The sequence below is a fragment of the Comamonas guangdongensis genome, from assembly GCF_041079535.1.
In the GTDB taxonomy this organism is placed as follows: domain Bacteria; phylum Pseudomonadota; class Gammaproteobacteria; order Burkholderiales; family Burkholderiaceae_C; genus Comamonas; species Comamonas guangdongensis.
On sequence record NZ_JBFYGN010000004.1, the window covers coordinates 1 to 55,890 of the forward strand.

Here is a 55,890-nt window from a genome sequence, read left to right on the forward strand (position 1 = left end):
GACGGAATCAAGAAGAAATCAATTCTTCCTCATTACTGTTTTTGTGAGCGTTTAGTAACTCCGAAGAGTTTTGTTCCAAAGAACTGGCTGCTCGCCACCAAACGCCCACGCTTATCGGCTGTATTTTTTAAGGATCCTGATTCAAAACCGGTCAACACCAGTCTTGAATTTCGTTGCCTGCTGCGATCAGCGAAGCCTTGTAGTGTATCACAGTTTTTTGAGCATCTCGCAAGAATTTTTCGATTTTTGCGAGGCAGTCGTTTGCTGCGATGGATCGAACTATAGCATAGGTTAAACCCTAGATCGGCAAGTTCTGACACAAAAGCTTCATGCTCCAGCGTGGTCTTTGAAGACCGGGAGATAGAGATAGCAGCCTGAACGGCCGCTATCTCTATCCAGGACATCCGGCCGCATCTGCCGCGTTCCGGAGCGGGCAACGATAATGCGCGCACGATGGCACTGATTACTTTGTTGAACGCCCAGCTGGCGTTCGGGCATGTGGCACTTCTGGACCACGCCGACTTCTCTCTGGAAACCAATGAGCGTGTAGGCCTGATCGGCCGCAATGGCGCCGGCAAGTCGTCGCTGCTCAAGATTCTGGGCGGACTGGCCAAGGCCGATGACGGACAGCTTCAGGTTCAGGGGAATATCCGCATCACCTATGTGGCGCAGGAGCCGGACCTGGACCTGGAGCACACCATTTTCCAGGCCGCGTCTGCGGGCATCACACAGGTGATCGCATTGCGCGACCGCTATCTGGCGGCCGCCGAAGGCGAGGATCTGGATGCACTGCAATCCCAGATCGAGGCTTATGACGCCTGGAACTGGGAACAACGCGTGCAAGAGACTCTGCAGCGCCTGCACCTGGACCCGGAGGCCGTAGTCGGCGCCCTGTCCGGCGGCACCCGCAAGCGCGTGGCGCTGGCCCAGGCCTTGGTGGCACGCCCCGATGTCCTGCTGCTGGACGAACCCACCAACCATCTGGATCTGGATTCCATCGAATGGCTGGAAGAGCTGCTGCTGACCTTCAAGGGCAGCGTGGTGACGATTACCCACGACCGGGCCTTTCTGGACCGCATCGCCACACGCATTGTCGAACTGGATCGCGGCGTGCTGCGCTCCTATCCTGGCAATTTCGCCCAGTACCAATTACAGAAGGAAGAGCAGCTCGCCCAGGAAGCCGTCATCAACGCCAAGGCCGACAAGCTGCTGGCCCAGGAGGAGATCTGGGTCCGCAAGGGTGTGGAAGCCCGCCGCACCCGCAGCCAGAGCCGCATCGGCCGCCTCGAACAGCTGCGCGCCAACCGCGAGGCCCGCCGCGATGCGCTGGGCGGCGTGAAGATGGATATCGCCTCCGGCAAGGGCGAAAGCTATCAGGGCAAGATCGTGGCCGAGCTCACGGAGGTCAGCAAAACCTTTGGCAGCAAGCAAATTGCGGACAGGTTCAGCGCCACCATTCTGCGCGGGGACAAGGTGGGCCTGATAGGCCCCAATGGCGCCGGCAAGACCACCTTGCTGAAAATGATTCTGGGCGAGCTGGAACCCGACACCGGCACGGTGCGCAGAGGCCTGAATCTGCAGGTCGCGTATTTCGACCAGATGCGCGACCAGGTGGACATGGATGCCACGCTGGAAGACTTCATCAGCCCGGGCAGCGAGTGGATAGAGATCGGCAACCAAAAAAAGCATGTGAAGAGCTATCTGGCGGACTTTCTGTTCTCGCCGGCGCGTGCGCATTCACCGGTGCGCTCCCTGTCGGGCGGCGAACGCAACCGCCTGCTGCTGGCCCGCTTGTTTGCACGCCCGGCCAATGTGCTGGTGCTGGACGAGCCGACCAACGACCTGGACATCGAAACCCTGGACATGCTGGAAGAGCTGCTGCAGCAATATGACGGCACGGTGTTCCTGGTCAGCCACGACCGGACCTTTCTCGACAATGTGGTGACCAGCACCATCGCCTGGGAAGGCCCGGGCCTGTGGCGCGAGTACGAAGGCGGGGTCACGGACTGGCTGACCCAGTCCCGCCGCAGCAAGGCCCTGGCCGAAGCCGCCCAGCCCAAGGCCGCCAAGGAGGAGTCCAAGCCGGCCGCCACCCGCAATGACGGCAAGCCCAAGCGCAAGCTCAGCTACAAGGAGCAGCGCGAGCTGGAAACGCTGCCCGAGCGCATTGCCGCGCTGGAGGCCGAGCAAAAGCAGATCCAGCAGGAGCTGGCCGACGGCAGCCTGTTTGCCTCCGACAACGCCAAGGCCGTGGCCATGCACCAGCGCGACGCGCAGATCGACGAGGAGTTGATGGAGGCGCTGGAGCGCTGGACCCAGCTGTCCGAATAGACGGTGCTACAAAAACAATGAGCGCCATGCGCTTGCCTTCATTAGATTTCAGACTGAAAATCCTCTGAAATCATTCAAGAGCAAGCGCAAGGCGCTCATTTTTTTGCTGCTTCAGATCCGGTGGTGAACCTGCTCCGAGCCGCCGCGCAGCTTGTTCAGCAGCACCGCCGCAATTTGCGGCAGCGGCAGGACTTCATCGGCCGCGCCATGGGCGATGGCCTCGCGCGGCATGCCAAAGACGATGCAGGTAGACTCGTCCTGCACCAGGTTGTAGCTGCCAGCATCGCGCATCTCGCGCATGGCTGCAGCGCCGTCGGCGCCCATGCCGGTGAGCATGATGCCGTAGGCATTGCGTCCGGCGCTGGCCGCCACGGACTTGAACAGCACTTCCACCGAGGGCTTGTGACGGTTTACCGGAGGCGCATCGTCAACCACGGCCACATAGTTGGCGCCGCTGCGCGTGATGGAGAAATGCTTGCCGCCGGGCGCGATATAGGCGTGACCCGGCAGTATGCGTTCGCCATGCGTGGCTTCCTTGACCGTCATCTGGCACAGGCTGTTGAGCCGCGCCGCGAAGCTGGTGGTAAAGCCCGGCGGCATATGCTGGGTGATGACGATGGCCGGGCAGTCGGCGGGCAGGTGGATGAGCACCTCGCGAATCGCCTCGGTGCCGCCCGTGGATGCGCCTATGGCGATGATTTTTTCGGTGGAGACCCGTCCCAGCAGGCTGGCCGCGGGCGCGGGGCGCGCCGCGGCTGGCTTGGCCGCGCCGCCGACCGCAACGCCGTGCGGCACCACGGGCAGGCGGTGCACCTGGGCCACGGCGGCCACGCGGATCTTTTCCACGATCTGCACCGCCAGATCCTGCAGGCCGTTGGCCACGCCGACCCGGGGCTTGGCCACGAAGTCTATGGCTCCGAGCTCCAGGGCGCGCATGGTGACCTCAGCGCCGCGCTCGGTCAGCGTGGAGATCATCAGCACCGGCATGGGGCGCAGGCGCATGAGCCGGCCCAGGAAATCGATGCCGTCCATGCGGGGCATCTCCACGTCCAGCGTGATCACGTCGGGATTGAGCTCACGGATCATCTCGCGCGCGATCAGCGGATCGTTGGCCGTGCCTATGCACTCCATATCGTGCTGGCGATTGATGATCTCGGCCAACAGGCTGCGCACCAGCGCAGAGTCGTCCACCACGATCACCCGGATTTTCTGCTTCATCAACTCTCAACCTTCCTCAAAACAGATCGACCGAGCCGCCTGCCGTATTGCGCGCCACAACGGCCGCGCTGCCACGAGCCAGCTCCTGCTGCTCCAGCGTCTCGGGATGGGCATGGGCCAGGCGCTTGACCATGGCCTTGCCCGAGGACGGAAAGAACACCACCTTGCGCGGATAGATGTCCAGCACGTCCTGCGAGACGATGGGAATGCGCTCGGTCTGCAAATAATCGGTCACAAAAGCCGTATTGCGCTCACCCACATTCATGGTGGTGAAATTGTGCATGACCTGGCCGCCGCCGAAGATCTTGGCCTGCATGGATTCGCGCCGCGCACCCTGCTTGAGCATTTCATTGATCAGCAGCTCCATGGCGTACGAACCGTAGCGCCCCGAGACATCGCTGCTGTCGCCCTCGGGCAGCATGAAGTGGTTCATGCCGCCCACCCGCATATTCCGGTCCCACAGGCAGGCCGCGATGCAGGAGCCCAGCACCGTGACGACGGCAATGTCCTCGCGCGAGACGAAATATTCGCCCGGCAGCACCTTGGCCGAGTTGAGCTGGAAATGCGGGTCGTAATAGAAGAACGAGGCCTCGCCGGCCAGGCGGGGCTGGGACTTGAGCTGCTCTAGCGACGAAGCGGGCGCAGGCGCCGACGGGTCGGGATAGTCCGCGGGCGTGAAACTGTTGATGCGCGCAGCACGCCTGCGCTCCTGTCCCGCGCCAACACCAAAAGCCGACAGATTCATGGTCTACTGCCCTGCCCTTCAAGTTCATTGGCGCTCATAGACCGTCTTGCCCTTGAGCACAAACAGGTCGCGCGAATCGCTGAAATTCTCGGCATGACCCACAAACAGCAGCCCGCCGGGCTGCATCACCCTGTGGATGCGCTCCAGCACGCGGCGCTGTGTGCCGGCGTCGAAATAAATCATCACGTTGCGGCAGAAGACCACATCAAATTGTTCGCGGAACGCATAGTCGCCCGCAATCAGGTTGACGTTGAGAAAGTCCACCATGCGCCGCAGCTCGGGCTTGATGCGCACCATGCCCGAGTTGCCGGCGCGTCCGCGCAGAAAGAAGCGGTGCAACCGCTCGGTGCTCACACCCTTGAGGTTTTCGGCCCGGTAGATGCCGCGCGAAGCCGTATCGAGCACGCGCGAATCGATGTCGCTGGCCGTGAGGTGAAAGCCGGCCGAAGCGCCCAGACTCTCCACCGCCGTCATCAGTATCGAATACGGCTCTTCACCCGTAGAGGCCGCGTTGCACCATACCTTCCAGCCATTGCCCGCGGGTTTGTGAGCCCGCAGGTGCTGGGCCAGGATCTCGAAATGGTGCTGCTCGCGGAAGAACGAGGTCAGATTGGTGGTCAGGGCGTTGACGAACTCCTGCCACTCGGGCCCATCGTTGATGGACTCCAGCCAGTCCAGATAGCTGGCAAAGCTCTCATGCCCGGTCTCGCGCAGGCGCCGGGACAGGCGGCTGTAGACCATGGCGTGCTTGCCGTCATGCAAGCTGATGCCCGCGCGCTTGTAGATCAGCGCCTGCACGCGCGCAAAGTCGCGGTTGGACCAGACAAACTCGCGCCCCTGCATCAGCGGCCCCGAGCCCAGCGGCACATCCTCCTCCAGCCCGGACTTGCCAGGAGAGGCCGCGAATGAGGTGGTACGGTCCAGATTCAGCACACCGGCCCCTGACAGCTTCAGGCCTCGGAGGCCACCAGGCCCATGTCGACATTGCCCATGAGCTTCTCAATGTCCAGCAGGATCAGCATGCGCTCGCCCACCGAGCCCAGGCCCAGGATGCAGCCGCTGTCGATGGCGCTTTCGATATCGGGAGCGGGACGCACGGCTTCGGCGGGCAGCTCCATCACATCGCTGACCGAATCCACCACGATGCCGACCACGCGGTTGCGCAGGTTCAGGATGATGACCACGGTGAAGGCGTTGTATTCCACCTCGGCGCAGTTGAAGCGCAGGCGCATGTCCACGATGGGCACGATGGTGCCGCGCAGATTGACCACGCCCTTGATGAATTCGGGTGCGTTGGCGATACGCGTGGGCTGTTCGTAGCCGCGGATTTCCTGCACCTTGAGGATGTCGATGCCATATTCCTCAGCGCCCAGGCGGAAGGTCAGATACTCGCGTGCGCCCGTGGCCACGCCCTCTGCAGTCTTGTTGGTCAGGTTCATTTCGGTTCCTTCGGCCCTGGGGCCGTACGAATGGGGTTATGGGCTTCAATCTCGGTTCAGTGGCGGGTGCGTCGCACCAGAGCGCCAGTGTCCAGAATCAGGGCCACCGAGCCGTCGCCCAGGATGGTGGCGCCCGAGACATTAGGCACCTTGCGGTAATTGCTCTCCAGGTTCTTCACCACCACCTGGTGCTGGCCCAGCAGCTCATCCACCAGCAGGGCCACCCGGCCACCTTCGGCCTCGACCACCACCATGATGTTGCTGGTCTGGCTCTCGTCGGCGCGCGGCACCTTGAAGGTGCGCTCCAGCGCGATCACCGGCATGTATTCATCGCGCACCTTGACCAGCTGCGTGCCGTTGGCCACGGTGCTCACATCGTCGGCATTGACCTGGAAGGACTCGACCACCGAGGACAGCGGCAGGATGTAGACCTCCTCGCCGACGCCGACCGACATGCCGTCCATGATGGCCAGCGTCAGCGGCAGACGCACCGCCACCTTCATGCCCTGGCCGGCGTTGGATTCGATCTCCACCGTGCCGCCCAGCGAGGTGATGTTGCGCTTGACCACATCCATGCCCACGCCGCGGCCCGAGACATCGGTCACCACGTCGGCCGTGGAGAAGCCGGGCGCAAAAATCAGCTGCCAGACCTCGCTGTCGGGCAGGGCGTCCGACACATCCATGCCGCGCTCGCGGGCCTTGCTCAGAATTTTTTCGCGGTTCATGCCGCGACCGTCGTCACGCACCTCGATGACGATGGAGCCGCCCTGGTGGGAGGCCGCCAGCGTCAGCGTGCCGTGATCGGACTTGCCCGCGGCCAGCCGGTCCTCGGGCAATTCGATGCCGTGGTCCACGCTGTTGCGTACCAGATGGGTCAGCGGGTCGGTGATCTTCTCGACCAGCCCCTTGTCGAGTTCGGTGGCCTCGCCCAGGGTGATGAGGTCGATCTTCTTGCCCAACTTGCCCGCCAGATCGCGCAGCATGCGCGGGAAGCGGCTGAACACGGTGGACATGGGAATCATGCGGATCGACATCACCGATTCCTGCAGGTCGCGCGTGTTGCGGTCCAGATCCGCAAGGCCCGCCAGCAGCTGCTGGTAGACCGCGGGGTCCAGGCCCTGGCTGTTCTGCGCCAGCATGGCCTGGGTGATGACCAGTTCGCCCACCAAATTGATGAGCTGGTCCACCTTCTTCACATCCACGCGGATGCTGGTGGACTCCATATGCGCAGCCGCGGCCTTGGGGCTGGCCTTCTGCGCCGCAGGCACGGCCGCACGCTCCGCATTCGAGAGCATGCCAGGCACACCCGGCGCACCGGGGAAAAAGCCGTATGCCTCTTCGGGCGGCAGATTGTTGGGCGGCTCCACGGCCTCGTCAGGCTCGATGGCTTCGGCGCCAGCGGAGGACTCGCTCATCGGAGCGGCCGCTGCCGCCTCGCTGATGTGCACCTGTTCCTTGGAGACATGGAACACGAACAGATCGCGCAGATCGTCGTCGGTAGACACCGTTTTGACCAGGAACAAGCGGTGATCCGCCTTGGGGCTGGGCTGATCCTGAATCGAGCCCAGGCCGGGAATATCGCGGAACAGTTCCTTGATGGAATCGCCCAGCTCCAGGCTGGCCAGCGGGCCGATCTCGATGTGCAGCACCCGCGCGCCGGCCGGTGGCTCGGTGCCGACCACGGCAGCTTCCGCGGCCGGCTCGGCCACCGAAGCCTGCTGGACCACCACCTCGACGGGGGCAAGCACGGGCGCGGCGGCGACAGCAGCGGTGGCGGTCTGCGCCGGCGCGGCGCGACCCACCTGAGGAATTTCCGTCAGGCCTCGGGCCAAGGCCTCGATGCGCACCACCAGCTCGGCCGTGGAGAGCGGCTCGCCCTCATCGCCCGACTGGTGACGTGCCAGCAGGCTGCGGCTGGCGTCCGCGGACTCCAGCAACACGTCCACCATCTCGGGGATGGGCGTGATCTCGTGACGGCGCAGCCTATCCAGCAGGGACTCCATGCGGTGCGTGAGCTCGGTCACATCCGAGAAACCAAAGGTCGCCGCCCCCCCCTTGATGGAGTGGGCGCAACGGAAGATGCCGTTGAGTTCCTCGTCATTGGCTGCGGACAGATCCAGGCTGAGCAGCATCTGCTCCATCTGGTCGAGGTTCTCGCTGGCTTCCTCGAAAAAAATTTGATAGAACTGACTGAGGTCGAAGTCTGCGCCCGCGCCTGCGCCATCCTGATGGGTATCCGCCATGGTGTTTCCTGCTGTTATTCGGTGTTATCGGCTCAACGGAGCACTTTCTGAATGACTTCGATCAGTCGATTGGGATCAAAGGGCTTGACCAGCCAGCCCGTGGCTCCCGCCGTGCGGCCCGCCTGCTTCATCTGGTCGCTGGACTCCGTGGTCAGAATGAGAATCGGTGTGCGCTGGAACTTCGGGTCTTCGCGCAGCTTGCGCGTGAGCCCTATGCCGTCGAGACGCGGCATGTTCTGGTCGGCCAGCACCAGATCTATGCTTTCCTTCTGCGCTTTTTCCAGCGCATCCACACCGTCGACGGCTTCCACCACCTTAAAGCCAGCACCGGTCAATGTGAAAGAAACCATCTTCCGCATCGAGGGGGAATCATCAACAGCCAGAATCGATTGCATTTACAGCTCCAACAGACGGGCAACGGGAAACAGGGTAGAAGGTCAAAACAGCTCCACGGAGCCCGCGTCCATTTCACTTTGAGTGACGGGATTGGGCTTGTCGGGCAGATTGGGGAGACTGGCGGCCGTGCCGTCCTCGTCCGCCCCCATGGCCGCCGCCCCCAGACGGAAGGCACAGGCATGCAAGGTATGTGCCATATGTGCGATCAGCTGGGAAGACATGTCGTGGAACTGCAGCTCGGTCACCGCCAGGCTCAAGGCCTCGCGGGCAGCAGCAAGCCCTGGAGAGTTGGGCTGACCGGAGTGCGACAATTGGACATTGGCCTCATCAAAGCGTTGCAGCAGGTTCTGCGTGGCATGGTCGAGCAGACCCTCGAGACGCTGCAAGTCACGCAGCGTGACGAGCAAGGCATCTTGCAGCTCTGCAGCCACCATGACAGGCACGGCAACCGCAGGCAAACCCGATGAGTTTTGCATTGTCTGCATTGTTACTCCAACAGCGAAAAAGCCCTCTCATGGCGGCCCGGCCGCCATGCACCACGCAATGAACCGGCCGCTGCCATCGCCACGGCTGCTACCGCAACCCGACTTGACGACCAACGCACCCAATGTTCCAAAATGTATCCAATGATAGCGTCCTTGGCTATGCGCAATCGCAGGAACAGCCCTTGAACATCCTCCATATTGAAGACTCTGCCGCAGATCAGGCCCTGGCGCGGCTGAGCCTCAAGCGCGGCGGGCTTGCATGCGAGCTCACGGCCGTGGACAGTCTGCAGGCCGTCAGCGACGCCCTGAAGACCCGGGGTTTCGACCTGATCCTGGCCGACTACCACCTGTCGGGCTTTACCGCGCTTGACGTCTGGGAACTGGTACGCGCCCGCCCCGCGCACCCGCCCTTCGTGCTGCTGTCGGGGGCGATTGGCGAGGCGGCGGCCGTGGACATCATGCGCCTGGGCATCAGCGACTATCTGCTCAAGGACCAGATCACCAGCCTGCCGCGCGTCGTCAAGCGCGCGCTCGAGGTGCATGAGGCCAGACTGGCACGCCATCGCGCCATGCAGGAGCTGGCGGCCTCCGAAAAGCGTCTGGCCGAATTGACCGAGCATCTGCACACCAGCATCGAGCAGGAACGCTCCAATATTTCACGAGAAATTCATGACGATATCGGCGGCTCGCTCACCGCCGTCAAGTTCGATCTGGCCTGGATCTCCCGCAACAGCCCCGAAGGCTCCATGCGCGAGCATGCCAGGTCCGCCCTGGAAATGCTGGAGCACGCGCTGGGCGCCAGCCAGCGCATCATGCAGAACCTGCGCCCGCCCGTGCTGGACCAGGGTCTGGTCGCCGCCGTGCAATGGCTGGCCCAGGACTTCGAGCGCCGCACCGGCATCGCCGCCAGGCTGCGGACCAGCCGCGAGCACATGGAGGTGGAGCCTGCGCTGCAGGTGGTGGTCTACCGCACGGCACAGGAATCCCTGACCAATATCCACAAGCATGCACAAGCCAGCCGGGTGGAGCTGGACCTGTCCGACCACGAAGGTTTTTTGACACTGGAAGTAACAGACAACGGCATGGGCCTGGGCCCGCAGGCACGGGACAAGCCGCAGTCCTTCGGCCTGCGCGGCCTGAGCGAGCGCGCACGTACCGTACAAGGCTGGTTGGATGTAAGTAGCCAAGCGGGCAAGGGAACCTCTATCATTCTCACCATTCCGCTGGCTGATACCCAAAAAACATGAGCGCCCGGCCATAGCCCATGTTGCGACTGCCAACTGTTTCCCTGGGAGAACGACCTTGATCCACGTGGTGCTATGCGATGACCATGCCATCTTGCGAAGAGGCATACGCGACACCTTGGCCGAAGCCGCGGACATCATCGTCACCGCCGAGGCCGGCAGCTATGCCGAACTGCGCGAACAGCTGCGCACCGCCGCCTGCGACGTGCTGCTGCTGGACATCAACATGCCGGGCCGCAACGGACTCGAAGTGCTGGCCAGCGTGCGCGAGACCCATCCGCAGATCCGCGTCATCATGGTCTCCATGTACCCAGAGGACCAGTATGCGCTGCGCTGCATCAAGGCCGGCGCGGCAGGCTATGCCAACAAGGCGGGTGACCCGGTGCTGCTCATCGATGCCGTCCACACCGTGCACGGCGGGCGCAAGTACCTGACCGCCGAAGTGGCCCAGATGCTGGCCGACAGCCTGGCCCAGCCCAGCCCTCCGGTTTTGCACGAGAGCCTGTCGGAGCGCGAGATGCAGACCCTGGTGAAGATTGCGGGCGGCCAGCGGCTTACCGATATCGCGCAGGAGCTGATGCTGAGCCCGAAGACGGTCAGCGTGTACCGGGCGCGCGTGCTGGAGAAGCTGGGCATGAGCAGCAACGCCGAGCTCACGGCCTATGCCATACACAACCAGCTGATCTAGAGACTGCGCCAAGCGGCCGGCCCGCAGGCTCGGCAGCCCAGGGCATGCCGCATGCCTAGACCCCGAAAATCGCTATGCCTTTTTGCAGCAGCGCCACCAGCGGCTGCTCCAGCAGCGGCAGCGTCGCCACCAGCCCCGTGAGCCCCACGGTCAGCGTGACGGGAAAACCCACGGCATAGATGTTCATCTGCGGCGCCACGCGCGAGATGATGCCCAGCACCAGATTCACGAACAGCAGCATGGCAATCATGGGCAGGGCGATCCAGAAGGCACTGGAAAACACGGCACTGCCCATCTCGTGCAGCCTCATCTGGGCAATCGCATGCATGAAGTTGCCGTCGACCGGAAAGGCCTCGAAGCTCTTGAGCACGGCCATCAGCACCAGCAGGTGACCGTTGATGACAATGAACAGCAGCGTGGCGATCTGCACCATGAAACGCGCCACGGCGCTGAGCTGGGCATTGCTGGTCGGGTCGAAGAAGGAAGCGAAGTTCAGGCCCATCTGCAGGCCCACCACCTCGCCGGCCACCTCCACCGCGGCCATCACCAGACGCACGGCAAAGCCGACCGAGAGCCCGACCACGACCTGCTGCACCAGCGTGCCCAGCGCCTGCGCCGAGGCAATGCTGACCACAGGCTGTTCCCCCAGCACCGGCTGGGCGCACAGCGCCACCAGAAAGGCCAGGCCGACCTTGAGCCGCATGGGAATGACGCGCTGCGAAAACACGGGCGCCGTGGTGAACAGCGCCAGCACGCGCACAAAAGGCCAGATCAGGGGCGACAGCCAGGCCGCGATCTGGGCTTCGCTGAACGAGATCATCCGACCGAACCGGGAATGCTTTCGATGGTGCGGCGGATGAAATCCACCAGCGTGGACAGCATCCAGGGCCCGGCCACGGCAAACACCAGCACGGCGGCCAGCAGCTTGGGCACAAAGGCCAGGGTCGCCTCATGCACCTGGGTGACGGCCTGGAAGACGCTCACGATCAGGCCCACGGCCATGACCACGCCCAGCACCGGCATGGAGATCATCAGCAGCAGGGTCAGCGCCTCGCGGCCAAATGTCAGAACAAACTGAGAAGTCATGACGTTCTCTTAAAGCTTCAAAAAAACAGCAACGCCTGAAACTGGCGTGGCCCAATGCTCAGGACACCGAGGAAGGGCCGCCCCGCACCGAGGGTGTCGTCTCCCTCCCTTAGCGCGAAGCGCGTAGAGAGAGGGGAAGGCGCGAAGCGACTCAGGGGGAGCCTCATGTCGCAAAGCTGGCGGCCAGAGAGCCGATGATGAGATTCCAGCCGTCGGCCAGCACAAACAGCATGAGCTTGAAGGGCAGGGCCACCAGCACGGGCGAGAGCATCATCATGCCCAGCGACATGAGGATGGAAGACACCACCATGTCGATGACCAGAAACGGGATGAAGATCATGAAGCCGATCTGGAACGCGGTCTTCAGCTCGCTGGTCACAAAAGCCGGCACCAGCACGCGCAGCGGCGCGGTTTCGGCGGTGACATTGGCATCCAGCTTGGCCAGACGCTTGAACAGCGAAAAATCCGACTGGCGCGTCTGCTTGAGCATGAAGCTGCGCATGGGCGCCTCGGCCTTGTCCAGGGCCTGCTCGAAGGAGATGCTGTTCTGGGTATAGGGCAGGTAGGCCTCCTGGTACACCTTGTCCAGCGTGGGCCCCATCACGAACATGGTCAGGAACAGCGACAGCCCGATCACCACCTGATTGGGCGGCGCGGACTGCGTGCCCAGCGCCTGGCGCAGCAGCGACAGCACGATGACGATGCGGGTGAAGCCCGTCATCAGCAGCAGAATGGCCGGCAGAAACGACAGTGCCGTAAAGAACAGCAGCGTCTGTATGGGCACCGAATAGCTGCTGCCGCCCGCGCCCTGCCCGACCAGCAAGGGCAGGCTGGCGGGAGCCCCCTGGGCCACTGCAGCCAAGGGCATGAGCAGCGCGGCAACGGCAGCGGCGCGAAATGCGAACTTAGACATTTCCTGAATCCCGGGCCCGCGCCAGCGAATCGGTGAACGATGGCGTGGATGGCGCATTCGCTACAAAGGAATGCGCAGATTGCGCAGAATTCCTATGGGCTTGAAGCACATGCAGGCAGTGAATCTGCTGCGCCGTCACGCCCAGCACCAGGCGCACGGCCTCGTCGCCCTCGCCCACCAGCACGGTCACCACGCGCTGCTGCGGGCCTATGGACAGACTGCCCAGCACCTGCGATGGCAGGGGCGCCGCACCGCGCGCCATGCCCAGGCTGCGCGGCAGCAGGTTCTTGTGCTGCAGACGGCGCACCAGCCACGGCAGCACGGCCATGGCCGCCACAAACAGGACCACGAGAATCAGCGTGGGCCACATGGAAGGGGCCGCGCCCGCAGTGGAATCAAGCACGGCTGACCCGGCGCAGACGTTCGGAAGGGGTCACCACATCGGTGAGGCGGATGCCGAACTTGTCGTTGACCACCACCACTTCGCCCTGGGCGATCAGATAGCCGTTGACCAGCACGTCCATGGGCTCGCCGGCCAGCGCGTCCAGCTCCACCACCGAGCCCTGGGCCAGCTGCAGAATGTATTTGATGGGCACCTTGGTGCGGCCCAGCTCCACCGACAACTGCACCGGGATGTCCAGCACCATGTTGATGTCGTGCACCGGCACATCGCCATAGGGACGCGAAGCGTCGCCCGAGAGCGGACCACCCTGCTCGGAAACATCGGGGCCGGCAGCGGCCTCGTCATGCTGACGCTGCTCTTCCAGCGCTTCGGCCCAGCCGGAGAAAGGATCATCGCCCGCGGGCTTGTTGTCATCAATTGCCATGGTTCTCTCCCACCCAGCCTGAATCGCCGCCCCGCAGGCAGCGCTCCACGCGGATTGCATATTTGTCGTTGTGCGTGCCGTACTGGCACTCGAAAATCGGTACCCCGCTGATGGAGGCATGGATCAGCGGCTCCCGGTCCAGCTCGATGAAGTCACCGGGGCGCATGGCCAGCAGTTGCTCCACCGTCGCATCGGCACGGGCCAGCTCGGCCACCAGCGTCACATCGGCGGCCTGGATCTCGCGCGTGAGCACCTTGACCCAGCGGCGGTCCACCTCGATGGCATCGCCCTGCGTGGAGGAATACAGCACGTCGCGGATGGGCTCCATCGTTGCATAGGGCATGCAGATATGGATGGAGCCGGTGATATCGCCGATTTCCAGCTGGAAGGCCGTGGAAACGACGATTTCGCTGGGCGTGGCGATATTGGCGAACTGGGGCTGCATCTCCGAGCGCTGATAGACCAGCTCCAGCGGATAGATGCCATGCCAGGCTTTCTTGTATTCCTCGCAGATCACATTGACCAGGCGATTGATCACGCGCTGCTCGGTGTGCGAGAAGTCGCGGCCCTCGATACGGGTCTGCAGGCGGCCGGTGCCGCCGTACAGCGTGTCGATGACGCCGAAGACCAGCGAGGGATCGCAGACCACCAGACCGTTGCCGCGCAGCGGACGGATGGCCACGATGTTGAAGTTGGTCGGAACCACCAGCTCGCGCAGAAAAGCGCTGTAGCGCTGCACGCTGACCGTACCCACCGAAACCTCGGGGCTGCGGCGGATGAAGTTGAACAGGCCGATGCGGAAATTGCGCGCAAAACGTTCGTTGACGATCTCCATGGTGGGCATGCGCCCACGCACGATGCGCTCCTGGCTGGAGATGTCGTAATTGCGGACCTGGCCAAGCTCGATCGACTCCACCTCGGAGCGCTGGCTTTCGCCGGTTACCCCCTCCAGAAGAGCATCAACCTCTTCCTGGGAGAGAAAAGAATCGCTCATGCGCTTCTCCCTGTTTACTGGATGATGAAGCTGGAGAACAGCACGCGGCGCACGGGGCTCTTGCGGCTGGTGCGAGGGCTGTCGTCTTCCTCATCGTCGTCGCGCGCCCGCTTCTTGGCGCTGGCGCCATAGCCCAGCGGTGCCGAAACCTCGGTCAGGATGTCCTCCGTGGCCAGCTTTTCCTTGCCTTCGCGCGCCAGCAGCTCGTCGGCCGTGCGCTGGGACACCAGCATCAGAATGCCGCTGCGGATGCTGGGCAGGTATTGCTTGACGGTGGAAGCCGTCTTCTCGTCGGCCAGCTCCAGCGTGATGCCCAGCTGCACAAAGCGATCGCCGCCGGGGTCGGCCAGATTGGCCACCATATTGTCCAGCGGCAGAAAGGTCGGCACCGTGGCGTGGGACGAGGCGCTCTCCTCGCCGTCCGCACCACTGTGCTGGCGCTGCTGCATCATCCACACATAGGCGCCTGCCGCCACAATGGCCAGCACGGCAATGATGGCCACGATGACGATCAGCTTCTTGCTTTTGGCTGGAGCAGGGGAGGCATTGGGATTGGCTGACACGGCGGGTATTCCTCAAAAGTGAGGGACTGCATCCGCCTCGCTGCCATTGCCGCGACACGAAAGGTCCACACCGAAATTATTGGCCGCCTGCCCCCGACGCCATTGCCGGAATAAAAGTGCGAAATCCTGATTGATCGGGGGTTCACCGCGCGTCCGGCCCGCTCTATGGTGCCGGACGACGCCCAGACCGCAGCGGGCTCAGCCCCTCACCCGGGGCTGTACCTGGCCGCGCCCGCCCGGCGCGGGCTAGACGAACAGATCCACGCCGACTTGCGGCGCGCGGGCTCGCGGCTCCGTGCCGGACAGCTCCGCGGCACTCACGGACACCCGCGCCATCTTGGCGGTGCCGCGCTCTTCAGGCTGGTTGCCGCCTGCGCCCTGCTGCTGGGCCGAACCCGCGTCCACGCTGACGCCGGCCAGGTTCAGGCCTTGATCCTGCAGCAGCTCGCGCAACTGGGTCTGGCCCTCGGCCAGCAACTGGCGGGATTGCGGATCGTCGGAGGCAAAGCGTACATGGGCCTCCTGGCCATTGAGCTGGACCTGGACCTGTATGGGCTTGCCCTCATGCTGGATCGAAAGCGCGGCATTCTGGGTTTTCTGATGAACCCAGAACGCCACCTGCTCGGACACCTCCTGCTCGCGCTCCGTGGGTGCCGCATACTGAGCGGCCTGCGCCAAGCCCGAAGCATCCTGCCCCTGGCCCTGCATGCCGCCCCCTGCGGCGCCCATGGCTCCGCCAAGCGCCGCAGCGGCGGTCAGCAGCTCGTGCCCTCCGGACGCCGCTGCCGGCCTGTCCGCAGCAGCGCCCTCGGCCTGCGCGGAACGCGTGGCACGCAGCAAATCCTTGAGACCTTCCAGCGCCTGCGGCTGCACGGCGCTCATGCCTTGCAGGCTGATGCCGGACTCGGCCTGAGCCTGGACCCGGGGCGCAAGCGACTCCGCGCGTGGCGCGGGCTGCTCACTGCCCGCCAGCTGCTGCAGGCCTTGCTGATTCCGCTCGGCCGCGAGCGGACTCTTGTCCGGGTCCTGGGTCGGCGTCGCATCGCTAACAGAATTGATAGCTGCAGGCGCTTGACTGTCTTGGGTTTTCTGCAGATTCTGCGGAAGGTCCTTGGCCATAAAAGCCGCATGCGCTCCTGCGCCGGCATCGGCGCCGCCCACCTCGAGAGCCTGGCGGTGAGCGAGCAGGGTCGCACTGCCACGACCCGAAAGAAAGTCCGCGGCCACGCCCTGGCGCAGATCGGCATCGCCCTGCGTGTCCAGTCGCTGAGTCTGCCCGACCAGGCTCATCCAGGGCGCATGCAGCAGGGCGCCCGGCTGCAGCTCCGGCGCCGCCAGAACCTGGGGAGCCGTCTTTTCCTCGGGCTCCTCGCCCGGCACCAGCTGCTGCAGACCGGTGGCCGCAAATCCGTCCAGCGCGGCCAGCAGCGACGAAAAACCCGGAGCTTCGTCGCCTGCGGCCCCTGCGGTTTTCGCCGAGGCCAGGCTTTGCGCGCCGACCCTGGCGGTGCGCAGCTCGCCGCTGCGGGGAGTATCAATCTTGGTTTCCGCCATGGTCAGGCCTCCTGAAGCTGCAAGCCGAAGCTGCGCCGAAAAAACTGGATCGCCGCGCGCTCGTCGGTGTCTTTTTGCTCGCGGCGCATCTGGGCCAGCGCCAGGTCGCGCTTGCGTGCCTGCACCACCTTCTGCAGGCTGGTCACGCGCAGCTCCGCCGCCAGCAAGGCCTGGCGCGCCGTCTCGAGGCGGATGTCCACATCGGCCACCATGCGGGTCTGCAGACCGATCGCATGCTGCAGCCGCTCCATGAACTGGTACTGGTGATGCATGACCTCGGGCTGCACGGCCAGGCCCTCCTGGGCGCCCCAGCGGTTCTGCATCTCCAGCACATAGCCTTGCAACTGATCCATCTGGGCCTGTGCCGCACGCTGCGCGCTCTGGCGCTCCTGCAAGGCGGTGCGGGCCGCATCACGCTTTCGCTCGGCGGCTTCGATGGCGACGCTCAGGGCATTCAAGGACGACATGCGGCAGTTCCCCTTCTTGATCAATGCTGCATGGCCTGGGCCATGCCCGCCACGCTGTGCTCCATGCTGGAGCTCTCAAACATGCTTTGCTGCAAAAACCCGGTCATCGCCGGCTGCAACGCAATGGCCTCGTCGAGCTGCGGATCGGAGCCGGGCACATAGGCGCCCACCTGGACCAGATCGCGGCCCTTTTGGTAGCGCGAATACACGGCTCGAAAGCGCCGGGCCAGCTCGAAATGCTCTCGCGTGACCACGTTGTGCATGACGCGCGAAGCGGATTGCTCGATATCGATGGCCGGGTAATGCCCGGTTTCGGCCAGCGTCCGCGACAACACCACGTGGCCGTCCAGAATCGCACGCGCCGCATCGGCGATCGGGTCCTGCTGGTCGTCGCCTTCGGAAAGCACGGTGTAGAAAGCCGTGATCGAGCCCACGCCGTGCAGGCCGTTGCCGCTGCGCTCCACCAGTGCCGGCAGCTTGGCAAAACACGATGGCGGATAGCCCTTGGTGGCGGGCGGCTCGCCAATCGCCAGGGCGATCTCGCGCTGGGCCATGGCATAGCGGGTCAGCGAATCCATGAGCAGCAGCACATGCTTGCCCTTGTCGCGGAAATGCTCGGCAATCGCCGTGGCATAGCTCGCGCCCTGCATGCGCAGCAGCGGCGGCGCATCGGCGGGGGCCGCGACCACCACGGCACGGCCGCGATCCTGCGCACCCAGAATGTCTTCGACGAATTCCTTGACCTCGCGGCCGCGCTCGCCGATCAGGCCCACGACGATCACATCGGCCTGGGTGTAGCGCGCCATCATGCCCAGCAGCACCGACTTGCCCACGCCCGAGCCCGCAAACAGACCCAGGCGCTGGCCACGCCCCACGGTGAGCAGGGCATTGAGCGCCTTGACGCCGGTGTCCAGCGACTCGCGCACCGGGTCGCGGTCCATGGCGTTGATGGGATTGCGATCCAGCACCTCGGGCAGCACGCCGTCGAGAGCGCCGCCATGGTCCAGAGGCATGCCCTGGGAGTCGACTACGCGGCCCAGCAGGCCGTCGCCCATGGGCAGGCGCAGCACGCCCACGGCCTGATTCACGGACTCGGTCTCGGCCACGCCCAGCTGCGGCACGGGGATGAAGGGTGCGGCAGGCAGCACCAGGGCGCCGCTGGACAGGCCCTGGATATCCCCGGCGGGCATCAGATAGGCTCGCTCACCGGCAAAGCCCACGACCTCGGCCAGCACCGGCTCCTGGCCGTTCTGGTGAATATGGCATTGCGCGCCCACGGGAACACGCAGGCCCGTGGCCTCCAGCACCAGGCCGGTCAGGCGCGTCAGCCGGCCCTGGGATTCCAGCGGCACGGGCTGGGCATAGCGCGCCCGCGCCTGGTCCATGAATTGCTGCCAGGGGTTGGAGCTCATGGCTGGCCGCCTTCGTACCAGGTGGACACCAGGCCCAGCGCCGCAACCGCGCGGCGCCAGCGCTTGTCCAGACCTCCGTCGATCTCGGTGTCGCCGCACTCCACCTTCACGCCACCGCCGGCAATCGCGGCGTCGCCCACCCATTGGATGCGGCTGTGTGCGCCATGCTCGGCGCGCAAGGCCTCGTCGAGCGCGGCATGGTCCGCCGGATTGAGACGCACGGTAACCGGCCGGCTTTCCTCGACCAGCATGTCCAGGGCCTCATGCACCACGGGCAGCAAGGCCTGGGGCTGGCTGCGCAGCTCCTGGCGCACGACCTGACGCGCGATATCGCAGGCCAGCTTGAGCAGATCCTGCGCCGCAGCGGCCTGCATCTGCCGGAAGCTGTCTTCGAGGCTCTGCACCACATCGCTCACGCGCTGGGCATTGTCGCGGCCGACGCCGGCCACATAATCATCCAGGCGCTGCTGCCACTGCTGCTGCGCCTGTGCCTGGCCCTCGGCCAGCCCCTGGGCATGGCCTTCCGCACGGGCCTGCTCCAGCATCTGCTGCAGCTGTTCCTGGTCGAACGCAGACTCGGCGGACTCCTGGGGTTCGGCCTCCAAGACCTCGGGCCGGAGCTGCGACGGGTGAGCGAGCGTCGGCGCAAAGCCGTTGAACTGCAGGCCCGCGGGCACAAACTGGCTGGGCTGAGCAGGGGTAAAAGCCGCACCCGGCGCATCCACGGCACCGAAGCGCCATTGCACAACGTTCTTGTCGTCGATTTCCTCTTGCGGGATGAAACGCGAGAGCCCCTTAGACATAGCTGTCCTCCGCGCCACCGCCTATCGTCACCTGGCCCTCTTCGACCAGACGGCGCACGACCTTGAGGATTTCCTTCTGCTGCGCTTCCACCTCGGACAGGCGCATCGGGCCCCGGCCCTCCAGATCCTCGCGCAGCGATTCGGCCGCGCGCATGGACATATTGGCCAGAATCTTGTCGCGCACCTCCATGGATCCGCCCTTGAGCGCCACGATCAGCGTCTCGGCCACCACCTCGCGCAGCACCAGCTGCAAGGAACGGTCGTCGAGCTTGACCAGGTCGTCGAACACGAACATCTTGTCCATAATCTTCTGGGCCAGTTCGGGGTCGTAGTTGCGGATGGTGTCCAGCACCGCCACATCGGCATTGCCGCCCATCTGGTTGAGCATTTCTGCGGCCGTCTTGACGCCGCCCAGCGAGGTCTTGCGCACCTTGTCGCCGCCGGCCAGCACCTTGAACAGCACCTCGTTCAGATCCTTGAGCGCCGTGGGCTGTATGCCTTCCAGTGTGGCCACGCGCAGCATGACCTCGCTGCGGAAGCGATCGGGCAGCTGCATCAGCACGGCCGCCGACTGCTCATACTCCAGGTGCACCAGAATCGCGGCCACGATCTGCGGGTGCTCGCCGCGCAGCAGCTCGGCCACGGACAGCGGATCCATCCACTTGAGGCTTTCAATCCCCGAGATGTCGCCACCCTGCAAGATGCGGTCGATCAGCAGCGCGGCCTTGTCGTCGCCCAGTGCGCGCTTGAGCACCGAGCGCACATAGTCGCTGGCGTCGTCCACCAGCAGGCTTTGCGAAGCCGCATCGTTGGTGAAGCGGTCGATCACAAAGTCCACCTTGTCGCGCGTCACACCGCGCATGCGCGCAATGGTCTCGCCCAGCTTCTGCACCTCCTTGGGGGTGAGGTGCTTGAACACCTCGGCGGCCTCTTCCTCTCCGAGGGAGACCAACAAGATGGCAGCGTCGTTCAGGCCTCGATCATCCATATCCAGCGATTCCGTAGTGTTCGTTCAAAGCGGCGCGGCATCAGCCTTCGCCGTTGATCCATGTCTTGACGATATTGGCCACCGCAATCGGGTTCTGCTTGGCCAGCGCACGCGCCTGATCCAGTCGCACCTGCTCCTTGGTCGGCGACAGATCGGTTGCGGGCGCGGGCAGCGCGGGGCGATCCAGCGCCTCCCCTTCGATCGCGTCGAGCTGGCCGCCCTGGGCCGTCTTGCGCGTCTTGAGCAGCGGACGCACCAGGCCCAGCAGGACCAGGGCACCAAACAGCGCCAGCGCCACCGGCACGCCCAGGCTCTTGACCATGGCCTGGACCTCGGGGTCCTTCCACAGCGGTGGCTCGGCAGGAGCGGAGGCGTTGTCCATGAACGGTGCGCTGACCAGATTCACCGAGTCGCCGCGCTCAGCGCTGTAGCCCACGGTCTCGCGCACCAGCGTCAGCAGCTGCTCCTGCTGCTGCGCCGTGAGCGCGCGCATGCCGGCACCGGCCGCCGCCGCATTGGCCGCGGTTGCCGCGTCGCCGGAGGCAGGCGCGGCCAGCGGGGCATTCACCACCACGGCGGCCGTCAGGCGCTTGACGCTGCCGATGCTGCCACGTGTGACCTTGACGGTCTTGTCCACCTCGTAGTTGGTGATGGACTCGCGCTTGTTGCCGCCCGACCCGCTACGGCCCTGGTCGGCCGCCTGCGGTGCGGGATTGGCGCCGTTGATGGGAGCCGTGGAATTTTGCGGCGGCTGGTTGCTGGTGGCACCGGGCACGCCCGTGGGCGGCACGGGCTTGCTCTCGTTGCTCGACTCCATCACCTGCTGGCTGCGTATGGCACCACCGTTGGCCGACTGGTTGGGGCGGTGCTGCTCCGAGGTGGATTCGGTCTGGCTGAAATCCAGCTCCGCCGACACCTGGGCCTTCACATTGTTCTTGCCGACCACGGGCTCCAGAATGTCCAGGATGCGGCGCACATATTGCTGCTCCACCTGCTGGGTGTAGAGAAACTGCTGCATGTCCACGCCGCCGGCATTGCCGTCCGGCGACTGCGACAGCAGCTTGCCCGTATCGTCGAGCACGCTGACCGCCGAAGGCTCCATCTCCGGCACGCTGGAGGCCACCAGATGCACGATGCCCGCGATCTGCGCACGGTCCAGCACCCGTCCCGGGTGCAGGCTCAGCAGCACCGAAGCCGAGGGCTTTTGCTGCTCGCGGAAAAAGCCGTTCTGATTGGGCAGAGCCAGGTGCACGCGTGCGCTCTGCACCGCATTGAGCGCCAGGATGGAGCGGGTCAACTCACCCTCCAGGCCGCGCTGGAAGTTGAGCCGCTCCTGAAACTGGGTGATGCCGAACTTGCTGTTTTCCGTGAGCTCGAAGCCCGTGACCGCGCCCTTGGGAAGGCCTTGGGTCGCCAGCTTCAGGCGCACATCGTGCACGCGGTCGGCCGGAATCAGGATCGCGCCGCCGCCTTCGCTGTACTTGTAGGGCACGTTCATCTGCGTCAGCTGGGCCACGATGGCGCCGCCATCCTTGTCGCCCAGATTGGAGAACAGCAGCTTGTAATCGGGCTGGCGGTAGAACACCGCGGCCGCGACTAGGCCCGTGGCCACCAGCGCCGCCAGCGCGCCCCAGCGAAGACGTTGACCACGATCGAGCGCATTCCAGCGCTGCGCGATCGCAGGGCGGACAGCAGGCGCGGCATTGGTGACAGGTACTTCAGCTACAGCAGACATCTTGATTCCATGGTGTCAGACCCCACACGAGGTCTAGCGTCTGGTGGATTATTCGGACTCGCGCGCACCGCGTTCCTCCGATAAGCGCTCCGATTCACCCACTTATCACCCGTCTGCCGCAGCCCAGAAAACCTACGATCACTACCAATTCATCAAACCCAGTTGGATACAGATATGGACCTGAAGATCCCAGCCCTCTCCCCCGCCCAACTGGGCAACCCACTCGGCAAAATCAGCAGCACCGCAGCCACGCCCGTGGCCGCCGGCGGCTTCGGCCAAGCGCTGCAAAGCGCGCTGCAGTCGGTCAGCGCCGCGCAGAACCACACCAGCGCTCTGCAGCGCGAGGTGCAGCTCGACAACCCGGCCGTCAGCCTGGAAGAAACCATGGTCGCCCTGCAGAAGGCCCAGATCGGCTTTCAGGCCACCCTGCATGTGCGCAACCGCCTGGTCCAGGCCTACACCGACGTCATGAACATGCAGGTGTAAGCCGACCTTCTTCTTCGCTTACTTTGCCATTCCAAGGCTGGCCCGCGTGCTTTCAGGTGCGCGGGCCTTTTTTTCATAGCAGCCAGTATTTTCTGCATCAGCTCTGGGATCTTTTCAGGCGCTAGATAGCGAGCCGCTCACTCCGCCTGCCCCGCCATGAGAGAGAGCAGGAGCCCCGCCAATCCGCCGGCAAGCAGAGCTTCAGAAGTCGGAAAAGACACTCCGTCGTCCATGCTCTTGCTGCTCGCCAGGCCGGCCACACAGCATGGAGCAAAGCCCGCTCATCCCCAGAGCATCCCCCGAAAAAGCAAAAACCCCGCCACGTTGCCGCAGCGGGGTTTTGACGATCCGAAAAAGCCAGTCCGTCAGTGCATTACATGCGGCTGGCCGTCGAACATATGCTCGAAGCTGGCCAGCCAGGGCTCGGCCAGTACCCGTATCTGGGCGTCATTGCGCAGAATGCGCTGCATGATGCGCGCTTTTTCCTTGCGCTGCTCGGGCGCCAGCTTTTCGTCGCGGGAGCGAAAGCGCAGCTGCTCAATCAGCACTGCACAAGCCCCCTCGCAACGCGCAACACCATCCCAATCCTTGTTCTGGGCGGCTTGCAGCATCTTGGCGCTGCTTTCCTCAATGGCACGATAGAAGTCGATCAATGTGTGCTCCATTTATTCACCTGCAGCCACCTATCCGATTTCCCGCCAACCTTGCGCGACGGGCGCCAACACCGACTGGACGTTCTCCAGCAGCGCCACGTCGTTGCGCAGATTGGACAGCGTCAGCTGAGTGATGCTGTAGTTATAAAGAGATGCGAGATTCTCGGCGATCTCCCCACCTTGCTCCGGATTCAGAGCCGCTTTGAGACCTTCTTCCAGAATCCGCACCGCCTTGCCGATCTGGCGGCCTTTTTCCTCAACCTCGCCGCGCTGCATGGCTCCCTTAGCGGCATTCAGGGACGTTTCCAGCGCGTCGAACAGCAATTGAATCAGCGTATGCGGCGATGCGCCATCCACCACCGATTGGACCCCCACCTGCTTGTAGGCATTGGCGGCATGACGATTGAATGGCGACGATGTATACATATAAATTCCTGGTGCCTGTGCAAACTATATCGGCACCCTGTCAACGAACTGAAGCCTTCATCACCGGTTCCACTGCGAAATCTGCTGCGACATATAGGCGCTGAGTGCCGAATAGGAGCCCATCTTCGTATCCAGCGCCGTGTACTGCGCGCGCATGCGCTGCTCAAAGGCGTCGGCCCGAGCGTTCACATTGTCCTGGTCCTTGCCGTTCTGTGTCTTGAGCTTCTGCAGGCTCTTGTTTTTGGCATCGAACAGACCGGTATCAAACGTCAGCATCTGGTCGGCATACTCTTTCATCCTCACCGCCAGACCCTTGGTCGCCGGCTTGCCATCCTCTCCCGGCGCAGAAAACATTTGCGCCAGCTTGGCGGGGTTCTGCAGAGTAGCCTCCAGCTTGGCCTTATCGGTCGAGGAGGTTCCAAACGCCAGCTGACCACCCTTGCCCAGCTGGATGCCGATATCCGACAGATTGATCCCACCCAGACTGGAGGACAGCACCCCGCGCAGACCATTGTTCAGGCCAACAATGGTGGAATCCCCCTGCATGACCCCTGCCGTCTTGGTGTCGGCATCGTATTTGGTCACCTCGGCCAGCTTGGAGCTGAGCGCGTTGAATGCATCCATGAAGGACTGCAGATTTTTCTTCATGCCGTCGGTGTCGGAGGTTACCGTCACGACGGCCGGCGCACCGGCCTGCGTCACCTGGCTCACCGTGAAGCTCAGGCCGGGCAAGGTCTGCTTGAAATCATTGGTGGCCGACTCCACCGCTATGCCATTGACCGTGGCCTTGGCATTTTGTGCCGCCTGCAGTACGGCAGTGGGCGTGGTGCCCGTGGTGCCAAGTGCATCCGTAATCGCACCATCACCGGAGATGGTGAATGCATTGGCGACACCCGAATCTTTGGAGCGCATCACCAGACGCTGACCATTCGCATCCTGGAGCACTGAAGCCGTGACACCGCTGGCCGACGACTTCTGATTAATGGCAGCCGCCACCTGGTCCAGCGTCATATCGGCCGTGATGGCGATCGGCCCGGTCGTCTTGGAGGAATCCAACGAATTCGTGATCGTCAAATTGCCTGCTGCACCAAATACAGCCGAAGTAGCCCCGCTCGCAATCGCAAAATTCCCGCTCGCCAGCGACTGGCTGCGCGCCAGCTGCTGCACCGAGATTTCCGACGCCCCCGGCGTGGCCGCCCCCGTCACCTTGACCGCAACCGCCGCATTGGACGAAGCCGCCGTAGTCAGTTGCCAAGCGTTGCTGTCCGTCAACTTGGACGCCGTATCTTTCAAAGTAGACATCAGGGACTTGAGAGACCCCATCGTCGATATCTGACTGTTGATGGACGATGCTGTGGTCTGCAGTTGCTGCAAAGGCTGCTTCTGCAACGTGACCAGTTTCGAAATCATCGTCTCGACATCCAAGCCGCTGCCGATGCCTGCTGCTGTCAGTCCCATAGCATTCTCCTTATAGCCACCAGCCCCCGGCAAAAACCGCCTTGACCCGGCCATGCAAACCGTCTGCACCCGCATTGTTCGGGTACAGAAAGTCTTGTCAACCTCTTATCGGCATGCTCTTTCCCAACTTGAGGGGCAGAGCTGCCCTAACCTCTGCTCTTTACTGAATCAGCTTCAGAACCGACTGTGGCAGCTGATTGGCCTGGGCCACCATGGCCGTACCGGCTTGCTGCAGGATCTGCGTGCGGCTTAGATTCGCGGTTTCCGCAGCGAAGTCTGCATCCATGATGCGCGAGCGCGCCGCGGATTGGTTCTCCGCCGCCACCTGCAGGTTGGAGACCACCGCCTCGAAACGATTTTGCGCAGCGCCCAGGGTGGCGCGATTGTCATTCACCACATCCAGCGCCTTGTCGATGGCATCCATGGACGCCAGCGCATCCGACGCCGCGGTGGCCGCACCGGTCAAGGAGCCCAGTGCACCGTTGAGCGAGGCCGGAGTGCCTGCAACCACATTCAAAGCCGATGCGGCAGCAAGGTCCACGGCGGCCAGCGCGATCTGGTTGTCCGCACCCGTATTCGCACCTACTTGGAACGTAGTGGGATTGGTATTGTTGAGCAACGGGCGGCCGTTGAAGCTGGTGCTGGAGACCACGCGCGCGATTTCCTGGGCCAGCTGCTGGTATTCCTTGTTCAGCGAGCCACGGTCCGTGGAATTATTCGTGTCATTGGCAGCTTGCACGGCCAGTTCGCGCATGCGCTGCAGGTTGTCGCCGATCTTGCTCAGCGCGCCTTCGGCCGTCTGCGCCATGGAGATGCCGTCGTTGGCATTGCGCACGGCCACATTCATGCCGCGCACCTGGGTGTTCATGCGCTCGGCAATGGCCAGACCCGCCGCATCGTCCTTGGCGCTGTTGACACGCAGACCGGAAGACAGGCGCTGCATGGTTGTCGACAACGATGACTGGGATGTATTGAGATTGCGTTGAGCGTTCAGCGAAATAAGATTGGTATTGATGGTGGATGCCATGGGCAGCTCCTCGTTAGGCACGAACAATGGCTAGCCGCTCCGCAGCCCTCACCCTTGAAGACCACTGGAACGTCAGACAGAGCGCCAGACATCGCCCAGCTCTACCTATCTGATGCCATGCATTGTGCTGATGCCGGGCCGCGCCTAAACAGCGATAAACACCGGCTTCCACCGCCAATTTCCCTCGTTCGCTCCCACCTGCATGGATAGGCTTAGCCATCTTCCATTCACTGCCGCCGCCCGGCTACTTCTCTCATGACCCAGACTTTTTTGCACGTAGGTTGCGGCCCGCAGCGCAAGAGCACCACCACCCCCGGCTTCAACACCGACGCCTGGCAAGAGCTGCGCCTGGACATTGATGCCAGCGTCGAGCCCGATCTCATCGGCACCATGACCGATATGTCCGCCGTGGCCGACGCTTCGGTGGATGCCATCTTCTCCAGCCACAATATCGAGCACCTCTACCCCCATGAAGTGCCCCTGGCCCTGGCCGAGTTCCGGCGCGTGCTCAAGCCCGATGGCTTTGCCGTCATCACCTGCCCCGACCTGCAATCCGTCTGCGCCCTTGTCGCCAAAGGCCAGCTGACTGAGCCCGCCTATATCGCCCCTGCCGGCCCCATCAGCCCCCTGGACGTCCTGTACGGATATCGCCCCGCCATGGAAAAAGGCAATCTCTACATGGCCCACCGCAGCGGCTTCACCTGGCAGTCGATGAACGACGCCCTGCGCGCCGCAGGCTTTCCCATCGTCGCCTCGATCGCCCGCCCCGAAGTGTTTGACATCTGGGCCATCGCCAGCAACAGCCCGCGCAGCGAAGCGGAAATCCACCAGTTGGCCGCCCAGTATTTCCGCATGTAGCCAACGACGCGCCTACCCCAAGGCGGCCATGCATGCACGCAAAAAGGCAAGGCGCCCTGGCGGGCGCCTTGCCTTTTTTGTTGGCCTGCCATGCCAGCCGCAGCGACTGGCATGGTCCACTGCGATCAGCGCAGCAGGGACAGCACGCCCTGGGGCAGCTGGTTGGCCTGGGCGACCATGGCGGTGCCGGCCTGCTGCAGGATCTGGGCGCGGCTCAGGTTGGCGGTTTCGCTGGCAAAGTCCGCGTCAGTGATACGCGAACGGGCCGATGCCGTGTTTTCCGAAGCCACTTGCAGGTTGGCGATCGTGGCGTCAAAACGATTCTGGGCGGCACCGAAAGTCGCACGCATGTCGCTGACTTGCTTCAGTGCGTCGTCGATGGAGTTCATTTGAGCCGAAGCTGCCGACGCATCCACGCCCAGCGTTGCGGTCGAGGCGGCAGTACCGCCGAAACCTGTTGCAGCCGCAGCAGTGATAGAGATCTGGTTGTCGGCTGCGGTGTTAGCACCCACCTGGAAGGTAAAGGTTGCATCGGCCTGCAGCAGCTTCTTGCCGTTGAACTCGGTGTTGTTGGTGATACGGGCGATTTCCGCACCCAGCTGAGTGTACTCCTTGTCCATGGAGGCACGGTCAGCACTGGTGTTGGTGCCGTTGGCGGACTGCACTGCCAGCTCACGCATACGCTGCAGGTTGTCGGTGATCTTGCCCAGGGCACCTTCAGCGGTTTGCGACAGGGAGATACCGTCGTTGGCGTTGCGCACCGCCACGTTCATGCCACGCACCTGGGCGTTCATGCGATCGGAGATAGCCAGACCTGCGGCATCGTCCTTGGCGCTGTTCACGCGCAGGCCGGAAGACAGGCGCTGCATGGTGGTGGACAGCGAGGACTGCGAAGTGCTCAGGTTGCGTTGAGCGTTGAGCGACTGCAGGTTGGTGTTGATGGACATGGTCATGGCGGTAACTCCTCAATGAAATCTATTTGAACCCAAGGTCGCCGCCACAATCCTTCCGCAACTTGCGGAGCGGGCGGCGTCGGCCCAATCAACCTGCCAGCACCCTGTAATATCAATGGGTTTCTGGAGGGGCTTCGGATGCTTTCATCCATCTGCTGAGAGTGTTTTCGACGCCCCCTTGCCAGACTTGAGAAGTTTTTTGCTTTTTTTTACTGATCCTGCGTTTCCATCTCGGAACGAGGCAACACGATTCTTTCCGGCGGCGTCAACCCCAGGTCCTCATAACTGACATGCAGGTCAGCTGCGGCCTCGCCCGCGCACCAGCGCGCCCAGGCCTGGCGCAGCCCCAGGGCCAGCGCCTGGGAGACCATGCCGGCCTGGCCGCTTTCCTGGGCCTGCAGCACAGGGCGTAGCGCTTGGCGGATTACGGACAATTGCTCCAAGTTGCCGCTCCAGTGGCGCGCCAGGCGCAGCAGCTCCGGCAGATCGCGCGCTGCGAAATCGGCAGTCAGGCCGACGCGAGCCAGCACTTCGGCGGACTGGCGGCCGCACAACAGGTCACCCACCAAGGTCAGTGTCGGCACCCCCATCCAGAGGGCATGGTTGGTGACGACGCCGCCGGTAAAGGGGAAGGTGTCCAAGCAAATATCGATATCGGCATGCGCCTTCATGTAGCCGAGAAAGTCTGTTCTGGGAATGAAGCGCAGACGCTGCTCGTCAATGCCCTCTTCCTGCAGCCATTCGCGCAGATGCGGCGGCGGGCCGGAGTCTTCGCAGGCGCCGATGGCCATCCGCGCATCAGGCACGCTGCGCAGCACCTGCGCCCAGACCGCCACGACTTCGCGGTTGACCTTGACCAGCCGGTTGAAAGAGCCAAAGGTCAGGTATCCGTTGCGCAGAGCAGGCAGCGGAGCCACTGGCTCGGCGTGAATGCCGCCCTCGAACACATAGGCCAGCGGCAGGCGCAACATGTGCTCGGTCAGTTGCTGGCGCACGGCGTGGCCGTCCAGCAGCAGGTCGCTGAGCACCATATAGTCCATGGTCTGCAGGCCGGTGCTGCCGGGGTTGCCGATCCAGGTCAGCTGCAGCGGCGCAGCACGGCGCGCAAACACATCCAGCCGGTGACCCGAAGTATGGCCGCTGAGGTCGAACAGTATGTCGATACCGTCCTCCTGCACCAGGCTCACCACGGCTTGGGCCGTCATGTCCTTGACATTACGCCACTGGGCAAACAACTTCATGAACTGGGCAGACACCTCGTCATACGTCGGGTTGTTGCAGTAGGCAATGCACTCCATGTCCTGGCGCTGGCTCAATTCGCGCATGACGGGCAGGAAGAATTTGGCCGCGGCATGGCCGCGCAGGTCCGCAGAGACAAAGCCGACACGCAGCACCTTGTCCGGGATGCGGGCATTGGCGTGCTCCGTCACATCCGCGCCGCCATGCCGCCGCTGTTTCAGCTCGCCATAGGCCTTGCAGGCGTCCCCCATCTGGACGGGATCGGTATAGGGTGAGTGCATCATGATGTGCAGTCTGGCACTGTGCCCGCCCGTGCTGTCTGGATAGCGCGCCAGCAATTCGTCGTAGTGAGCCATGGCCTGTTGCACATCCCCGCGCTTGCCCCAATACAAGGCTTTCGCGTAAATCAGGTCGTGCTCGCCAGGATGGTGCGCCAGCCCCTGCTCCAAGGCCTGGGCCAGTTTGTCCAGGTCCCCTCTTTCCAGCAGCATCACGCAGCGCAAGCGGTGCGTGCGCAAAGCAGCAGCATCTTCCGCCAGCAGCTCATCCAGCACTGCGTCGCATTGCTCCCATTGCTTCTGCTGCAAAAGCGCATGGGCCAGGTCATGGAGTACCGAGGCGCGCAGCTTGGGCTCGAGGTCCTGGGCCAGCACACGGCGCAGGCAGGCCGCGCCTTCGGACAGCCGGGTTCCGTCCTGCCTCAGAACGACAGCCAGTGAGGTCAAGGCATCCTGCGAATCCGGCTCGATTAGTAGAGCCATACGGTAGGCCATTTCAGCCTGAAGATGCCAACCGAACACATGAAGCCAGTAGCCGCAGACCATGCACATGCGGACGCCTGTCGCTTGCTGCATCAGCAAGACCAGCAGTTGCGCAGCAATCTGGCGCTCCTTCTCTCCATGCAGCGCCTTGGCCAGAGCTAGCAACGCCTGGGCCTGGTCATTCTCATCCCCAGCCCGCAGCAAAGCATGCACATACCAGGGGTAGGCTTGCTGGACCTTGCCCTGGGCGGTCAGAGCATCCCCCATCAGCCAGTAGAGCTTGACCAGATCAGGCTGCAAGGTCAGCGCCGCACGCAAAGCCGGCTCAGCCTGGGAAGGCTGCCCACCTTCCAGCAGCAACTCGCCCTGCAGCATCCACAGACTGACATCACCCGGCAACTGCTGTACAGCCTTGGCCGCAGCGGTCAGGGCATCGGCGGGGCAGCCGCGCTCCTGCTCCAGGTTGATGCGAGCGTGCCACAGCAAGACGCTACGCGGGTATTGGCGCTGCAGCACGGCCAGCTTCTCGCTGGCGGGACCGAATTGACGCTGCTGCAGCAGCTTGGTCAGCGCCTGCACCGGTCCCGGAGGCAAGGCTGGCTGGGCTGGCTGGAGCCCTGGGTTGACGGGGTCAAGCTCAGGCAGCAGAGCCGCCTGTGTTTCCAGAAAGACCGAGGCCTCCTCGCCGCGTGCCAGGGCCAAGTCCTTTTTCAGCTGCTCCAGCGAAATCTCCGGCATGCCTTGCTTGCGCGCCATGCCGATCAACATGTCCGCCATGTCCAGCAGACCTTCGCGGATCAGCATATTGATATAGGTGCGCCAGTAGATGAACACCCTGGGGTTGGCGCCGATGGCGGCTTCCAGATACGGCAGGGCGTCGGCGCTGCGCAGCATGTGCTGGCCCAGCAGCAGGCCCATTCCGTACAAGGCCTGGGCGTTTCCCGGTTCTTGCTCCAGGGCCTGGACATAGGCTTGCCGAGCGGCTTCGTATTCCCATTGCTCGTGCCATTCCAGGGCTTGCTGCAGATGCGTGGTATCGGTCATTGGTTGTTGCGCTGTCGTGACGGATTGCGGGCAAATACTTTGCATGGTGCCTTGAACCGCACAGCCCAATGCACGGATCAGCGGCAGGAAAAGCCTTCAGCTCAGAAGCTGCCGCAATTTCAGCAGCTCTGCATCCCAACCACCCTCCCGCTCCTGAACCAGTAGCTGCACGCGCGGATACCAGCCACAGCTGCCGCCGCAGACTTGCCAGCGCCAGTTGGGAAGATGGGGGATCAACCCATAGTTCGGCACGCCCATCGCCCCCGCCAGATGCAGCGCCGTGTTGTCGATGCTCACCACGCGGTCGCAGCAGGAGATGAGCCAGGCCATGCCTTCGATATCGGCAAAGCAATCCGCGGCGTCGATGACCTCGAAACCTGCCTGCCGGGCCAACTCGAGATCCTGCGACGATGCCAGATACTGCAGATTGACCAGCGCATGCCGTGCCGGATCGAAGGCGGACAGCAGCGCAAGAATGCTGACGGAACGCAGCGCACCAAAGTCTTCATTCATGCTCAGCCAGCTGATGCCTATGTACTGCTTGCCAGACTCCCGCGGCCAATTCAACTCCGGCCGTGCAACAGGCCGCAGCAGCGGTGACATCAGCGACGGCGTATTGACTCTATCGGGCCACAGCGTGAACAGCCCGCCCACAGGCAACTGGGCATCGAATCCTGCCAGTTGCCGGGGCTGGCCTTGCAGCAGGCGCGGCACGAAGCGCAACCAGGGAAAGTTCTCGGTATAGAGCCCCAGCAGGCGCCGGTCGCACTCCACGGTGAATTCGCAGGGAAGATCCCGCAGAAAGACAAAAAAGCGCGAGAACATGATTTCATCGCCCAGCCCCTGCTCGGCCCAGAGAAGCACTTTGCGCGCTTTCGCTCCTGGCTCCCAGGAGGCGAGCGACTGGAACTCCTGCAACTCGTTACCGCTGAACCGGTACGCATAGTTTTGCGCTCCACCTTCAAGATGGCCCGCTGACAGCTGCGAAAGCGATAGATGGAAGAGGCTTTTGGCGGAGGGCTCCAGCTCTATGGATTTCAGATAGCAGTCCACGCTGCCCTGAAAATCCATTTTTTCGTACAGAATTCGCCCCATATGGAACCAGCTTCCCGCATGCTCCGGGCTCAGCTGGAGAGCCGACTCCAGAATGACGGCAGCCATATCGAGCTGCCGCGATTTGGCGCAGTACAAGGCCAAAGCATGGTACAGCTCCAGATATTCCGGGTACTTCCCAATGGCGGCCAGATATTCATCCACCACTTTTTCAAAGCTCTCATGCTCGGCAAGCTGAAACAGATTTTTTAGGGTTTGAGGTGATGGTTTCATCGGGAAAAAACGAGAAAACTTGACTCATTGCTTAGTTGGTAATCCATACCAAAAGCGGATTTGTGCGGCATCTTCTGGTATTTCAGCAATCGGAATCCGTTCGCATTCGCCTGCTGAATATAGGACTCGGCATCCCGGTAAACATGAGCGCCATCGAATGTCCGATTCCAGCGGGCATCCATGATGCCCTGCAGCCATATCTGAGCCACAGGCATTTCAGCCCACAGGCACTCCAGCGCCCCATCTTCCAGGGTCTGCAAGACCTCGGCCAGCAGCAGGCAATCGCCACTCGCCGCATTGAGTGCCTGCAAGACCTGCGGCAGATCGTGCCCCTGCCGCAGCGCCTGGCCGGAAACAGCATCCACCATGCGCCAGCCCGTGCGGGCATCGCCTTGCAATTCCAGAACACGCCGGCCTTGCGCCTGAGCCTGAATGAAGTCCGCCAGCTCCCAGCCGGACGGATCCTGCTGCGGCGCCAACGGCGTCTTGGGCAGCCACTGTCGGGTGGCCACCGTTCCGTTGCGATAGAAGCCTGGACGCCCCTCGATAGGACATAGCAAGTAATTGCTCGCATTCACCAGCTCGAAGGCACGATGAACCCGGTAGCCACTCTCTGCCATCCAGGAGAAGAAGCGGCCTTTGTGGGCATTGCTGACCTCGATCAGGATGATGGGACGCTGCTGCCGGATCAGTTCACGCCCGCCCTCCAGCACCTCCAGCTCCATGCCCTCCACGTCGATTTTCAGCAGATCGACGGCTGCGCAAGAAACATAGCCGTCCAGCGTCTCGATACGGATGGCACCCTGCTCTGCCGGGCTCAAGCGGCTGGCGCCCTGATTGGCGATATCGAAATGCGCCAATGCCGCTGCACCCGGTCTGTCGCCCATGCCCAGCTCATGTACCTGGTAGCGCGAAGGCGCAATACCGTTGATTTCGAAATTTCGGCGCAGCTGAGTCGCGTTGGTTTCCACCGGCTCGAAACAGTCGATTCTGGCGGCATCGGCAATGCAACTCCAGAATATGGCGTGATTGCCGATATTGCTGCCCACGTCCAGAATTCGCGGCTGATGCGGCAATATATATAGAGTTTCAATCAACTCCCTGGCTTCAAAGAACATCTCATTGGCCAGATAATTCTGTATATGGTCCAGGGAGTTGCTCAGCTGAAATTTTGCTTTTTTCCCAGCAAAATCAATATCCACCACCACTTCGTTCTCAGCGAAAAACTGCGCAAACACGTCATGAACCGCCAAGCGCCACTGCTCCCCAGACGCAGATCGCGGCCCGGTTGAACTCCGGCCTCTGACATTGCAAAACAGCGATTCTTCCAGCTTGATGCAGCCATTTCTGCTCCACAGCGCAAGATAATATTTAAAGTCTTCGCCACAATCCATTTTCTCGTCAAACGGATTTTCCAGAGCCAGCTGCGCCCTGACAAAATGCCCCATTTGCAATGTTAAAAACGGGTCATTTTTGAGAATATCCTCCAGGCTGTGAATGGGCATCACCTGATTAGCCCGGCAAATAGGCGAGCCGCCATCAGGGCCGCATTCATGGATGGCTCCCCAGATGGCATCGTAACCATCCAGGTAGCCCGAGACTGTCGCGAAGGCCTTCTCGTCCATCAAGTCGTCGGCATCCAGAAAGAAGAGCCAGTCCGCGCCTTGCGCCACGGCCTGCCCGACGGCCAGGTTTCTGGCTCTGGACCGACCTTGTCCGGCGGTATCGTCCTGGCAAAGAACATCGACCGCCGAGAACCGCCCCATGCCGCTCGCCATGGCCCGGTGTACGGAAAGCCTGGCTCTCTCCGCCAAATCCTCATGACCCGGCCCCACGGGAATCACCACGCAGCACTTCATACTGAATTCCTTTTCAAAACCCGGACAACACCAGTCCGGCGTTCGCCCCCCGAAAGCCGCCCTTGGGCATAGCCAGACCATGGACCAACCCCGGACATTTCCGAGCTACGCAACTTTGCCTCAGCAAAGGCCCTAAAAAAACGCCTCAAGCTGCCGATCTAACAAGCAATCACCCGGCTTTTTGCAGCAACACCCCTCTCCAGCCCCCTCACAATTTCCCCCATGCTTGTTCTCATCGGATACATCGTCGCCTTCGGCTGCATTTTCGGCATGTATGTCATACATGGCGGCAACGTGTCGGTTCTTGCCAAAGCCCTGCCGTTCGAGATGGTGACCATTGGCGGCGGCGCTCTGGGCGCGTTCATCGTGAGCAACCAGCCCAAGGTGCTCAAGGCCACGGCCAAGGCGATTCCCGCAGCCCTCAAGCCTTCGCGCTATACCAAGGCGCGCTATATGGAGGTCATGGCCCTGCTGTACGAGCTGCTGCAGAAGGCCCGCAAAGAAGGACTGATGTCCATCGAGGCCGATGTGGAAGAACCCCAGGCCTCAACCATCTTCCAGAATTACCCCGAGCTGCTGGCCGATAACCATGTGGTGGAGTTTCTGACCGACTATCTGCGCATGATGGTCTCGGGCAACCTCAACTCCCATGAAATCGAAGCGCTGATGGACAACGAGATCGAAGCCCATCACGCGGAGTCGCATGGACCCGTAGGCGCGCTCAACCGTCTCGCTGGCGCCCTGCCGGCCTTCGGCATCATTGCCGCCGTGCTGGGCGTGGTGAACACCATGGGCTCGGTGGGTCAGCCGCCGGCCATCCTGGGCGGCATGATCGCCTCGGCGCTGGTGGGCACGTTTCTGGGCATTTTGCTGGCCTATGCGTTGGTGGAGCCCCTGGCGGCCTTGCTGGAGCAGCGCACCCAGGACGCGGCCAAGGAATTCGAATGCATCAAGGCCACGCTGCTGGCCAGCATGCAGGGCTACAACCCGGCCACGGCCATAGAGTTCGGCCGCAAGGTGCTGTTCTCCAACGAGCGCCCCGGCTTTCTGGAACTGGAATCCCACGTCAAGGGCAAGAAGTGATGAGCAAGCACTTGCATTGGCAAGCGGCTTTGGAGTTCTGCCATGGCTGACAAAAAACTGCAGCCCATCATCATCAAACGGGTCAAGAAGAGCGCACATGCCCATCATGGCGGCGCCTGGAAGATTGCCTATGCCGACTTCGTGACGGCGATGATGGCCTTCTTCCTGCTGATGTGGCTGCTGGGCTCCACCGCCCAGGGCGAGCTGCAAGGCATTGCCGCGTATTTCAATTCGCCGCTGAAGGTCGCCATGACCGGCGGCAGCGGTGCCGGCAACAGCTCCAGCATCGTGCCCGGCGGCGGCAACGACCTGTCCAAGGTGCACGGCCAGGTGCGCCGCTCGGACTCCGCCGAGGACTCCAACCGCCGCGCCGACGAGTCCGCACGCGACGCCCAGCGCCTGCGTACGCTCAAGGCCAAGGTGGACGGCATGCTCGCCAGCAACACGCGGCTGAACGAGTACCGCGCGCAGATCAAGACGGAAATCACCCAGGACGGGCTGACGATCCAGATCGTGGATGACCAGAAGCGCCCCATGTTCGACAGCGGCAGCGCCGTGGTCAAGCCCTATATGCGCGACATCCTGCGCGAGATCGGCGCCGCCATGGGCAATGCGGAAAATCGCATCAGCCTCTCGGGCCACACCGACGCCGCCCCCTATGGCAACGCCGACCGCGGCTACAGCAACTGGGAGCTGTCCGCCGACCGTGCCAATGCCTCGCGCCGCGAACTGGTGGCGGCCGGCATGCCGCTGGACAAGCTGGCACGCGTGGTGGGCATGGCCAGCAGCGATCTGCTGCAACCCGAGGACCCGCGCGCGCCGCAGAACCGCCGCATCACGATCACCGTGCTGACCAAGGAAGCCGAGCGCCGCATACTGAATACCGACCGCGAAGACCGGACGGATCAGGCCGTCAGCGCCCCGGGCAAGGCCGGCCCTGCGGCCTCCCCGGCAAGCAGGCCCGCGACACCGGCCGCCAAGACCACCTTGGCCGGCGATATTCAGGCCTCCCAGACGCTGGATCCTCAGGAGGAAGTTGTAACTTCGCCTGAAGTTGGCGCAAAGACTGCCGAAAAGCCTGACAATGCACGCCCATCGCCATGATGAATGACAAATTGTTACCATCACGGCTGAAGACTTGTTCCCACGCACCTATTCCGACCGAAAGGGCCTCTCGTGGCTAATGCCCTGCGATTTTTGATTGTTGACGACTTCTCCACCATGCGGCGCATCGTGCGCAACCTGCTCAAGGAGAGCGGCTTTTCCGATGCGGACGAAGCCGAAGACGGTGTGGCCGCGCTGAACAAGCTGCGTGCTAGCAAGTTCGACTTTGTGGTGACCGACATCAACATGCCGAACATGAACGGTTTCCAGCTTCTCACCGAGATCAAGCAGGACGACAAGCTCAAGCACCTGCCCGTGCTCATGGTGACGGCCGAGGCCCGCAAGGAAGATATCGTCGCCGCCGCCCAGGGCGGTGCCGCCGGCTATATCGTCAAGCCCTTCACCAAGGCCACGCTGGAAGAGAAGGTCAATCTCATCATCAAGAAACTCGACCTCTAAGCCATGAGCAGCAACGCCGAGGCTTCCGCCAACGTCCATTACAAGATTGGCGTGCTTACACGCCAGTTGCACAACTCGCTCAACGAGCTTGGCTATGCGGACCGGTTGCGTGGCAGCATGGGCGAGCTGCCCGATGCGCAAAGCCGCCTGTCCTATATTGCCCGCCTGACCGGCGAGGCCGCCGAAAAAGTGCTGGGCCAGGTGGAAGTGACCCAGAGCCAGCAGGATGCGCTGGCCGAGCGCACCCGCGCCATGCGCGCGGAGCTCATCAAGGACCCCGTGGCCGCCGTGGCCAAGGGCCGGGTGATGAACTATCTGCAAGAGGTCGAAGAAGACACGCAGAAGACCAGCAGCCATCTGACCGAAATCATGATGGCCCAGGACTTTCACGATCTGACCGGCCAGGTCATCGCCCGCGTGGTGGCCCTGGCCGCCGATCTGGAAGCGCAGCTGCTGGAGCTGCTGATCCAGACCTCGCCCGAATCGGGCCTGGCCCCTGCCGCCATCCCCGTAGAAAAACCCAAGCTCGCCGGGCCGGTGGTAGACCCCGAGAAAACCCCCGACGTGGTGACTTCCCAGTCACAGGTGGACGATTTGCTGGCCAGCCTGGGATTCTGACACTGCTGCCGACAGGCTTTTTTCTTTGCCGAACTCGTAATGGCCATGGTTTCTTGGCCCAAGACGCCGGGTTGGCGCCGGGTTTTCCGCCGGGGGATTCACGCTTGCGGCATATGCGCCGAATCAGGCATGCCGGACACGGAGCTCGCTTGGCCGACAAGCCATGCCTCATCGAAGACGAGCAGTGACAATGGGCCGCAGCCCGGCCGGCTCAGCTCCGGCATTTCTCAACCCTGCAAGCCGTCCACAAAAAACAATAGCTTCAAACGCATGGCATGCCAGCGTTTGAAGCCTAAATACCTCTGACAGGGCGTATCAATGCGCGCGCATCTTGGTGCGCAGCCGCGCAATGGCCTGGCTGTGGAGCTGGCACACGCGTGACTCGGTCACACCCAGCACGGCGGCAATCTCCTTGAGATTCATGTCGTGCTCGTAGTACATGCCCATCACATATTGCTCGCGCTCGGGCAAGGCCTTGATGGCACCCACCAGCGCAGTGCGCAGGCGCTGGTCGCGCAGCAACGCAAACGGGTCGGCCCCGGCGTCGGCCACGTGGCGCTCCAGATAGTCGTCGCCATCGTCGGCATCGCCACCCATGTCCTCCAGATAGACCAGCTGCGTGCCGCGCACCTTGCCCAGCAGGGACTGATAGTCGTCGAGCTCCATGCCAAGTTCGGCCGCGATCTCGGACTCCAGCGGCGGACGGCACAGGCGCTGCTCCAGCCGGTTCAGGGCCTGCTCGATTTCCTTCTGGCTCTTGCGCGAGCTGCGGCTCATCCAGTCGCCTTCGCGCAGCTCATCCAGCATGGCGCCACGTATGCGCTGGCTGGCAAATGTTTCGAATTGCACGCCTTGCTCGCTCTCGAAGCGCGACAGCGCTTCGGCCAGGCCGATCATGCCGACCTGGATCAAATCATCCAGTTCTACATTCGGTGGCAGTTTGGCGATCATGTGCAGGGCAATCCGACGCACAAGCGGCACATGCTGACGGATCAGCGCGTCGCGGTCGAGTTGGCCTTTGGCGGTGTACATGGCAGTCAATGGCTCCAGGCAAGAGATTCGGGCGCGGCCGGCGTGGCCTGCCCATGCATGGGCAGTATGCAGGCCGTCTTGAGCATGTGCAGCGTGAGTTGGTGCAGATCGCTGGTCTGGCGCCAGCGCAGGCGCATCAGCACCGGCGCATCGCCGAGGTTGCGCTGCGAGCACTGCAGCAAAGCATTGAGACGCTGCAAACGTGTCTGTGCATTCTGCCGTGCCGTCAGCGAACTGGACTGCTGGCGCCCCCAGTCGTATCTGGCCGGGCCGTTTTCCGTCAGCGGCGCTTCCAGCGCCGCCACCGTGCATTCCACGCCGGCAAACAGCGCCAGATGCTTGAGCTGGCGGTAGCTTTCCATCAAGTGTTCGGCATCGGGCGGCACCACCAGCAGGGGCTGCAGGCCCTGGCCCTGGAGCAGCGGCGTCAGGGCTTCCGCACTCGCATAGATGAGCACGGTGCTGAAGCCGCGTACATAGGCCTGCAGCGCGGCCAGCGTCTCCAGGCCCATCTCCTTGGCACAGGCCTGGATCTGCTTGAGCCCCAGACGCGCCGGCAGGCTGGCCACGGAGTGCTTTTCCTCCACCGTGGAACGCAGCCCCGCCTGGGCCTGCCAGGCATGCTGCTGCAGCAGCTGGGCCAGGCCCGGCGTATGAAAGGATTCGCTTTGGCTGCCGTCCAGCACCAGCACCTTCTGGCCCAGCCGCTGCAACTGGGCGCACAGGGGCCACAGCACGGCCTGCTCGGCGGCCGCGCCCGCGGCGCTCTGCAGCACGGCCAGCACGCGCAGGCCGGCGGTGCCGGCATCGCTCACATGCAGGGCCATGCCTTGATGCAGAGGAGCACGGCGCTCAAGCATGGGCAGCCTCTGCGGCGCCAGCGGACGAAGGCGTGAAGAAGAAGTCCAGGTCCAGCGCCTGCGGATCGAACGCCGATTTGGCGGCCGAGCGCATGGAGGCCGACACCAGCAGCTGGGCGTTGGCGCGCTCCCAGTCCTCGGGCACGCGCTGGCCGTTGGTCACGCCGCGCAGCTGGATCTGGTGGCGGATCAGGGTATCCACCGAGGGGCCGATCTTCACGGCCTCATCCACCTTGGTGAGGACGGCCTGGTGCGAGCCGCGTGCCTTGAAGGCCTGCATCACATCGTCCTGCGCATCGCCCTGGGCGGCCGCATTGACCGCCAGCAGCTGCTGCACGCCATCGATGGCCAGCACATCCATGATTTCGTCCTTGCGCGGATCGCGCGGCGCCACACCCGTGGTGTCGATCAGCACCAGCTTCTTGCTTTGCAGCAGGCCCAGCAGGTCTTGCAGCGCGGCCTTGTCATGCGCCTGGTGGGCCACCATGCCCAGCATGCGCGCATAGGTACGCAGCTGCTCGTGGCCGCCGATGCGATAGGTGTCCAGCGTGATCAGGCCCACGGAGGCCGGGCCGTGCTGCGCCGCGCACAGTGCGGCCAGCTTGGCCGTGGTGGTGGTCTTGCCGACTCCGGTCGCTCCCACCAGCGCAAACACGCCGCCCTGCTCGTAAATGGCGGGCTGGGCCGCGTCGGTGCGCAGATTCCGCTCCAGCACCTGCATCAGCCAACGCACGGCATCGCCGGCGGACAGGTTTTCCGGCAGGCGCTCGATCAGGGCGCGCGACAGAGCGGGCGAGTAGCCGGCACGGATCAGCTTGTGCATCAGGCTGGACTGAATGGGGTTCTGGCGCGTCTGCCCCAGCCAGGTCAGGGTATTGAAGCGATCCTCGATCAGATCCTTCATGGACTGCAGCTCCTGCATGAAGTTCTGCGGCACGGGGCTCTGGGGCTTGGCGCTGCTTTCCTTGATCTGGATGGGCTCGGGGCGCAGCGGGTTGTAGCGCGCCACACCGGCGTTCGCAGGCTGGGCCTTGGGGGCTGCGGCCTGGCGCTCGTCATTGCGTGCCTGGGCGCGCTGGGCAAAAGTGGGCAGCGGCTCGCTGCCGTCCAGCACCGACTCGTGGCGACGGCGCAGCATGCGCTCGCGCACATAGTCCTGGAAGGACAGCGTGCTCATGGACAGCTGCTCCACATCGTCCTGCACGGAATGCTGGGCCAGATCCCTGGTCTGCTCTTCCTGCGCCTGCTTTTTCTGGGCCTGCTTCTCCCTGGCCTGCTCTTCCTTGGCCGACTGGCGAGCCTGCACATGCTCGAGAGTGCTCATGGCTTCGCCGCCCAGAGCACGCCTGGAAGCCGGCGCCAAGGCCGTGCGCGCGTCCTTGCGCAGGCCCATGCCCTCTTCGGCGGCGCGGCGCTCGAGTGCGGCCTGCAGCGGCGACTGGCTCTTGGGCGCTGCATCCATGTCCTGCAGGGCTTCTTCGGCCGTGGCCATGACTTCCACTCCGTCGGCGGTCTGACGATTGGACAGAATCAGGGTGCCGTCGCCAAAAACCATGCGCGCCTTGGCCAATGCTTCACGGGCGGTCGGGGCGTAAAAGCGTTTGATGTTCATGCGGATGCACCTTTAAGAATCGGGCCGATGCGGATGGTGTGCGTCTCGGGAATCTCGCTGTGCGCGAGCACCTGCAGACGCGGCGCCACACGGCGCAGCAGCTTGGCAAGAGAGTTGCGGATCGCGTCCGGCACCAGCAGGCAGGCGGGCAAGCCCAGTTCCTCCTGCTGATTGGCCACATCCACCGCTTTTTGGGTCAGGATTTCAGCCACGCCGGGGTCCAGCGATGGCGCGTTGGGGTTCGACAGTGCCTGCACCAGCAGACGCTCCAGCCCGGGCTCGATGGCAATCACATTGAGCTCGCGGGTCGGGCCGTAGATCTGCTGCACTATGGCCGGCGAGAGCGCTATGCGCACGCGGCGGGCCAGCTCCACGGGATCTGTCGTGGACGTGGCGTTCTCGGCCAGCGTCTCGATGATGGTGCGGATATCACGAATGTGCACAGAGTCCTCCAGCAGCAGCTGGAGCACTTTCTGGAACGTTGTGATGGGCACCATTTTCGGGATGACTTCTTCGATGAGTTTGGGAGCCAGCTTTGCCACATGCTCGACAAGCTGCTGGGTCTCGGTTCGCGAGAGCAGCTTGGCCGCATGCACTTGCATCAAGTGTGACAAATGCGTCGCCATCACGGTTTCCGAATCAACGACGGTAAAACCGGCCATTTGTGCCGCTTCCTTCTGCCGCTCGTCGATCCAGTGGGCGGGCAGGCCGAAGGCCGGATCGGTCGTGGCCGTGCCTATCAGCGGCGTGGTGATGCCGCCGGGATTGATGGCCAGGAACATGCCGGGGAAGGCCTCGCCCTCGCCGACCATCACGCCGCGCAGCGTGATGCGGTAGGCGCTGGGCTTGAGCTCCAGGTTGTCGCGCACATGGACGGCGGGCGGCAGAAAGCCCACCTCCTGCGCGAACTTGCGGCGCACGCCCTTGATGCGGGTCAGCAGATCGCCCTGGCGGCTCTTGTCCACCAGCGTGATCAGGCGGTAGCCCAGCTCCAGCCCCAGCAGATCCACGGGCTGCAGATCGTCCCAGGTGGCTTCGCCATCGGCCGGCGCGGCCTGCTGCTGCGTCGCCGGGCCCTTTTCCTGCGCGGCCAGCTGTGCCTTCTGCTTCTTGTCCAGCATCCAGGCGCCCCAGCCCAGCAGCGCGCCCATGGCCAGAAACACCATATGCGGCATGCCGGGGATCAGGCCCAGCAGCGTGAGCACGCCGGCCGTGATGCCCAGCACCTTGGGCGACATGAACAGCTGCTGCACGATCTGGCGCCCCATGTCGGCATCCTTGCCCACGCGCGAGATCACCATGGCCGAGGCCACCGAGATCAGCAGACCCGGGATCTGCGCCACCAGCGCATCGCCCACGGCCAGCAGGATATAGCTGTCGGCCGCCTGGCCCGCGGACAGGCCGTGCTGGGCCATGCCTATGATCAGGCCGCCAATCACGTTGATGACCAGGATCAGAATGCCCGCGATCGCGTCGCCGCGCACGAACTTGCTGGCACCGTCCATGGAGCCGAAGAAATTGGCTTCTTCCTGCACCTCGGCACGGCGGCGCTTGGCTTCCTTTTCGTCGATCAGACCCGCATTGAGGTCGGCATCCACGGCCATCTGCTTGCCGGGCATGGCGTCCAGCGTGAAGCGGGCCGAGACCTCGGCGATGCGCTCCGCGCCCTTGGTGATCACCACGAAGTTGATGACCACCAGAATGCTGAACACGATCAGACCCACGGCGAAGTTGCCGCCGATCAGGAAGTGGCCGAAGGCCTCGATCACGGCGCCCGCGGCGCCCGGGCCCGTGTGGCCTTCCATCAGCACCACGCGGGTGGATGCCACGTTGAGCGACAGGCGCATCAAGGTGGTGAGCAGCAGCACGGACGGAAAGGCCGCGAAGTCCAGCGGCCGGATCATATAGGCCGCCACCATCATCACCATCAGCGCCACGGCGATGTTGAGCGTGAAGAAGGTGTCCAACATCCACGGCGGGATGGGCAGCACCATCAGCCCCAGAATGGCCACCACCAGAACAGGGGCCGTCATCCCTTGCAGGGCACCGGCATTGGCGCCGGACCACTTCTGGAACAGTTGCAGCGGATTCGTCGTCATCAAACACTACCTTCTTGTGGCGCAGCCGGAGCTGCGGCCGTGCGGCCACGTTGCGGATCCAGCTCCACGGGAACCGGCGGCTCGCCCAGTTCACCAGGCATGGGACCTTCGCCGCCGAGCGCAGCCTTCAAGCGATACACATAGGCCAGGACCTGGGCCACCGCGGTATACAGCGCAGCGGGGATGGCCTGATCCAGATCGGCGTGGGCATAGAGAGCACGCGCCAGCATGGGGGATTCCAGCACCGGAATCTTGTGGGCGCCGGCCACTTCGCGAATCTTGAGCGCCACCAGGTCCGTGCCCTTGGCGATCACCTCGGGGGCCGCCATGCTCTTGTCGTCATAGCGCAAGGCCACGGCATAGTGGGTGGGGTTGGTCACCACAAAGTCGGCCCGCGGCACCGCAGAGACGCTGGCGCGGTCGGCAATCTCGCGCTGCTTCTGGCGGATCTTGCCCTTGATCTGCGGATTACCTTCGGATTCCTTGTGCTCCTGCTTGACTTCCTCGTGGCTCATCTTCAGCCGCGACTTGAACAGAAAGGCCTGCAGCGGCACGTCGATCAGCGCCACCAGCAACACCACGACCAGCAGCAGCGTCACCCCCGTGGTCAGCCAGTCGCCGACCATGGCCAGGGCCATCAGCGAAGGCTGGGCAGAGACGGCGGCGATCTCGGCAATACGGCCGCTCATATACTTCCAGGCCACAAAGCCCAGCACCGCGGTCATGAACACCATCTTGACCACCGTGGTCAGCTGCTGCTTGGAGAAAAGATTCTTGATGCCCGACAGCGGGTTGAGCCGGTTGAACTGGGGCTGGACCGGCTTGAAGCTGAAGATCCAGCCACCGGCGGCCACGCCGGCCAGCACGGAAGCGCCCGTGGTGACCAAGGCGAAGATCACGGCAATGAGCAGGCCCAGGCCCAGCATGGATTGCAGGCGCTCCAGCATCAGGGCCGGGGTCTTGGCCACGGTGGCGTTGAACGCCAGCTGCTGGGCCATGGCCTGGCGCAGATGGTTCACCAGCGGCTGGGTGCCGACGAACATCAGCAGCGCACCCGTGCCCAGAATCGCCAGATGCGACAGGTCGCGCGAGCGCGCACCCTGGCCGTCCGCACGCGTTTTCTGCAGCTTGCGTTCGGTGGCGGGCAGGTTTTTGTCTTGGCTCGATTCCATGGCGCACGGACGGATGGGATACCCAGATTGTGCAAATCTGGCGTCCGTGCAATGCGCGGATAAGCGGCGGCCAAGCCCTGTTTATGCGCGACTAGATCGCCGCACGGCTCGCAAATTCAATAGCTTGGCACGCTGATTCCATAAGGCCTTGAGCCCGATTTCCCGGAAATTCCGGGTCTGGAATCAGGACAGGCTGGGCGGCATGCCCAGCTTGAGCTCGCTGAGCATGCGCAGCAGCAGGCGGTTGAGGTCTTCGGCCGACCAGTCTTCCTGCTCGCGCAGATGGCGGATGGGCGCGGCATCGCTGCTCTCCAGCGCCTGGCTCATCTGCAGCACGGCCGCATAGGGACCGGTACGTCCCACGACACCGTCAAAAATGCGTTCGTTCAGCGGGGTGCGACGCAGGATGTTGGCCACGGGCTCGTTCAGCAGCAGATCCAGCTGCGAGAACACGCTGCACAGATACATCTCGCGCTGCAGCTCCAGACTCACCCCGGCCTCGATCAGGCGCTCGGCCAGCCTGGCCCGCAGCACGATCTGCGTGCGCAGCGGCACCAGGTCCTGCTCGGTGCAGGCATGGGGCAGCTGATCGGCCAGCCAGCGCTGCAGCGTGCCCAGACCCAGCATGACCAGCCCGCGGCGCAGCGAATCCACGCCGCGGCGCAGACCCAGGGCCGCCGAGTTGGTATAGAGCAGAAAGCGATAGGCCAGGACCGGGTCCGAGCCCAGAATCTCTTCCATCACATCCAGCGACTGTTCCTTGTCTATGGCCTTCATCAGCCTGAACACCGCATCCCGCGAGGGCTGGGGCTGCTGCAGCCTGAAGGCCTGAACGGTGTCCGCCACGGGCCAGCCCGCAATCGCGCCGGCCTCGTGCGCATCCAGGCAGGCGCGCGCCAGCTCCAGGCTTTTCAGGCCGTCATACATCTGGCCGTTGAGCAGATTCAGGGGCTGGGCCGGGAAAAAGCTGGCGGCCTCCGGCTTATCGGCGGCCTGCAGCGTCGGCGTCCCCGTGCGCACGGCGTTGGCAATGCCCCCAGCGCCTTCCGGCGGCAGGCTCAGCAGACTGCTGGCGAAATAGCTCGCGGCACCGGCCTCGGGCACATCGGCCAGCGAACCGCCCCAGACCAGCATCAGGCCGCGTGCCTTGGCCTTTTGTGTGAGTTGATAAATGCCCTCGTCCTGCTGCAGCCAGTCGCCGCGCACCTCTATCCAGGGGCTGCCCTGGGGCGCGTGCTCAAGCAGATTGCACAGCACCTGGCGGGACTGGGGCGAGAGCAGCAGCGGCGGAGCCTGGCGGCTCCAGAGCTCATCCAGACTGCGCAGCAGATGCGCCATATCGGCCGCCGCCCCCGGATCTTCATGCACATACAGCTGCACACCGGCCAGGCGCCGCGCACGGCTCCACAGCGGCCGGTAGCCAAGGGTCAAAGAGCTGAGAACAGACTGGGCCATGAAACGCGTGGACTGATGATGGGAAAAACATCAAGGCGGGCGGGCCCGCCTCGATCAGCTGATGTAGTTGAACAGAGAAAGCTTCTGGATCTGGGCATAGGACTGCAGAGCGGCCTGCAGACCCACCTTCTGGTTTTCCACGTCAGACAGCGCGGTAATCATATCGATATCTTCCGCCCGGGAACGCGCTCCTTCCTGCGTCAGCGCCTGATCCTTCATGTCCGAGTCCAGACGATCCGCGCGGTTGAGCTGATCGCCCGCATAGCTGCGCACGGCCTGCACGCGGTTCATGCCGGAGTCCAGCTCGCTCAGCGCGCGGTCCAGCCCCTGCTGCAGACCGGTGCTGCCCGAGGTGCCGCTCTTGACCGTGGCGATGGCACGGTCCAGCACGCTGAAGATATCCGTGCGGGTGCTGGGACTCATGGTGAAGCTGTCGCCGCCCGCAGGATCGCCCTGGATGGTGATCTGCTGTCCGCCGACGGCGATGGACTGTCCGCTCTTGTAGGCCGTGGCGGGCACTATCGGATTGCTGGCCGTGGCAGAGCTGGAATTGATCACATAGCTGACGGCGCCGCTGACCGGGTCCTTGCTGAACACCAGGGTATAGCTGTCGCCCGTCACCTGGCTGGGATCGACCACGGAGCCCACATCGGCCCAGGCCTTGCCGGAGTTGCCGGCCGCGCTGTTGACCTCGAAGACGCCGTTGCCCGTGGGCACGTTGAGCCAGGCCGCATGACCGTCAAGCGCTATCGGCAGCCCGTTGTCGCCGCCCGTGCTCTGCCCGGCATTGAGCTGGCTGGTGACGCCCGGCGGAGTGCTTTGCAGCGGCGTGGAAGTGCTGCCCAGCCCCCGGAAGATGGGCAATCCATTGGAGTCCTTGGCATTCGCATAGCCCACCAGCTGGTCACGCAGGCTGCTCATCTCCTGCACCAGTGAGTCGCGCGCTGCCTGGTCGTAGGAGCCGTTGTTAGCCTTCAGCACCAGGTCCCGGAAGTCCTGCAGCGCGCCATAGGCCTTGCCCAGCTCGGACTCTCCCTGCGCAATCACGTCGCGCTGCGCGCCCAGCGCACGCTGGTCGTTTTCGGAGCGGGAAATGCGGGTGCGCGCACGCTCGGCCTGGGCCGCGGCCACGGGATCGTCGCTGGCGCGCAGCACGCGCTTGCCGGCCGTGGTCTTGTTCATCAAGTCCACCAGGCTGCTCTGACGCGAGCCCAGATTGTTGATGGTGCTGTCATACATATTGGCCGTACCAATGCGGTTGATGCTCATAGCTGCTCTCCGGCTGTCTTGGGTTAACGGCCAACGGCCTGAATCACGCTGTCAAAAATGCCTTGCGCCACCTGCAGCATCTTGGCCGATGCCTGATAGGACTGCTGGTATTGCAACAGCTTGGCGGCTTCCTCGTCCAGGTTGACGCCCGAGACGGTCGTACGGTCGGACTCCAGATTCTTGGCAATAGAATCGGACAGCTTGGCCGCGTACTGGGCGCTTTGCGTGCGGGTGCCGATCTGCGCCATGGCCGTGGAAAAACCGTCGCTCAAGGTGGTGGAGCCATCGAACAGAACCGCGTCGCGCAAGGCCAGGAAAGAGCTGGCATTGCCGGTGTCCGAGCCGTAGAAGCTGTTGGGGCCGAAGCTCACGCTATCGCTTTGCGCGCCGTTGATCGTCGGCGTTCCGCTGAGGGTGACCTTCAGCCCCGGCGCCAGCTCGATAGGCTGACCCGAGATATAGGTTCCGGTGGCAGGCACGCCGGCGGGAGACGGGCTGATGGTGTAGTCCACACCGCCAGCCGCATTGGCCGAGAACGACAAGGTGGTGCCAGCGGGGAAGGCCGATGCATCGAAACCCTTGCTGGCCTGCAGATTGGCCAGGCGCAGCGTGGCTTCGCCCAGCGACTGGATCTTGGCCGCCACCGGATTGGCCACCGCCAGATCGTTGCCGGAGTGCACCATGGTCTGGATGTCATGGGCCGCCGAAGCCATGGGCTTAAACAGCACGGACTGCCCCGGCTGACCTTCGTTTTTGAGGTCGAACTGCAGGCCATCGATGTTCATGCTCTTGAGGTCGGCCAGATCGTTGAACGCGGTGGTCCTGCCATCGGACAGACGCACCACCTTGCCCTTGGGAGCATCGGTGCCGAAGACCACCTGATAGTCGCTGGCCTTCAGCGCGCTGGAGTCGGTGACCGTTGCCGTCGGCGTCGTGGGCTGCGCCCACTGGCTGCCCGTGGTCGAGCCGGTGGTGGTCAGCGGAATATTGAACAGCGCGCCGCCCTTCTGGCCGGACAGCGTCAGTCCCTGCTGGTTCTGGGCATTGAGCGTGTCGCCGATGGCGATGGCCATGCGTCCCAGCAGATTGCGGCCCTCGGCCAGATCCTGGTTCTGGAACTGCAGCAGGCCCGCCACTTCGCCCCCCCCCACCATACCGGCCGTCAGCTCCACGGATTGGCCGCCGCCCTGCTGGAAGTACAGGCTCATCTGGCCGCTGCCGGGGTAGAGTGTGCTCTCCTGCACGCTGAGCTTGGCCGAGCTCTGGCCCAGCACCAGGGGCTGGCTGCCGCCCACAAACAGAGTGATGGAGCCGTCGCCGGCATCGACCTGCGAGGTCTGCACATATTTGTTGATGTCGCGCACCAGCTGATCGCGCTGGTCCAGCAGATCATTGGGCTCCTGGCCCGTGGCCACGGCCCGGCTGATCTGGCCGTTCAACGCCGCCACCTGCTGGGCCAGGCTGTTGACCACGTTCACATCGCTGCTCATCTGCTGGCGGGTGCTGTAATCCAGCTCGTCCAGCCTGGCCGAGGCGGAGCGAAAGCGCGCCGCCAGCTCGCTCATGCGCGTCAGAACCACCTGCCGCGCCGAGGAGTCCGTGGGAGCGCTGCTCACATCGGCAAACGCATTCATCATGTCGTTGATGGCGGAGCCCAGGCCGTTGCTACCGCCGGTGAACACTTCCTGCATCTGGTTGAGCGACTGCGAACGCACGGAGTCCGCGCTGCTCACGGCCGTGGCCGCTGCAGCCTGGCGGTTGAGCAGATCGCTGAAGTTGCGCACGATATTGGCCACGTCCACGCCGTTGCCGATATAGCCGTTGCCCAGGTTCTGCCCTGCCGAGGTCTGGAAAGCCACGCTCTGGCGCGAATAGCCGGCCGTGTTGACGTTGGCAATATTGTGGCCCGTGGTCTGCAGGGCGATCTGGTTGGCCATCAGGGCGCGCGCGCCCACATTCAAAAGACTCATGATTGGTTCTCGTTGATCTTGTTGATCTGGGCAGCGCGTGCGCTCTGGGTGACGCCGCCATTGGCGCCGGCAACCTGCACCACGCTCTGGATGGCGCGGCTGAGTTTTTGCGCATAGGCGGGGTCGGTGGCATAGCCGGCCTTTTGCAGCTCGCTGGCATAGGCCAGCGCCGATCCGGTCTGCCCCATGGCCTTCTCGTAGCGAGGGCTGGAGCTGATCAGACGCGCATAGTCGCGGAAAGACTCTTCGTAGGAGTCATAGGCGCGGAACTTGGCCGTCACCTTGCGCGATTCGCCGTTGATGTATTCGGTGGTGGTGACCTCGGCCACCTTGCCCGCCCAGCCGGCTCCGGCCTTGATGCCGAACAGGTTGAAGGAGTTGCTGCCGTCCTTGCTGCGGATCTCGCTCTTGCCCCAGCCCGTCTCATGCCCGGCCTGGCCCAGCATGTAGTGGGCGGGAATGCCGCTTTCGCTGGCCACACGCTGCGCCGCGCCGCTGTGGGCAGTGACGAAGTTGTCGCGGCCCTTGGGTGCGGGCGCATAGGCGTTGATGGACTGCGCGGCCTGGGTACGGCCGCCGCCTCCACCCACGTTGCGCCAGGCATTGCGACTCAGGCTCAGCGTGGAAGGCACGGCAATTTCAGCCTCGTCGGCGGCTTCGGCGCCCATGGTGCGCGCCAGCTGCTTGGTGATCGCGTCGGTCAGGCCGCCGGGCCGCCCGGCCATGGCCACCGACAGCTGCTGATCCAGCATATCGGTGCTGAGATTGCCCTGCGCGCTGTCCAGCAGACCGGACTTCATGGTCGCCTCGCGCATGCTCTTGATCATCTCGCGCATGAACAGCGACTCGAGTTGCTTGGCGGTCTCGCGCGCGGCCTGCGGATTGTTCTCGCCCGCCGCGGTCTTCAGCGCATTGAGCGCTCGCGCATCGACGGCCAGCGCATTGTTGGCCGCCATCGACGAGGAATTGGAAAGCGACATGCTCATATGACCTCCAGCTCCGCATCCATGGCGCCTGCGGCCTTGATGGCCTGCAGGATGGCCAGCAGATCCTGCGGCGTGGCACCCAGGGAATTCAGGGCCCGCACCACATCCGTCAGCTGCGGCGAGTTGGGCATGTTGATGACCTTGCCCGGCTCCTGCTTGACCTGGATGTCGGACTTCTGGGCCACCACGGTCTGGCCCTGGGAGAAGGGGCCGGGCTGGCTGATGACCGGCGTGGTGCTGATGGTGATGGACAGATTGCCGTGGGCGATCGCGCATGGGCCCAGGGTCACGGCCTGATTGAGCACGATGGAGCCGGTGCGCGCATTAATGACCACCTTGGCCGAGGGCTTGGAGGTCTCGATGGGCATCTCCTGGATCTCGGCGATCATGCGCACGCGCGAGCCCGGATCGACGGGAGCGTTCACGCGCACCGTGCGCCCGTCCATGGCCGTGGCCGTGCCGGCGCCCAGGCGCTGGTTGATGGCACGCACCACCCGGTCGGCGGTCTGGAAATCGGTGTTGTTCAGGCCCAGCGTGATGCTGTTGCCTTCGTTGATCGGAGTGGGCACGGCGCGCTCCACCTGCGCGCCCTGGGGCACGCGGCCCGCGCTCAGGTGGTTGACCTGGACCTTGGAGCCGCCGGCCGAGGCGCCGGCGCCGCCCACCACCACATTGCCCTGGGCCAGCGCGTAGATCTCGCCGTCGGCGCCGCGCAGCGGCGTGGCCACCAGCGTGCCGCCCTTGAGCGATTTGGCATTGCCCATGGAGGACACGTTGATGTCTATCGCCTGGCCGGGCTGGGCAAAGGCCGGCAGCTCGGCTGTGACGATGACGGCCGCCACATTCTTGAGCTGCAGCTGGGCCGCGTTGCCCGTGGCGGGCAGTGCAATGCCCATCTGCTCCAGATAGTTGGCCAGCGCCTGCTTGGTATAGGGCATCTGCGTGGTCTGGTCGCCGGTGCCGTCGAGGCCGACCACCAGACCGTAGCCCGTCAACTGGTTGCTGCGCACGCCCTGAATGGCAGCAACTTCCTTGATGCGTGTGGCCTGTGCGGGCAGGCTGAGCCCGCTGGCGCCAAGGACTGCGGCCACCATCAGGGCGGTGCGTGCGGGGCGCAGTGACAGGAGCGTGGACAGTACTTTCATACCATCCATTCTCAAGAGAATCAGAACGGCATAACGTTCAAAAAGAACCGTGACAACCAGCCAATTGACTGGGCTTCGCCGGCCTGGCCGCGGCCGCGCGATTCCACGCGCAGATTGGCCACCTGGGTCGAGGCGACGGTGCTGCCGGGGCGCAGCGAACGCGGGTCCACGGTGCCCGTGAAACGCAGCACATCCACGTTGTGGTTCACGCCGATCTGCTTCTCGCCGGTGATGACCAGATGGCCGTTGGGCAGCACATCGATCACCGTGGTGGCGATGGAGCCCGTGAAGGTGTTGCTGCTGGTGGTCGCGCCCGAGCCCTTGAAGTCGTTATTGCTCTTGGCACCCATGGTCAGCGCATCCGAAATCGTATTTGCTGCACCACCGCGGAACAGCGGCACATTGGTGACGCCGGTGCTCAGGCTGTTGCTGCGCCCCACCTTGGAGTCCGAGCTCTGGCTGGCCGAGACGGCCTCCACGATCTGTACCGTCACCGTGTCGCCGACCATGCGCGCACGCTGGTCCTCGAAGATCGGGCGGTAGCGGCTGGCATTGAACAGGCTGCCCGTGGGGGTCTGCGCCGTCTGCTCGCGCGGCTGCAGCACAGGCGGTGTGGTGGCCACAGGCATATCCACCGGCGGCGGCGCATTGGGTGAAAGTGCGCAACCGGACACCAACAAAGCTGCAGCGATGGCACTTGCGGTTGAGCTATGGAAAATAGGGGCTTTGAACATGGCGGCAAGTCCTTGGCACTCAGGCTCTTGGCCTCTCATGCATTTGGCGTGCACAACGCACGCTATCTAAAAAAGAGCTTTCAGCGCTTTTCCCATATTGAATTCAATGATTTATCTATGAAATCTCAATACTGGTCAGCGCAATAAGCTCCTTAATTCATAGTAAACATCAAAGCTGCGCCAGCTTGGCCAGCATCTGGTCCGAGGTCTGGATGGCCTTGGAATTCATTTCGTAGGCGCGCTGAGTCTGGATCATGGTCACCAGCTCCTGGACCACGTTCACGTTCGAGGCTTCGAGATAGCCCTGCTGGATGGTGCCCAGGCCGTTGGTGCCGGGCGTGCCCTGCTGGGGCTGACCCGACGAAGCGGTTTCGACATAGAGGTTCTGGCCGCGCGGCTCCAGGCCGGCCGGATTGATGAACTGGCTCATCGCGATATTGCCGACCTGCTGTGGCGCCGCCTGGCCGGGCATGGTGGCACTGACCACGCCGTCGGCACTGATCGACACCTTGGTCGCGCCGTTGGGGATGGTGATGCCGTTGGCCACGGGCAAGCCGCTCGATGTCACCAGCTGGCCCTGGGCGTTGACCTCGAAGGAGCCGTCACGCGTATAGGCGATGGTGCCGTCGGGCATGTTGACCTCGAAGAAGCCGTTGCCGTTGATGGCCACGTCCAGCGCATTGTTCGACTGCTGCAGGCTGCCCTGCAGGAAGTTGCGCGAGGTGGCCACGGTGCGCACGCCCAGGCCCAGATGCAGACCCGTGGGCAGCTGGTTCTGCTCGGTGGTCTGGGAGCCGGACTGGCGCAGATTCTGGTAGATCAGATCCTCGAACACAGCGTTGGCGCGCTTGAAGCCCGTGGTCGAGACGTTGGCCAGATTGTGCGAAATGACGTCCAGCTGGGTCTGCTGGGCTTCCATGCCGGTCTTGGCGATGAACAGCGAATTGATCATGATTCTTTCCTTTCAGTGGGCCATGGGTGGCGGCCTTGTAGCTGGGCGCTTGCCAAGCCGGAGACGCCGAGCAAGAGCCGCCTCGCGGCGAGGGCGTCGTCCCCCTTGGGGGAAGGCGCGCAGCGACTCAGGGGGTCATCCATTGATGCTCAGCAACTGGCTGGCCGACTTGTCATTGGTTTCGGCGGTCTGCATCAGCTTCATCTGCTGCTCGAACTGGCGCGCGGCGGCAATCATGCCGACCATGGTTTCGACCGAGTTCACGTTCGAGCCTTCGATGGAGCCCGACAGCAGGCGCGCGTTCTCGTCATTGGGCAGGGCGTCACCCTGGGCCGAGCGAAACAGGCCGTCGTCGCCACGCACCAAGGCCTCGCCCTCGGGCGGAGTCGCCAGCTTGACGCGCGCCACCGCCACGGGCAGCTGGTTGCCCGTCTTGGCGGTCAGCGTGCCGTCCGAGCCCAGGGAGATCGTCGACTCGGGTGGAATGTCTATGGGCGCGCCACCATCGGAGAGCACGGCCTGCCCGTTGCTGTTGACCAGCTGCCCCTCGGGCGAAATCTCGAACACGCCGTTGCGCGTATAGGCCTCCTGCCCGTCCAGGCCCTGAATCGCAAACCAGGCACGGCCCATGGCCATGGCGTCCAGCGCGCGGCCCGTGCGCTGGGCGGGGCCGGGCGTGTCCACATAGCCGGAGGTGGCTTCCAGCGCAAACACGCGCGTGCCGGAGCCGCTTCCCTGCAGCGGCACCGAGCGGAAGGTGGACATCTCGGCACGGAAGCCATTGGTGCCCGCATTGGCCAGGTTGTGCGCCAGCACGGCCTGACGCTGCGCCGCCGCATTGGCGCCCGTCATGGAGGTGTAAATGATGCGGTCCATGCCTGATCTCCTTGCTCTGCTCGGTCAGTTCGGTCTTAGCGCAGGTTCACCAGCGTCGAGAACACCTGGTCCTGCGTCTTGATGGTCTGGGCATTGGCCTGATACGAGCGCTGGGCCGTCATCATGTTGACCAGCTCGGCCGTCAGGTCCACGTTGGACTCTTCCAGCGCACCCGATTGCAGCGCGCCAAAAGTGCCGGTCAGCGCCGCGCCGTTGAGCGCCGGGCCGGATTCCGCCGTGGCCACCCATTTGTTGTCGCCCACGGCCGCCAGGCCCTGGGTGTTGGTGAAGGCGGCCAGAGCCAGCTGGCCTTCGGTGCGCGTGACGCCGTTGGAGTAGGAGGCGATGATGGAGCCGTCCTTGCCCACATTGATGCCGGTCAGCGCACCCGAGGTATAGCCGTCCTGCTTGAGGCTGCTGACCGCGAACTTGGTGCCGAACTGGGTCAGGCCGCCGAAGTCGAAGGCCACGGGGAAGGCCGGCAGGTTGTTGGGGTTGGCCGTGCCGCCGCTGATGCTCAGGTTCAGCGTGGTGCCCGAGCCCGTGGTCGGCGCATTGGGCGTCACGCTGGTGAGCTTGCCGCTGGCATCGAACACCGCCTTGCCTATGGGGGTGGCGGCCGGATCCAGGGAATTGAAGATGTTCCAGGTATTGCCCGTGGCATCTTTCTCGAAATACAGATTCACCGGGATGGCCGTACCCTGGGTGTCGTACACATTGAGCGAGGTGCCGTAGGTGGCGCGCGGCGTGGCAGCAATCGGCGGGGTGGCCGTGGCGTCGCCCGCGGCAGCCGTGGCGCGCGCATCCAGATTCAGTTCCAGATTCACGGTCGAGGTCTGCTTGGCGGGGATGGGCTGGCCGGTGGGAAAGCTCAGCGGCACGGGGGCCGAGCCCGACTGGATCTTGCCCGTCGCGGGATCCACCAGATAGCCCATGACATTGTCGCCGCTCACGGTCTTGAGGTTGCCGGCCTTGTCCAGGCCGAAGTTGCCCGCACGCGTATAGGCCACGCTGCCATCGCTTTGCTTGACGACGAAGAAGCCGTTGCCGTTGATGGCGATGTCCAGGTTGTTGCCCGTGGTCGTGATCGATCCCTGCTTGAACTGCTGGGACACGGAGGCCACGCTCACGCCGATACCGCTGCTCTGGCCGCTGGACGAGCCGATGGCACTGGCCACCATTTCCGCGAAGTCGGCACGCGAGGACTTGAAGCCCGTGGTGTTGGAGTTGGCGATGTTGTGGCCGATGACGTCCAGGTTCTTGCTGGCGGCGTTCAGGCCGGACAGACCTTGTTGAAAACTCATGCTGTTCTCCTCAATCAGTAAACGGCCTTGACGCCGGAATAAGCCACGCTGTCGCCGTTGTCCAGCTCCAGTGCCAGCGAACCATTGGCGGCGCTGGTGGCGATGACCGCATGCGGCGACAGCGTGGTGGAGGCCACGGCCGTTGCGCCGTTGGTCGCGGTCACCGAGTAACGCAGCTGCGATTTGTCGCCCGTATATTTGTCCTTGCCGTCCCAGGTGAAGTAGTTGCGCCCTGCGGAGCCCGAACCCAGGTCTATGGTGTCCACCAGCTCGCCCGAGGCCGTGGTGATCTGCACCTTGACGCTGGCGGCCGGATTGGCCAGGTCGAAGGCCGCCGTGTGCGTGCCGTCGACGGCCACACCCAGGGTATTGCCCTCGGTCAGCACGGTGCGGCCAATCATGGACGTACCCTGCAGCACCTGCATGGCGGTGAACTGGCTGGACATGGAGGTCATGGTCTGGTTCAGCTGCTGAATCCCGGTCACGGTGTTGATCTGCGCCATCTGCGAGGTCATCTGCGCGTTGTCCATGGGGTTCATGGGGTCCTGGTTGTTCAGCTGCGCCACCAGCAGCTTGAGAAAGCGGTCCTGCGCCTCGTTGGGGTCGGTGACCGAGTTCTTGCTGTTGCTGGTGGTGTTGGTCGTGGTGCTGTCCACGCCGCCTGTGCCATAGATCATGTTGAGGCTCCCGGGCTTACTGGCCCATCTGCAAAGTCTTGAGCAGCAGCGACTTGGCCGTGTTCATGACTTCCACGTTGTTCTGGTACGAACGCGAGGCCGAGATCATGTTGACCATCTCGTCCACGGCGCTCACGTTGGAATGGGTCACATAGCCCTCGGCGTCGGCCAGCGGATGGCTGGGGTCGTGAATGCGCCGGCCGGGCGTGTTGTCCTCGCTGATGGCGTTCACCTTCACACCGGAACTGCCGTCATCGCCCAT

General features: G+C 63.6%; 54 protein-coding genes (1 of these 54 only partly in view). 10 read left to right on the forward strand and 44 right to left on the reverse strand.

Features of this window, described 5'->3' with window-relative positions; all coding sequences use genetic code 11:
- Together AB6724_RS04275 and abc-f are read left to right on the forward strand one after the other, a co-directional pair.
- A partial coding sequence (locus AB6724_RS04275; protein WP_369337274.1) for a hypothetical protein occupies nucleotides 1–285 on the forward strand: 285 nt, incomplete at its 5' end.
- Nucleotides 286–453: 168 nt separating this feature from the next.
- Nucleotides 454–2,331 carry a ribosomal protection-like ABC-F family protein gene (gene abc-f, locus AB6724_RS04280; RefSeq protein WP_369337275.1) on the forward strand — a complete coding sequence of 626 codons (1,878 nt, stop codon included), beginning with the start codon at nucleotides 454–456 and terminating at the stop codon, nucleotides 2,329–2,331.
- Nucleotides 2,332–2,442: 111 nt separating this feature from the next.
- Here abc-f and AB6724_RS04285 read toward each other — a convergent pair whose 3' ends face one another.
- The 7 genes from AB6724_RS04285 to AB6724_RS04315 are packed head-to-tail and all read right to left on the reverse strand — an operon-like array spanning nucleotide 2,443 to nucleotide 8,857.
- Nucleotides 2,443–3,549, reverse strand: coding sequence for a protein-glutamate methylesterase/protein-glutamine glutaminase (locus AB6724_RS04285; protein ID WP_369337276.1), 1,107 nt, complete (start codon nucleotides 3,547–3,549; stop codon nucleotides 2,443–2,445).
- Nucleotides 3,550–3,565: 16 nt separating this feature from the next.
- Nucleotides 3,566–4,294, reverse strand: coding sequence for a chemoreceptor glutamine deamidase CheD (gene cheD / locus AB6724_RS04290; RefSeq protein ID WP_369337277.1), 729 nt, complete (start codon nucleotides 4,292–4,294; stop codon nucleotides 3,566–3,568).
- Nucleotides 4,295–4,318: 24 nt separating this feature from the next.
- Nucleotides 4,319–5,227 carry a CheR family methyltransferase gene (locus AB6724_RS04295; RefSeq protein WP_369337278.1) on the reverse strand — a complete coding sequence of 303 codons (909 nt, stop codon included), beginning with the start codon at nucleotides 5,225–5,227 and terminating at the stop codon, nucleotides 4,319–4,321.
- A 17-nt stretch (nucleotides 5,228–5,244) separates the two neighbouring features.
- Nucleotides 5,245–5,733, reverse strand: a complete 489-nt coding sequence (locus tag AB6724_RS04300; RefSeq protein WP_369337279.1) for a chemotaxis protein CheW — start codon at nucleotides 5,731–5,733, stop codon at nucleotides 5,245–5,247.
- A gap of 56 nt (nucleotides 5,734–5,789) precedes the next feature.
- Nucleotides 5,790–7,976: a chemotaxis protein CheW gene (locus AB6724_RS04305; RefSeq protein ID WP_369337280.1), complete on the reverse strand. Its 2,187-nt coding sequence runs from the start codon at nucleotides 7,974–7,976 to the stop codon at nucleotides 5,790–5,792.
- A 32-nt stretch (nucleotides 7,977–8,008) separates the two neighbouring features.
- Nucleotides 8,009–8,371, reverse strand: a complete 363-nt coding sequence (locus AB6724_RS04310; RefSeq protein WP_369337281.1) for a response regulator — start codon at nucleotides 8,369–8,371, stop codon at nucleotides 8,009–8,011.
- Between the two features lie 42 nt (nucleotides 8,372–8,413).
- On the reverse strand, nucleotides 8,414–8,857 hold the full coding sequence (locus AB6724_RS04315) for a hypothetical protein (RefSeq protein ID WP_369337282.1): 444 nt from the start codon (nucleotides 8,855–8,857) through the stop codon (nucleotides 8,414–8,416).
- Between the two features lie 122 nt (nucleotides 8,858–8,979).
- Here AB6724_RS04315 and AB6724_RS04320 point away from each other — a divergent pair, with 122 nt between their 5' ends.
- Together AB6724_RS04320 and AB6724_RS04325 are read left to right on the forward strand one after the other, a co-directional pair.
- Nucleotides 8,980–10,104 carry a hybrid sensor histidine kinase/response regulator gene (locus AB6724_RS04320; protein ID WP_369337283.1) on the forward strand — a complete coding sequence of 375 codons (1,125 nt, stop codon included), beginning with the start codon at nucleotides 8,980–8,982 and terminating at the stop codon, nucleotides 10,102–10,104.
- Between the two features lie 55 nt (nucleotides 10,105–10,159).
- Nucleotides 10,160–10,789, forward strand: a complete 630-nt coding sequence (locus tag AB6724_RS04325) for a response regulator (protein WP_369337284.1) — start codon at nucleotides 10,160–10,162, stop codon at nucleotides 10,787–10,789.
- A gap of 55 nt (nucleotides 10,790–10,844) precedes the next feature.
- Here the strand turns inward: AB6724_RS04325 and fliR are convergent, their stop codons facing one another.
- From fliR to fliF, 13 genes are all read right to left on the reverse strand, one after another.
- Complete coding sequence (fliR, locus tag AB6724_RS04330) at nucleotides 10,845–11,609, reverse strand: flagellar biosynthetic protein FliR (protein ID WP_369337285.1); 765 nt, start codon at nucleotides 11,607–11,609, stop codon at nucleotides 10,845–10,847.
- The gene (gene fliQ, locus AB6724_RS04335; protein WP_369337286.1) at nucleotides 11,606–11,875 is read right to left on the reverse strand and encodes a flagellar biosynthesis protein FliQ; all 270 of its coding nucleotides are present in this window, start codon (nucleotides 11,873–11,875) and stop codon (nucleotides 11,606–11,608) included. Before fliQ ends, fliR begins: the two co-directional genes overlap by 4 nt.
- Before the next feature lie 163 nt (nucleotides 11,876–12,038).
- Nucleotides 12,039–12,788, reverse strand: coding sequence for a flagellar type III secretion system pore protein FliP (gene fliP, locus AB6724_RS04340; protein WP_369337287.1), 750 nt, complete (start codon nucleotides 12,786–12,788; stop codon nucleotides 12,039–12,041).
- Entirely contained in the window at nucleotides 12,781–13,158 is a 378-nt protein-coding gene (locus AB6724_RS04345; RefSeq protein WP_369337503.1) for a FliO/MopB family protein, read from the reverse strand. Before AB6724_RS04345 ends, fliP begins: the two co-directional genes overlap by 8 nt.
- A 25-nt stretch (nucleotides 13,159–13,183) precedes the next feature.
- Entirely contained in the window at nucleotides 13,184–13,615 is a 432-nt protein-coding gene (gene fliN, locus AB6724_RS04350) for a flagellar motor switch protein FliN (protein ID WP_369337288.1), read from the reverse strand.
- Complete coding sequence (gene fliM / locus AB6724_RS04355) at nucleotides 13,605–14,609, reverse strand: flagellar motor switch protein FliM (protein ID WP_369337289.1); 1,005 nt, start codon at nucleotides 14,607–14,609, stop codon at nucleotides 13,605–13,607. The genes fliN and fliM overlap by 11 nt, the downstream gene beginning before the upstream one ends.
- A 14-nt stretch (nucleotides 14,610–14,623) precedes the next feature.
- Nucleotides 14,624–15,172 (reverse strand): flagellar basal body-associated FliL family protein, encoded by a 549-nt coding sequence (locus AB6724_RS04360; RefSeq protein ID WP_369337290.1) that lies wholly within the window; start codon nucleotides 15,170–15,172, stop codon nucleotides 14,624–14,626.
- Nucleotides 15,173–15,418: 246 nt separating this feature from the next.
- A complete protein-coding gene (locus AB6724_RS04365; protein WP_369337291.1) occupies nucleotides 15,419–16,726 on the reverse strand; it encodes a flagellar hook-length control protein FliK in 1,308 nt (435 codons plus the stop codon).
- 2 nt (nucleotides 16,727–16,728) lie between these two features.
- A complete protein-coding gene (fliJ, locus tag AB6724_RS04370; protein WP_369337292.1) occupies nucleotides 16,729–17,193 on the reverse strand; it encodes a flagellar export protein FliJ in 465 nt (154 codons plus the stop codon).
- Between the two features lie 20 nt (nucleotides 17,194–17,213).
- Nucleotides 17,214–18,605 (reverse strand): flagellar protein export ATPase FliI, encoded by a 1,392-nt coding sequence (gene fliI, locus AB6724_RS04375; RefSeq protein WP_369337293.1) that lies wholly within the window; start codon nucleotides 18,603–18,605, stop codon nucleotides 17,214–17,216.
- Nucleotides 18,602–19,408 carry a FliH/SctL family protein gene (locus AB6724_RS04380; protein WP_369337294.1) on the reverse strand — a complete coding sequence of 269 codons (807 nt, stop codon included), beginning with the start codon at nucleotides 19,406–19,408 and terminating at the stop codon, nucleotides 18,602–18,604. Before AB6724_RS04380 ends, fliI begins: the two co-directional genes overlap by 4 nt.
- The gene (gene fliG, locus AB6724_RS04385; protein ID WP_369337295.1) at nucleotides 19,401–20,396 is read right to left on the reverse strand and encodes a flagellar motor switch protein FliG; all 996 of its coding nucleotides are present in this window, start codon (nucleotides 20,394–20,396) and stop codon (nucleotides 19,401–19,403) included. Before fliG ends, AB6724_RS04380 begins: the two co-directional genes overlap by 8 nt.
- A 40-nt stretch (nucleotides 20,397–20,436) precedes the next feature.
- The gene (gene fliF / locus AB6724_RS04390) at nucleotides 20,437–22,131 is read right to left on the reverse strand and encodes a flagellar basal-body MS-ring/collar protein FliF (protein WP_369337296.1); all 1,695 of its coding nucleotides are present in this window, start codon (nucleotides 22,129–22,131) and stop codon (nucleotides 20,437–20,439) included.
- Nucleotides 22,132–22,305: 174 nt separating this feature from the next.
- On the opposite strand from fliF, the gene fliE reads away from it, so the two are divergent.
- Complete coding sequence (gene fliE / locus AB6724_RS04395; protein WP_369337297.1) at nucleotides 22,306–22,617, forward strand: flagellar hook-basal body complex protein FliE; 312 nt, start codon at nucleotides 22,306–22,308, stop codon at nucleotides 22,615–22,617.
- A gap of 365 nt (nucleotides 22,618–22,982) precedes the next feature.
- Here fliE and AB6724_RS04400 read toward each other — a convergent pair whose 3' ends face one another.
- The 4 genes from AB6724_RS04400 to AB6724_RS04415 all read right to left on the reverse strand — a co-directional run bounded on the left by AB6724_RS04400 (nucleotide 22,983) and on the right by AB6724_RS04415 (nucleotide 26,181).
- Nucleotides 22,983–23,282, reverse strand: coding sequence for a flagellar protein FliT (locus AB6724_RS04400; RefSeq protein WP_369337298.1), 300 nt, complete (start codon nucleotides 23,280–23,282; stop codon nucleotides 22,983–22,985).
- Between the two features lie 18 nt (nucleotides 23,283–23,300).
- Nucleotides 23,301–23,696, reverse strand: coding sequence for a flagellar export chaperone FliS (gene fliS / locus AB6724_RS04405; protein WP_369337299.1), 396 nt, complete (start codon nucleotides 23,694–23,696; stop codon nucleotides 23,301–23,303).
- Nucleotides 23,697–23,756: 60 nt separating this feature from the next.
- The gene (gene fliD, locus AB6724_RS04410; protein WP_369337300.1) at nucleotides 23,757–25,154 is read right to left on the reverse strand and encodes a flagellar filament capping protein FliD; all 1,398 of its coding nucleotides are present in this window, start codon (nucleotides 25,152–25,154) and stop codon (nucleotides 23,757–23,759) included.
- 160 nt (nucleotides 25,155–25,314) lie between these two features.
- Complete coding sequence (locus tag AB6724_RS04415; RefSeq protein ID WP_369337301.1) at nucleotides 25,315–26,181, reverse strand: flagellin domain-containing protein; 867 nt, start codon at nucleotides 26,179–26,181, stop codon at nucleotides 25,315–25,317.
- Between the two features lie 255 nt (nucleotides 26,182–26,436).
- Here AB6724_RS04415 and AB6724_RS04420 point away from each other — a divergent pair, with 255 nt between their 5' ends.
- Nucleotides 26,437–27,039, forward strand: coding sequence for a class I SAM-dependent methyltransferase (locus AB6724_RS04420; RefSeq protein WP_369337302.1), 603 nt, complete (start codon nucleotides 26,437–26,439; stop codon nucleotides 27,037–27,039).
- 125 nt (nucleotides 27,040–27,164) lie between these two features.
- On the opposite strand, the gene AB6724_RS04425 is transcribed toward AB6724_RS04420, so the two are convergent.
- The 4 genes from AB6724_RS04425 to AB6724_RS04440 form a co-directional block, all read right to left on the reverse strand.
- Nucleotides 27,165–27,992, reverse strand: coding sequence for a flagellin domain-containing protein (locus tag AB6724_RS04425; RefSeq protein WP_369337303.1), 828 nt, complete (start codon nucleotides 27,990–27,992; stop codon nucleotides 27,165–27,167).
- Nucleotides 27,993–28,201: 209 nt separating this feature from the next.
- Complete coding sequence (locus tag AB6724_RS04430; protein WP_369337304.1) at nucleotides 28,202–31,036, reverse strand: tetratricopeptide repeat protein; 2,835 nt, start codon at nucleotides 31,034–31,036, stop codon at nucleotides 28,202–28,204.
- Between the two features lie 96 nt (nucleotides 31,037–31,132).
- Nucleotides 31,133–32,362: a glycosyltransferase family protein gene (locus tag AB6724_RS04435; RefSeq protein ID WP_369337305.1), complete on the reverse strand. Its 1,230-nt coding sequence runs from the start codon at nucleotides 32,360–32,362 to the stop codon at nucleotides 31,133–31,135.
- Nucleotides 32,359–34,209, reverse strand: a complete 1,851-nt coding sequence (locus AB6724_RS04440; protein ID WP_369337306.1) for an FkbM family methyltransferase — start codon at nucleotides 34,207–34,209, stop codon at nucleotides 32,359–32,361. Before AB6724_RS04440 ends, AB6724_RS04435 begins: the two co-directional genes overlap by 4 nt.
- Nucleotides 34,210–34,443: 234 nt before the next feature.
- Between AB6724_RS04440 and motA the strand changes: the two genes are divergently transcribed.
- The 4 genes from motA to AB6724_RS04460 all read left to right on the forward strand — a co-directional run bounded on the left by motA (nucleotide 34,444) and on the right by AB6724_RS04460 (nucleotide 37,485).
- On the forward strand, nucleotides 34,444–35,304 hold the full coding sequence (motA, locus tag AB6724_RS04445) for a flagellar motor stator protein MotA (protein ID WP_369337307.1): 861 nt from the start codon (nucleotides 34,444–34,446) through the stop codon (nucleotides 35,302–35,304).
- Nucleotides 35,305–35,346: 42 nt separating this feature from the next.
- Nucleotides 35,347–36,408, forward strand: a complete 1,062-nt coding sequence (motB, locus tag AB6724_RS04450; RefSeq protein ID WP_369337308.1) for a flagellar motor protein MotB — start codon at nucleotides 35,347–35,349, stop codon at nucleotides 36,406–36,408.
- A gap of 72 nt (nucleotides 36,409–36,480) precedes the next feature.
- A complete protein-coding gene (gene cheY, locus AB6724_RS04455) occupies nucleotides 36,481–36,867 on the forward strand; it encodes a chemotaxis response regulator CheY (RefSeq protein WP_369337309.1) in 387 nt (128 codons plus the stop codon).
- 3 nt (nucleotides 36,868–36,870) lie between these two features.
- Nucleotides 36,871–37,485 carry a protein phosphatase CheZ gene (locus AB6724_RS04460; RefSeq protein WP_369337310.1) on the forward strand — a complete coding sequence of 205 codons (615 nt, stop codon included), beginning with the start codon at nucleotides 36,871–36,873 and terminating at the stop codon, nucleotides 37,483–37,485.
- Between the two features lie 315 nt (nucleotides 37,486–37,800).
- Here AB6724_RS04460 and AB6724_RS04465 read toward each other — a convergent pair whose 3' ends face one another.
- The 16 genes from AB6724_RS04465 to flgC all read right to left on the reverse strand — a co-directional run.
- Nucleotides 37,801–38,517, reverse strand: a complete 717-nt coding sequence (locus AB6724_RS04465; RefSeq protein ID WP_369337311.1) for an RNA polymerase sigma factor FliA — start codon at nucleotides 38,515–38,517, stop codon at nucleotides 37,801–37,803.
- A gap of 5 nt (nucleotides 38,518–38,522) precedes the next feature.
- Nucleotides 38,523–39,377: a hypothetical protein gene (locus tag AB6724_RS04470; RefSeq protein ID WP_369337312.1), complete on the reverse strand. Its 855-nt coding sequence runs from the start codon at nucleotides 39,375–39,377 to the stop codon at nucleotides 38,523–38,525.
- Nucleotides 39,370–40,989: a flagellar biosynthesis GTPase FlhF gene (gene flhF / locus AB6724_RS04475; protein WP_369337313.1), complete on the reverse strand. Its 1,620-nt coding sequence runs from the start codon at nucleotides 40,987–40,989 to the stop codon at nucleotides 39,370–39,372. Before flhF ends, AB6724_RS04470 begins: the two co-directional genes overlap by 8 nt.
- Nucleotides 40,986–43,088, reverse strand: coding sequence for a flagellar biosynthesis protein FlhA (flhA, locus tag AB6724_RS04480; protein ID WP_369337314.1), 2,103 nt, complete (start codon nucleotides 43,086–43,088; stop codon nucleotides 40,986–40,988). Before flhA ends, flhF begins: the two co-directional genes overlap by 4 nt.
- Entirely contained in the window at nucleotides 43,088–44,260 is a 1,173-nt protein-coding gene (locus AB6724_RS04485) for an EscU/YscU/HrcU family type III secretion system export apparatus switch protein (protein ID WP_369337315.1), read from the reverse strand. The genes flhA and AB6724_RS04485 overlap by 1 nt, the downstream gene beginning before the upstream one ends.
- A 183-nt stretch (nucleotides 44,261–44,443) precedes the next feature.
- Nucleotides 44,444–45,715 (reverse strand): HDOD domain-containing protein, encoded by a 1,272-nt coding sequence (locus AB6724_RS04490; protein ID WP_369337316.1) that lies wholly within the window; start codon nucleotides 45,713–45,715, stop codon nucleotides 44,444–44,446.
- A gap of 54 nt (nucleotides 45,716–45,769) precedes the next feature.
- The gene (gene flgL, locus AB6724_RS04495) at nucleotides 45,770–46,984 is read right to left on the reverse strand and encodes a flagellar hook-associated protein FlgL (protein WP_369337317.1); all 1,215 of its coding nucleotides are present in this window, start codon (nucleotides 46,982–46,984) and stop codon (nucleotides 45,770–45,772) included.
- Nucleotides 46,985–47,007: 23 nt separating this feature from the next.
- Nucleotides 47,008–48,954 (reverse strand): flagellar hook-associated protein FlgK, encoded by a 1,947-nt coding sequence (flgK, locus tag AB6724_RS04500; RefSeq protein ID WP_369337318.1) that lies wholly within the window; start codon nucleotides 48,952–48,954, stop codon nucleotides 47,008–47,010.
- Nucleotides 48,951–49,940 carry a flagellar assembly peptidoglycan hydrolase FlgJ gene (gene flgJ, locus AB6724_RS04505; protein WP_369337319.1) on the reverse strand — a complete coding sequence of 330 codons (990 nt, stop codon included), beginning with the start codon at nucleotides 49,938–49,940 and terminating at the stop codon, nucleotides 48,951–48,953. The genes flgK and flgJ overlap by 4 nt, the downstream gene beginning before the upstream one ends.
- Nucleotides 49,937–51,085, reverse strand: a complete 1,149-nt coding sequence (locus AB6724_RS04510; RefSeq protein WP_369337320.1) for a flagellar basal body P-ring protein FlgI — start codon at nucleotides 51,083–51,085, stop codon at nucleotides 49,937–49,939. Before AB6724_RS04510 ends, flgJ begins: the two co-directional genes overlap by 4 nt.
- Nucleotides 51,086–51,105: 20 nt before the next feature.
- Nucleotides 51,106–51,819, reverse strand: coding sequence for a flagellar basal body L-ring protein FlgH (locus AB6724_RS04515; protein ID WP_369337321.1), 714 nt, complete (start codon nucleotides 51,817–51,819; stop codon nucleotides 51,106–51,108).
- Between the two features lie 169 nt (nucleotides 51,820–51,988).
- Nucleotides 51,989–52,771, reverse strand: a complete 783-nt coding sequence (gene flgG, locus AB6724_RS04520; protein ID WP_369337322.1) for a flagellar basal-body rod protein FlgG — start codon at nucleotides 52,769–52,771, stop codon at nucleotides 51,989–51,991.
- A gap of 135 nt (nucleotides 52,772–52,906) precedes the next feature.
- Nucleotides 52,907–53,647: a flagellar basal body rod protein FlgF gene (locus AB6724_RS04525; RefSeq protein ID WP_369337323.1), complete on the reverse strand. Its 741-nt coding sequence runs from the start codon at nucleotides 53,645–53,647 to the stop codon at nucleotides 52,907–52,909.
- A 35-nt stretch (nucleotides 53,648–53,682) separates the two neighbouring features.
- Nucleotides 53,683–54,951 (reverse strand): flagellar hook protein FlgE, encoded by a 1,269-nt coding sequence (gene flgE / locus AB6724_RS04530; RefSeq protein ID WP_369337324.1) that lies wholly within the window; start codon nucleotides 54,949–54,951, stop codon nucleotides 53,683–53,685.
- 14 nt (nucleotides 54,952–54,965) lie between these two features.
- Nucleotides 54,966–55,628, reverse strand: a complete 663-nt coding sequence (locus tag AB6724_RS04535; RefSeq protein ID WP_369337325.1) for a flagellar hook assembly protein FlgD — start codon at nucleotides 55,626–55,628, stop codon at nucleotides 54,966–54,968.
- Nucleotides 55,629–55,644: 16 nt separating this feature from the next.
- Nucleotides 55,645–55,890: the 3' portion of a flagellar basal body rod protein FlgC gene (gene flgC / locus AB6724_RS04540; protein ID WP_369337326.1), read on the reverse strand. Its footprint extends 159 nt past the window's final position; 246 of the gene's 405 nt are visible here — the last part of the coding sequence; its start codon lies off the right edge, out of view — the gene reads right to left on this strand; the stop codon is at nucleotides 55,645–55,647.

What these genes read in the sequence shown, in the direction of transcription:
- abc-f (WP_369337275.1), top strand. Translation starts at nt 454, where the DNA reads ATGGCACTGATTACTTTGTTGAACGCCCAGCTGGCGTTCGGGCATGTG.
- AB6724_RS04285 (WP_369337276.1), bottom strand. Translation starts at nt 3,549, where the DNA reads ATGAAGCAGAAAATCCGGGTGATCGTGGTGGACGACTCTGCGCTGGTG.
- cheD (WP_369337277.1), bottom strand. Translation starts at nt 4,294, where the DNA reads ATGAATCTGTCGGCTTTTGGTGTTGGCGCGGGACAGGAGCGCAGGCGT.
- AB6724_RS04300 (WP_369337279.1), bottom strand. Translation starts at nt 5,733, where the DNA reads ATGAACCTGACCAACAAGACTGCAGAGGGCGTGGCCACGGGCGCACGC.
- AB6724_RS04305 (WP_369337280.1), bottom strand. Translation starts at nt 7,976, where the DNA reads ATGGCGGATACCCATCAGGATGGCGCAGGCGCGGGCGCAGACTTCGAC.
- AB6724_RS04310 (WP_369337281.1), bottom strand. Translation starts at nt 8,371, where the DNA reads ATGCAATCGATTCTGGCTGTTGATGATTCCCCCTCGATGCGGAAGATG.
- AB6724_RS04315 (WP_369337282.1), bottom strand. Translation starts at nt 8,857, where the DNA reads ATGCAGACAATGCAAAACTCATCGGGTTTGCCTGCGGTTGCCGTGCCT.
- AB6724_RS04320 (WP_369337283.1), top strand. Translation starts at nt 8,980, where the DNA reads ATGTTCCAAAATGTATCCAATGATAGCGTCCTTGGCTATGCGCAATCG.
- fliR (WP_369337285.1), bottom strand. Translation starts at nt 11,609, where the DNA reads ATGATCTCGTTCAGCGAAGCCCAGATCGCGGCCTGGCTGTCGCCCCTG.
- fliQ (WP_369337286.1), bottom strand. Translation starts at nt 11,875, where the DNA reads ATGACTTCTCAGTTTGTTCTGACATTTGGCCGCGAGGCGCTGACCCTG.
- fliP (WP_369337287.1), bottom strand. Translation starts at nt 12,788, where the DNA reads ATGTCTAAGTTCGCATTTCGCGCCGCTGCCGTTGCCGCGCTGCTCATG.
- AB6724_RS04345 (WP_369337503.1), bottom strand. Translation starts at nt 13,158, where the DNA reads ATGTGGCCCACGCTGATTCTCGTGGTCCTGTTTGTGGCGGCCATGGCC.
- fliN (WP_369337288.1), bottom strand. Translation starts at nt 13,615, where the DNA reads ATGGCAATTGATGACAACAAGCCCGCGGGCGATGATCCTTTCTCCGGC.
- fliM (WP_369337289.1), bottom strand. Translation starts at nt 14,609, where the DNA reads ATGAGCGATTCTTTTCTCTCCCAGGAAGAGGTTGATGCTCTTCTGGAG.
- AB6724_RS04365 (WP_369337291.1), bottom strand. Translation starts at nt 16,726, where the DNA reads ATGGCGGAAACCAAGATTGATACTCCCCGCAGCGGCGAGCTGCGCACC.
- fliJ (WP_369337292.1), bottom strand. Translation starts at nt 17,193, where the DNA reads ATGTCGTCCTTGAATGCCCTGAGCGTCGCCATCGAAGCCGCCGAGCGA.
- fliI (WP_369337293.1), bottom strand. Translation starts at nt 18,605, where the DNA reads ATGAGCTCCAACCCCTGGCAGCAATTCATGGACCAGGCGCGGGCGCGC.
- AB6724_RS04380 (WP_369337294.1), bottom strand. Translation starts at nt 19,408, where the DNA reads ATGTCTAAGGGGCTCTCGCGTTTCATCCCGCAAGAGGAAATCGACGAC.
- fliG (WP_369337295.1), bottom strand. Translation starts at nt 20,396, where the DNA reads ATGGATGATCGAGGCCTGAACGACGCTGCCATCTTGTTGGTCTCCCTC.
- fliF (WP_369337296.1), bottom strand. Translation starts at nt 22,131, where the DNA reads ATGTCTGCTGTAGCTGAAGTACCTGTCACCAATGCCGCGCCTGCTGTC.
- fliE (WP_369337297.1), top strand. Translation starts at nt 22,306, where the DNA reads ATGGACCTGAAGATCCCAGCCCTCTCCCCCGCCCAACTGGGCAACCCA.
- AB6724_RS04400 (WP_369337298.1), bottom strand. Translation starts at nt 23,282, where the DNA reads ATGGAGCACACATTGATCGACTTCTATCGTGCCATTGAGGAAAGCAGC.
- fliS (WP_369337299.1), bottom strand. Translation starts at nt 23,696, where the DNA reads ATGTATACATCGTCGCCATTCAATCGTCATGCCGCCAATGCCTACAAG.
- fliD (WP_369337300.1), bottom strand. Translation starts at nt 25,154, where the DNA reads ATGGGACTGACAGCAGCAGGCATCGGCAGCGGCTTGGATGTCGAGACG.
- AB6724_RS04415 (WP_369337301.1), bottom strand. Translation starts at nt 26,181, where the DNA reads ATGGCATCCACCATCAATACCAATCTTATTTCGCTGAACGCTCAACGC.
- AB6724_RS04420 (WP_369337302.1), top strand. Translation starts at nt 26,437, where the DNA reads ATGACCCAGACTTTTTTGCACGTAGGTTGCGGCCCGCAGCGCAAGAGC.
- AB6724_RS04425 (WP_369337303.1), bottom strand. Translation starts at nt 27,992, where the DNA reads ATGACCATGTCCATCAACACCAACCTGCAGTCGCTCAACGCTCAACGC.
- AB6724_RS04430 (WP_369337304.1), bottom strand. Translation starts at nt 31,036, where the DNA reads ATGACCGATACCACGCATCTGCAGCAAGCCCTGGAATGGCACGAGCAA.
- AB6724_RS04435 (WP_369337305.1), bottom strand. Translation starts at nt 32,362, where the DNA reads ATGAAACCATCACCTCAAACCCTAAAAAATCTGTTTCAGCTTGCCGAG.
- motA (WP_369337307.1), top strand. Translation starts at nt 34,444, where the DNA reads ATGCTTGTTCTCATCGGATACATCGTCGCCTTCGGCTGCATTTTCGGC.
- motB (WP_369337308.1), top strand. Translation starts at nt 35,347, where the DNA reads ATGGCTGACAAAAAACTGCAGCCCATCATCATCAAACGGGTCAAGAAG.
- AB6724_RS04460 (WP_369337310.1), top strand. Translation starts at nt 36,871, where the DNA reads ATGAGCAGCAACGCCGAGGCTTCCGCCAACGTCCATTACAAGATTGGC.
- AB6724_RS04465 (WP_369337311.1), bottom strand. Translation starts at nt 38,517, where the DNA reads ATGTACACCGCCAAAGGCCAACTCGACCGCGACGCGCTGATCCGTCAG.
- AB6724_RS04470 (WP_369337312.1), bottom strand. Translation starts at nt 39,377, where the DNA reads ATGCTTGAGCGCCGTGCTCCTCTGCATCAAGGCATGGCCCTGCATGTG.
- flhF (WP_369337313.1), bottom strand. Translation starts at nt 40,989, where the DNA reads ATGAACATCAAACGCTTTTACGCCCCGACCGCCCGTGAAGCATTGGCC.
- flhA (WP_369337314.1), bottom strand. Translation starts at nt 43,088, where the DNA reads ATGACGACGAATCCGCTGCAACTGTTCCAGAAGTGGTCCGGCGCCAAT.
- AB6724_RS04485 (WP_369337315.1), bottom strand. Translation starts at nt 44,260, where the DNA reads ATGGAATCGAGCCAAGACAAAAACCTGCCCGCCACCGAACGCAAGCTG.
- AB6724_RS04490 (WP_369337316.1), bottom strand. Translation starts at nt 45,715, where the DNA reads ATGGCCCAGTCTGTTCTCAGCTCTTTGACCCTTGGCTACCGGCCGCTG.
- flgL (WP_369337317.1), bottom strand. Translation starts at nt 46,984, where the DNA reads ATGAGCATCAACCGCATTGGTACGGCCAATATGTATGACAGCACCATC.
- flgK (WP_369337318.1), bottom strand. Translation starts at nt 48,954, where the DNA reads ATGAGTCTTTTGAATGTGGGCGCGCGCGCCCTGATGGCCAACCAGATC.
- flgJ (WP_369337319.1), bottom strand. Translation starts at nt 49,940, where the DNA reads ATGAGCATGTCGCTTTCCAATTCCTCGTCGATGGCGGCCAACAATGCG.
- AB6724_RS04510 (WP_369337320.1), bottom strand. Translation starts at nt 51,085, where the DNA reads ATGAAAGTACTGTCCACGCTCCTGTCACTGCGCCCCGCACGCACCGCC.
- AB6724_RS04515 (WP_369337321.1), bottom strand. Translation starts at nt 51,819, where the DNA reads ATGTTCAAAGCCCCTATTTTCCATAGCTCAACCGCAAGTGCCATCGCT.
- flgG (WP_369337322.1), bottom strand. Translation starts at nt 52,771, where the DNA reads ATGATCAATTCGCTGTTCATCGCCAAGACCGGCATGGAAGCCCAGCAG.
- AB6724_RS04525 (WP_369337323.1), bottom strand. Translation starts at nt 53,647, where the DNA reads ATGGACCGCATCATTTACACCTCCATGACGGGCGCCAATGCGGCGGCG.
- flgE (WP_369337324.1), bottom strand. Translation starts at nt 54,951, where the DNA reads ATGAGTTTTCAACAAGGTCTGTCCGGCCTGAACGCCGCCAGCAAGAAC.
- AB6724_RS04535 (WP_369337325.1), bottom strand. Translation starts at nt 55,628, where the DNA reads ATGATCTATGGCACAGGCGGCGTGGACAGCACCACGACCAACACCACC.